This is a genomic window from Dyella sp. 01N448, assembly GCF_056399225.1.
Window position 1 is genome coordinate 1 of sequence record NZ_JBFTQX010000018.1, and the last position, 56450, is coordinate 56450.

Below are 56450 nucleotides of genomic sequence, written 5' to 3' on the forward strand. Positions count from 1 at the left end.
ATCCCAACACGATGCTGCGGGCGTTATCAGGCCATTTTCTTTGGGTTACTTTCGACGCGAAGCTAGTCCCGTGGGATCTTTTGGGCCAGCAAAAGAAAAGTGACTCGGTCGGCGGCAGCCGATCGAAACGCCCGCCGCGTAGGCGGCACGCTGGCGATAAGGCGACAACCGTGTCGCATCGGTACTGGATCCCGGCCTGCGCCAGGATGACGAGCTGAAAAAGAAAGGCCGCCGTAGCGACCTTTCCTCACACCTTAAAAATACCGACGCGGAATCAAGCCGCATCCGGCCAAGGCGTCAAAATCTCAAACCCATCATCCGTCACCGCAATCGTGTGCTCCCACTGCGCCGACAACGAGTGATCCTTGGTCACCACCGTCCAGCCATCCGGCAACTGCTTGGTCTGCGGCTTGCCCGCGTTGATCATCGGTTCGACCGTGAAGGTCATGCCCTTCTTCAGCTCCAGGCCCGTGCTCGGACGCCCGTAATGCAGGATCTGCGGCTCATCGTGATAGACCTTGCCGATGCCGTGCCCGCAGTACTCGCGCACCACCGAGAAACCGGCCGCTTCCGCGTGCTTCTGGATCGCCGCGCCGATGTCGCCCAGCGTCGCGCCCGGGCGCACCGCCTGGATGCCGTGCATCATCGCTTCATAAGTGGTGTCCACCAGGCGCTTGGCCAGCACCGACGGGGTGCCGACGAAATACATGCGGCTGGTATCGCCGTGCCAGCCGTCCTTGATGACGGTGACATCGAGATTGATAATGTCGCCGTCCTTGAGGACTTTGCCCGGCGTCGGAATGCCGTGGCAGATCACATGGTTGACCGAGGTGCACAACGTCTTGGGAAAGCCGTTGTAGCCCACGTTGGCCGGGATCGCCTTCTGCACATTGACGATGTGCTCGTAGGCCAGCCGATCGAGGTCTTCGGTGGTCACGCCGGGCTTTACATGCTCCTTGAGCATGGCAAGCACTTCGGCGGCCAGCTTGCCGGCCTCGCGCATGGCCTGGATGTCTTCGGGGGTTTTAAGGGTGACTGCCATAGTTCTACTCACATGGCGGCAAACCTGCTGAAAATCCAGCGACTTGCCGCATCGCCGGCGCACCGGCTACAATTTCGAAGTTTTGCTGACCCGACGCGTCCCTTTCCATGGGTCCAGACGGTCGTCGCAGAGCGAGGGAGATTGTAACCGCCTTGCGGTGCAACCCCCACAAGTCCTTGATCGGACACTTAAACGCCACACACGCATCGGCACCGTCTTCGGGGTGCCTTGGTCAGCCTACCCAATCATAACGGGCTGCCGGGGTCGAAGTCGGGGATGCGTGGAGGTCCCAACCCCCGGGCCATTCCCCCTCTCGCAGGGCCGGCCCAACAAATTGGAGTTACACCATGGCTCAAGTCACCATGCGCCAAATGCTCGAAGCTGGCGTGCATTTCGGTCACCAGACCCGTTACTGGAACCCGAAGATGGCTCCGTACATCTTTGGCGCCCGCGGCAAGATCCACATCATCAACCTCGAGAAGACGCTCCCGCTCTTCACCGACGCGATGAATTTCCTGTCGGCCATCGCCCAGAAGCGTGGCACCGTCCTGTTCGTCGGCACCAAGCGTTCGGCCCGTGAGCCGTTGGCTGAAGAAGCCGCGCGCGCCGGTATGCCGTTCGTGACCGCCCGCTGGCTCGGCGGCATGCTGACCAACTTCCGCACCGTGAAGCAGTCGGTTGCCCGCCTGAAGGAACTGGAAGCCGCTGAAACCGACGGCAGCTTCGAGAAGCTGGTCAAGCACGAAGTGCTGGCTCGCCGCCGCGAGCGCGACAAGCTGCAGAATTCGCTGGGCGGCATCAAGGACATGAACCGTCTGCCCGACGCGCTGTTCATCATCGACATCGGTCACGAAGACATCGCCGTGCAGGAAGCCAAGAAGCTTGGCATCCCGGTGATCGCCGTGGTCGACACCAACTACAACCCGGAACTGGTCGATTACGCCATCCCGGGTAACGACGACGCCATCCGCGCCATCCAGCTGTACGCCCGTGCCGCTGCCGACTCGATCCTGGAAGGCAAGGCCGCTGCGCCGGCTGCCGCCCAGGGCGACGCCAACGAGTTCGTTGAGCTGGACGAAGAAGGCAACCCGGTGGCCAAGGACGAGCGCAAGGCTGCCCCGCGCCGTGACGACCGCAACAACCGTGGTCCGGCCAAGAAGGGCGCTGGCGCGCCGCGTCGTGACGGTGGCCGTGGTGGCCGCGGTCGCGCCGACGAGCCGTCGTCGGACGGCGAGTAAGCCTTCCCTGCCCCGGCCCGCAAGGGTCGGGGCGCATCAAAGCTTTTGAGGAACCCAGATGACCGCCATTTCCGCAAAACTGGTTAGCGAACTGCGCGAGCGCTCCGGCGCCGGCATGATGGATTGCAAAAAGGCGCTGGTCGAGAACAACGGCGACATCGACGCCGCTGTGGAATACCTGCGCAAGACCGGCCTGGCCAAGGCCGACAAGAAGGCTGACCGCGTCGCCGCCGAAGGTCGCATCGCGACCGCCCAGGGCAACGGCAACGCCGTGCTGGTCGAAGTGAACAGCGAAACCGATTTCGTCGCCAAGGCGCCGAATTTCGTGCAGTTCACCAACGAAGTGGCCGAAGCCGTGCTGGCCTCGGGCGCTGCCGACATCGACGCCGCCAAGGCTGCCGCCTTCCCGGGCGCCGACAGCGTCGAAGCTGCCGCCAAGTCCCAGACCGCCACCATCGGCGAGAAGATCGAAGTGCGCCGCATCGCCCACGTCGCGAACGATGGCCCGCTGGCCACCTATTCGCACGGCGGCAAGATCGGCGTGATCGTGGCGCTCAAGGGCGGCTCGGAAGAGCTGGCCAAGGGCATCGCCATGCACGTGGCTGCCATGAACCCGCCGCACATCAAGCCGGAGCACGTCCCGGCCGAGTTCATCGCGAAGGAAAAGGACATCGCGCTGAGCCAGATGACCGACAAGGACAAGGCCAAGCCGGCCGACATCCTGGAGAAGATCATCTCCGGCAAGATCAACAAGATCGTGTCGGAAGTGACCCTGGTCGGCCAGCCCTACGTGCTGGACACCAATGTCACCGTCGGCGATGTCCTGAAGAAGGAAGGCGCTGACGTCGTGGCCGTGGTCCGCCTGGCCGTCGGCGAAGGCATCGAGAAGGTGCAGGAAGACTATCTGGCCGAAGTGGCCAAGGCGATGCAGGTCTAAGGCCTCCCATTGCAGGAAGCCTCGAAGAAGCCGCGGGCAACCGCGGCTTCTTTTTTTATGAAAGCCTGCCGCCGCGCCAAGCGTGCGGCGCCCCTCCCCCSCCCCCACGGTGCAGCCGGCTTTTCTTCCCCCGTCACGGCACGCAACCCTTACCCGTTCGCGTCACTGCCGTTACAATACGCGCGTTTTGCCCACACAATCCGGAGACCCCATGAGCGCACCGCTTAATTACCGCCGCATCCTGCTCAAACTCTCCGGTGAAGCCCTCATGGGCGAGGCCGACTACGGCATCGACCCGAAAGTGATCGGCCGCCTCGCCGACGAAATCATCGAAGTCCAAAGGGCAGGCATCCAGATCGGCGTAGTCATCGGTGGTGGCAACATCTTCCGCGGCGCGGGCCTGGCAGCCGCCGGCATGGACCGCGTCACCGGCGACCACATGGGCATGCTGGCCACCGTGATGAACGCACTGGCCATGCAGGACGCCATCGAGCGTCGCGGCGGCTTTGCCCGCGTGATGAGTGCGATCCAGATCCACGACGTATCCGAAGACTTCATCCGCCGCCGCGCGATCCGCCATATCGAAAAGGGCCGCATCGTCTTGTTCGCGGCCGGCACTGGCAATCCGTTCTTCACCACCGACTCGGCCGCCGCGCTGCGCGCCGTGGAAGTGGGCGCGGACCTGCTGCTGAAGGCCACCAAGGTGGATGGCGTCTACACCGCCGATCCGGCTCGACACAAGGACGCCACGCGCTACGACACGCTCACCTACGACCAGGTGATCGAGGGCAAGCTGGCCGTGATGGATACCGCCGCCATCGCGCTGTGCCGCGACCACGGCATGCCGCTGCGCATCTACGACATGACGGTGCCCGGCAACCTCATGCGCATCATGCAGGGCGAGGCGATCGGCACGCTGGTGTCAGACGACTGAGGAATTGAGTGAGCAGCTGGGGGTGAGTCGCGCGGACGCTGCTCACCCCACATCCCTGGCAACCATCCCTCACCCCGAGCCGTCGCCACGACCCACTCCCCCGCCCCGCCCTCATGGGCCCCTGCTATACTCGCGGGCTTGCACGGTTTGAGGGGTTTCCCATGCTTAACGACATCAAGAACGATGCCCAGACCCGCATGGGCAAGAGCATCGACTCGCTCAAGCACAACCTGATGCGCCTGCGCACGGGTCGCGCGAGCACCGCCCTGGTCGACGGCATCAAGGTGCCGTACTACGGCTCGGACATGCCGCTGAACCAGGTGGCCACGGTGGCGCTGGGCGATTCGCGCTCCATCATCATCACTCCGTTCGAAAAGACCCTGGTCGGCCCGATCGAAAAAGCCATCATGGCCTCGGACGTCGGCATCACGCCGAACACCTCGGGCCTCACCATCCGCCTCAACATGCCGCCGCTCACCGAAGAGCGCCGCCGCGAGCTGGCCAAGCACGTGGCGCATGAAGGCGAGGACGCCAAGATCGCCATCCGCAACGTGCGTCGCGACGCCATGCAGCAGGTCAAGGATCTGCTCAAGGAAAAGCTGATCACGGAAGACGACGAGCGCAAGGCCGAGGACGAAATCCAGAAGCTGACCGACCGCTTCGTCAAAGACGTCGACGGTGTCGTCAAGAACAAGGAAGAGGAGCTGATGGCGCTCTAAGCGCCATCGCTCTGAGCGCCTGCCCATGACCAGCGCCGATCCCGCGCGGACACCGCGCCACGTTGCCATCGTGATGGATGGCAACGGTCGCTGGGCGAAGCTGCGCCACCGACCGCGCACGTTCGGCCACAACGCCGGCCGCAAGGCCGTGCGCAACGTGGTCGAAAGCTGTCTGCGCCAGGGCGTCAAGGTGCTCACGCTGTTCGCGTTTTCCAGCGAGAACTGGCAGCGCCCGCAGGATGAAGTCGGCGCGCTGATGGAATTGTTCGTGCGCGCGCTGGACAAGGAAGTGGACGAACTGCACGGCAACGGCGTGCGCATTCGCTTCGTAGGTGACCTGGACAGTTTCGAAGCTGGCCTGCGCCAGCGCATGCTGGTCGCGATGGCGCGCACCGCCGGCAACGAGGCGCTGCATCTGAATATTGCCGTGAGCTACGGCGGTCGCTGGGACATCGTGCAGGCAGCGCGCAAGGCCGCCGAAGCGGTGGCACGCGGCGAGCTGCGCGCCGAGGACATCAACGAAACCACGCTTGGCCAGGGCATGTGCCTGGCCGAACTGCCACCGCTGGATCTGTTTATCCGAACCGGCGGCGAGTGCCGCGTCAGCAACTTTCTTTTGTGGCAGCTTGCCTACGCGGAGCTGCACTTTACCGATACCCTGTGGCCCGATTTCGACGAGGCTTGCTTGAAGAGCGCCATCGACGATTACGCACGCCGCGAACGCCGATTCGGCAAGACCGGCGACCAAGTCGCCAAACAGGCGTAAGGACATTCATGCTGCTCCAGCGCACCTTGACCGCACTGCTGCTCGCCCCGCTGGTGATCGCCCTGATCCTGCTGGCGCCGACGGGCCTGTTTGCGGCGATCGTCGCTCTCGCCTTTCTTGCCGCGATGTGGGAATGGACCCGGCTGTCGGGCCTGAAGGAAAACGCCGCACGCGCCGCCCTGCTGGTGCTCACCGCCGCGATCTTCGCGCTGTGCTGGTACGTGCGCGCCGGCATCACCTGGCCGGTGCTGATCGGCATCGGCGTGAGCTGGTGGATCGTGGTCGGCCAATGGCTGCGCCACTTCGCCTTCGGTGCCGCGCCCACGCGCGAAAATATGCTGATCAAGCTGGGCGCCGGCCTGCTGACCATCGTGCCGGCGTGGATCGCCGCCGTGACCATTCATGGCGCGGCAGACCGCGGCAACTGGTGGACCATGCTCGCGCTGTTGATCGTGTGGGCTGCCGATATCGGCGCGTATTTCAGCGGCCGCCAGTTCGGCCGTCGCAAGCTCGCTCCCACCATCAGCCCCGGCAAGACCTGGGCGGGTGTCTACGGCGCCTTCGTGGCTGGCGCCATCGTCGCCGGCGTGGGTGGTTCGCTGCTCGGCGTCAGTGGCGGCAAGCTCATTGGCCTGTTGGTGCTGTCGGTGTTCGTCGTAGTGGTCTCGATCGTGGGCGACCTTTTCGAGAGCCTGATGAAGCGCCATGCCGCCGTGAAGGATTCGGGTAACCTGTTCCCCGGTCATGGCGGCCTGCTTGATCGCCTGGACAGCGTGTTCGCCGCGATGCCGGTGTTCGCTGCCGGCATGCTTCTGCTGGGTCTATGAGTCATAGCTTGCGCAAGGTGGCGGTACTGGGTGCGACCGGCTCGATCGGTGGCAGCACGCTGGATGTGATTGCCCGCCATCCCGACCGTTTTCGCGCCACCGTGCTTGCGGCGCACAGCAATGTCGCTGCGCTGGCCGAGCTGTGCGTCCGTTTCCGTCCTGAACTTGCCGTCATTGCCGATCCGTCGCTCGAAGCCGAGCTGGTTCGCCGCCTAACCGCGGCTGGCGTGCGCTGTGACGTTGCCAGCGGCCATGACGCTGTTACCCAGGCTGTCTCGGGCGACCTGTGCGACACCGTGGTGGCGGCCATCGTCGGCGCCGCCGGACTGGACTCCACGCTCGCCGCCGCACGTACCGGCAAGCGCCTGCTGCTGGCCAACAAGGAATCCATCGTGATGGCCGGCGCGCTGCTGCTGGACGCGTTGGCGGTCGGCGGCGGCGAGTTGATTCCGGTCGATTCGGAACACAACGCGATCTTCCAGTGCCTGCCGGGCGGCCGTCCCAACCTGGCCGCCAGCGGCGTGCGCCGTCTCATCTTGACTGCCTCCGGCGGCCCGTTCCGTGGCCGTACGCGCGCCGAACTTGCAGGGGTCACCCCGGAGCAGGCCTGCAAGCACCCCAACTGGGTGATGGGACGCAAGATTTCGGTGGATTCGGCCACCCTGATGAACAAGGGCCTGGAAGTCATCGAGGCGCACCATTTGTTTGGCGCCGCCCCGGACGTGATCGACGTGCTGGTGCACCCGCAGAGCCTGGTGCATTCGATGGTCGAATACGTCGACGGTTCGGTGCTGGCCCAACTGGGCAATCCGGACATGCGTACGGCGATCGCCCATGCGCTGGCGTGGCCGGCGCGCATCGAAGCGGGTGTGGCGCCGCTGGACCTGGCCGCCTGCGCTCCGCTGACGTTCCAGCAGCCTGATCTGGCCACGTTCCGCTGCCTTGCGCTGGCCTTCCAGGCGCTGCGGGCGGGCGGCGATGCCACGGCCATTCTCAACGCCGCCAACGAGGTTGCCGTCGAGGCTTTCCTGGCCGGCGGGCTGCCCTTCCTGGGTATCGCCGATCTCGTTGAGAGCGTGCTTACGGAACTGCCGCCGCAAGCTGTGGTCGATGTCCAGACCCTGAATGAACGCGACCGCACGGCCCGCGAGGCCGCCCGCCGCATCCTTCGCAACGCTTGCTGACAAGCCTGATAAGCTCTCACCGATGAATAGTGTATTTGGCTCAGTGTTTTGGTTACTCGTCACGCTAGGCGTGCTGGTGACCTTTCACGAATTTGGACACTACTGGGTAGCACGGCGTTGCGGCGTCAAGGTGCTGCGTTTTTCCGTGGGCTTCGGCAAGGCGATCTGGAAGCGCATCGGCAAGGACGGCACCGAGTACCAGGTTGCCATGATCCCCCTGGGCGGCTACGTGAAGATGCTGGACGCCCGCGAAGGCGAGGTCGATCCCGCCCTCGCCGGCCAGGAATTCACCGCCAAGCCGGTATGGCAGCGCATTGCGATTGTCGCCGCCGGCCCCGCCTTCAATCTGATCTTCACCCTGTTTGCGTTCTGGCTGATGTTCCTGGTGGGCAAGCCGGACGTTGCGCCGGTCGTCGACGCTGCGCCCAAGAGCATGGCCGCCGACGCCGGTGTGCGCACCGGTGACCGCATCCTGAGTGTGGGTGGCCACGTGGTGGCCACCTGGAGCGACTCCATGGATGTCGTCGCCAACGCCATGCTCGGCCGCGATCCGCTGCCCATGGAAGTTCGCGGCACGGACGGCAGCACGCGCAACCTCACGTTGCCGCTGAACCAGCTGCCGGCCGGTCAGGACATCGGGCAATACCTGGACCAGCTCGGCCTCAAGCTGGCCCCTTCGCCAGCTCTCGTTGGCATCGTGCTTCCGGGCAAGCCTGCCTCGGTGGGCGGCATGCAGGGCGGCGACCGCGTCATCAGTCTCAACGGCACCGCCGTGGACAGCTACGAGCAATTCCAGCGACTGGTGCCGGAGCAGGCGGCCAAGTCGCCGACCCTGGCCATCGTGGTGGAGCGCAACGGCAAGACCATTCCGCTGTCCGTCACGGCCCGCATGGAGTCGCTGGAAGGTCAGCCGACCAACTGGGTGATCGGCGTGCAGTTCGCCCAGCGCGAACCGGCCGTACTTCGCTATGGCCCGCTGAAGGCCGTCGGTGCGTCGCTGGAAACCACTTGGAACAGCGCCGCCTCCACCTTCAACATGATCGGCAAGATGCTGACCGGACAGGCATCCACCAAGAACCTTTCCGGCGTCATCGGCATCGCCCAGGTGGCCAACGCCTCGGCGAGCATGGGGATCGGCTGGTTCTTCAGCTTCCTGGCCATGGTGTCGCTAAGTCTTGCGATCCTCAACCTGATGCCGATACCGGTCTTGGACGGTGGTTGGCTGCTGTATTACCTTATTGAGTTGGTCAAAGGCAGTCCCGTCAGCGAACGTGCGATGATGGCAGGTCAGTATGTCGGCCTGGTCATGTTGTTCACGTTAATGGGATTGGCTTTCTACAACGACATCCATCGCTTCCTGCCCTCGTGACGCGCACCGGCTTTGCCGAAAGTCGCGCGACGTCCGACGGACAGCCGTATCTGCAGCGTGCGCGATCACGCGCTTGCTACGGAAACATGGCGGTGGTTTACCCGGTGCATCTGGGGAAGATGCAAGCACCCTTTCAAGGCTGGGCTTGTCCTGGCTTCACGTATTGATCGGGGCGGCCCTAAAAAGCCGTCCTATCGGAATAAACCAACGGAATCGACGATGAAGCGTATCGCCGCCCTGATCCTGCTTGCCTCACTGTCCGCCAATGTCCTCGCTTTCGAGCCCTTCGTCGTTTCCGATATCCGCATCGATGGCCTCAGCCGCATTTCAGCCGGTACGGTACTCAACTACCTGCCGGTCAACCGTGGCGACCGCCTGACCAACGATGGCGCCCAGCGCGCCATCCGTGCGCTTTATCAGACCAAGTTCTTCAGCGATGTCGAAATCGATCGCGAAGGCGACATCATGGTCATCAAGGTGGTCGAGCGTCCCTCGATCGCCAAGCTCACCCTGCGCGGCAACAAGGACATCAAAGAAGAGGATCTGCGCAAGGGCCTGAAGGAAATCGGCCTGTCCGAAGGCGAGACCTTCGACCGCCTGTCGCTCGATCGCGTGCAGCAGGAACTGGTTCGCCAGTACTACAACCGCGGCAAGTACAACGTGTCGGTCGATCCGCACGTGACTAACCTCGATCGCAACCGCGTGGCCGTCGACATTGAAATTCGCGAAGGCAAGGTCGCGAAGATCAAGGAAATCAACATCGTCGGCAACAAGGCGTTCACCGACAAGGAAATCCGCAAGGGATTCGAGTCGAGCACGTCCAACATGCTGTCGTGGTATTCGAAGGACGACCAGTACTCGCGCGAAAAGCTTTCCGGCGACCTGGAAAAGCTGCAGTCCTACTACATGGACCGCGGCTACGCCGACTTCGGCGTCGACTCCACGCAGGTGACGATCGCGCCGGACAAGCGCTCGATGTACATCGCCGCCAGCGTCAAGGAAGGCGATATCTACACCATCTCCGACGTGCATCTGCTTGGTGAGCTGGTCCTCCCCGAGGACTCGCTGCATCAGCTGGTGTATGTGCACAAGGGCGACACCTTCAATCGCAAGGCGATCGAAGCGAGCACCAACGCGATCAAGACCATCCTGGCCAGCATCGGTTATGCGTTCGCCAAGGTGACGCCGGTGCCGAAGCTGGACAAGGACAAGCGTACCGTCGACCTCACGCTCTACATCGAGCCGGGCAAGCGCGTGTACGTGCGCCGCGTGATCTTCCAGGGCAACACCCGCACGGAAGACGACGTGATGCGCCGCGAAATGCGCCAGCTGGAAGGCAGCTGGTTCTCGCAGCCGGCGATCGACCGCTCCAAGATCCGCCTGCAGCGCCTGGGCTATTTCAAGACGGTCAACATCGACAAGGCGCTGGTGCCGGGCACCGAAGACCAGGTCGACCTGACCGTGAAGGTGGAAGAACAGTCCGCCGGCAGCCTGATGTTCGGCGTGGGCTATTCGCAGTACTCGGGCATCATCCTGTCCGCGTCGGTGTCGCAGAACAACTTCATGGGCACCGGTGACAGCTTCACCGTGGGCGCATCGCGCAGCGACTACTCCACCAGCATCAACGCCAGCTACTTCAACCCGTACCTCACCGATAGCGGCGTGGGTATCGGTTACAACGCCGGTTACACCAAGAGCAACTACGGCGATACCAACAGCGACTTCGTGAACTACGAAAGTTCGATGAAGTCGTTCTCCAGCTTCCTGAGCTTCCCGATTTCCGAAACGGACAACATCCGCGCGGGTCTGGGCCTCAGTAGCAACAAGATCAACCTCAGCTACCAGTACCTGACCGTCGACGAGAACGGCAACACCGTCACGCAGACGGCCAACTACTCGCCGCAGGTGCTGATCGACTACCAGAACGCGCTGGGCCACCAGACCATCCACACCTGGGATGCCACGCTGGGCTGGAACCACGACACACGCAACGGTTACTGGGCGCCGACCCGCGGCGGCTTGATCTCGCTGTCGACCGATATCGCACTGCCCGGCTCCACCGTGCAGTACTACAAGATCATGGGTGAGGCGAACCATTACTGGCCGATCGGCAAGGGCTTCGTGCTCTACGTGGACGGCCAGGTCGGTTACGGCAAGACCTACGGCCAGACCTTCGACAACGATGGCGGCACCACCTACACGGCCGGCGAGAAGATCACCTTCCCGTTCTGGGAGAACTTCTACTCCGGCGGTGTGCGCGACGTTCGTGGCTTCCAGGACAACACGCTGGGTCCGCGCGTCTGCGTGGGCACCGTGACCGATCCGGCCACGGGCAAGCAGGTGCCGATCACCCCGCTGCCGAACGGCACCTGCCAAGGCAGTGTGTACAGCTACGCACAGCCGCTGGGTGGCGCGTTCAAGGTGCTGGGCACGGCCGAGCTGTACCTGCCGCTGCCGTTCCTCAAGGACATCAACACGGCCCGCGTGTCGTGGTTCGTGGACGTCGGCAACGCCTACCAGGATTACCAGAGCTTCACGGCCAAGACGCTGCGCGTCTCCACGGGTCTCTCGCTGCACTGGCAGGCGCCGATCGGCCCGCTGATCATCAACTTCGCCGTGCCGCTGCGCACCCAGGCGGATGACGGTCACTACGAGGAGCGCATCCAGTTCACCTTCGGCAGCCAGTTCTGATCGGCTGACCGGCTCAAGGTTGAAACAGCAGAAGGCGCGGCCATGCCGCGCCTTCTTTTTTGTGGCCACCATCGCTGATGCGACGACTGCGTCGCGCCGGGCACTTTTGATGCCCCCGGCGGGGAGCCCTACAATGGCCCGATTGCAGGGAGCTGACATGAGCGTTTTTCAAACCACCGTATCCGAGCTGGCCGAGCGTTTTGGCCTGGTGTGTCACGGCGACGGCTCCCGCGTCATCGACGGCGTGGGCACCCTTGCCGGCGCCGGCCCGAGCCAGCTGAGCTTCCTCTCCAACAGCAAATACGCCTCGCAACTGACGGCTACCCGCGCCGGCGTGGTGGTGATGCGCGAAGAGAACGTGGCCGACAGCCCGGTGATCGCCCTGGTGGCGCGTGATCCCTATGTGGCCTACGCCAAGATCGCCGCCCTGTTCGAACGCCTGCCCGCCTCGCCGCAGGGCATCCATCCCACGGCCGTGGTCGCGCCCACCGCTCGCGTGGCGCCGACCGCCAGCATCGGTCCGGGCTGCGTGATCGAGGACGGCGCCGTGGTGGAAGACGGGGCGATACTCGGCCCGCATTGCATCGTCGGCCCCGAGTGCACCGTAGGCGCCCAATGTCGCCTGGTCGCCCGCGTGACCCTGGTGATCCGCGTCACCCTGGGCAAGCGCGTGCTGGTCCATCCGGGCGCGGTGATCGGTTCGGACGGCTTCGGCCTCGCCTTCGACCGCGACCACTGGATCAAGCTGCCGCAACTGGGCGGCGTGCGCATCGGCGACGACTGCGAAATCGGCGCCAACACCACCATCGACCGCGGTGCGCTGGACGACACCGTGCTCGAGGAAGACGTGCGCCTGGACAACCAGATCCAGATCGCCCACAACGTTTACATTGGCGCGCACACGGCTTTGGCAGGCTGCGCCGCCGTGGCCGGCAGCGCCAAGATCGGCCGTTACTGCATGATCGGCGGCAATGCGGGCGTGCTTGGCCATCTGGAAGTCGCCGACCGGGTTACCATTACCGCCAAGAGCCTGGTCACGCACTCCATACGCGAGCCCGGTGAATACTCCTCGGGCGTCCCACTGCAGGAAAACCGCCAATGGCGGCGCAACGCAGCCCGATTCAAGCATCTCGATGAATACGTGCGCCGCCTTTCGGCGCTGGAGAAGGACAGCAACAATGAGTGACCTGACCGTGCCCTTCCACCTTCCCGTGAACGTGGAACAAATCCAGCAGCTGCTGCCGCACCGCTATCCGTTCCTGCTGGTCGACCGCGTGATCGAGCTGGTGCCTGACAAGAGCGCCGTGGCGATCAAGAACGTGACGATCAACGAGCCGTTCTTCCAGGGCCATTTCCCGGGCCACCCGGTGATGCCGGGCGTGCTCATCGTGGAAGCCATGGCCCAGGCTGCCGGCCTGCTCACGCAGATCTCCAGCCGCCTCAAGGGCACCACGGGCAGTCCGCTGTTCTACCTGGCCAAGGTGGACAACGCGCGCTTCAACGCGCCGGTGGTACCGGGCGATCAGCTGCGCCTTGAGGTCGAACTCAAGCGCCTGCTGCGCAGCATGGGCCTGTTCGAGGCACGCACCATCGTCAACGGCAAGGAAGTGGCGAGCTGCGAACTGATGTGCGCCGCGAGGTCCGACAAATGATCCATGCCACCGCGCAGATCGATCCTTCCGCCGTCATTGGCAATGACGTGAGCATCGGCGCGTACAGCGTGATCGGCGCTGACGTGCATGTCGGCGAAGGCACGGTGATCGGTCCGCACGTGGTGATCGAAGGTCCCACGCGCATCGGACGCGAGAATCAGATCAGCCAGTTCGCCTCCCTGGGTGGCGCGCCGCAGGACAAGAAGTTCAAGGGCGAGCCGACCGAGCTGATCATCGGCGATCGCAACCTGATCCGCGAGTTCGTCACCATCAACCGCGGCACCAGCGACGGCGGCGGCGCCACGCGCATCGGCAATGACAACTGGATTCTTGCCTACGTCCACATCGCCCACGATTGCCAGATCGGCAACAACACGGTGTTCTCCAACTACTCCGCCCTCGCCGGCCACGTGGAAGTGGGCGACTGGGTGGTGATGGCCGGCTTCTCCGGCGCCCACCAGTTCTGCAAGATCGGCGCGCACGCGTTCATCGGCATGGGCTGCCTGCTGGGCTCGGACGTGCCGCCATTCGTGATGATGGCCAACGAACAACGTGGACGTCCGCGCGGCATCAACAGCGAAGGCCTCAAGCGTCGCGGTTTCGACACCACGCGCATCTCCGCCATCAAGCGCGCCTACCGCACGCTGTACATGGCCGGCCTGACGCTGGCCGACGCGCGCGAGCAGCTGAGCACGCAGGCCAACGACAGCGATGACGTGCGCGCCATGCTCGAGTTCCTTGATCGCAGCGAGCGCTCGCTGGCACGTTGATATGAGCTTCGCTCATATCAACCCATCGGGTACGGGCTCTGGCTTTGAGGGTGTCGCGACATGCTTGAAAACCAGGTGACCCGACGCGCTCCCACCATCGCCATCATCGCCGGCGAAGACTCCGGCGATCAGCTGGGCGCCGACCTGGTCGCCGCGCTGCGCCGCCGCTACCCGGAGGCGCGCTTCGTCGGCATCGGTGGCGCGCGCATGCAGGCCACCGGCTTCGACTCCTGGTACGACATCAAGGAGCTCTCGCTGTTTGGCTTCGCCGAGGTCATCTCGCATCTGCCCCGGCTGCTGAAGCTGCGCAAGGAACTGGTGGCGCGCATCATCGCTGCACGACCGGATGTAGTGGTCGGCATCGATGCGCCCGACTTCAACCTCGGCGTGGAAAAGCGCCTGCGCGAAGCCGCCATCCGCACCGTGCACTACGTCAGCCCTTCGGTCTGGGCATGGCGCGAAAAGCGCACGGAAAAAATCGGACGCAGCGCGAATCGCGTGCTATGCCTGTTCCCGATGGAACCGGCGATCTATGCACGTCACGGCGTCGATGCGCGCTTCGTCGGCCATCCCCTGGCGGACCGTTTCGCGCTGGTCTCCGATCGCATAGGCGCCCGCGATTTTCTCGGTATTCCGCTCAGCGTTCCTGTGCTGGCCGTGCTACCGGGCAGCCGCGGTTCCGAAATCAAACAACTTGGCAGCGCCTTCATCGAAGCGGCGCGCAAGGTCGCCGCGCAGATGCCGGGCCTGCGCATCATCGTGCCGGCCGCGAACGAACGCGTGCATGCCAGCCTGAAGCAAATCATCGGCCATGCCGACGACGAAAGCGCGCCGCAGCTGATCGACGGCCATGCGCACGAAGCGATGCTCGCCGCCGACGTGGTGATGCTCGCCTCCGGCACGGCCACGCTGGAGGCGATGCTGGCCAAGCGTCCGATGGTGGTGGGTTACCGGGTCTCGCCGGTGAGCTACCGCATTGCGCGCGCACTGAACATGCTCAAGACGGACGTCTATTCGCTGCCCAATATCCTGGCTCGCGCCAATGGCATGGGCGAGGACGTGATACTGGTGCCCGAATTGATGCAGGACGATTTCACCGCTGACAAGCTGGCCGACGCCACGCTGGCGCTGTTCCAGGACAGCGAGCGTCGTGGCGCCATTGTCGCCGCGTTCGAGCAGTTGCATCTTGCCCTGCGCGGCGATCTGCAAGGCCATGCCGGCGACCTGGCGGCCGACGCGGTCGCCGAGCTGATCGAGGCGCATCGTGCCTGAAGCAAAGGCCAGGACACGTCGTGTAGCGCCAGACGCCGATGCCGTCGTGCGCTTTATCGCCGGTGTCGACGAAGCCGGCCGCGGACCGCTGGCAGGTCCGGTGGCGGTGGCGGCGGTGATCCTGGATCCCTCCAGGCCCCGCATCCGCGGCCTGGACGATTCCAAGAAACTCACGCATGCCAAACGCGAAGCGCTGTACGAGAAAATCGTCGAGCGCGCGCTGAGCTATAGCATCGTGATGGTGATGTCCGACGAGATCGACCGCATCAACATCTTCCAGGCCACCATGACGGGCATGAGCCGCGCGCTGGCGGGGCTTACGCCGAGCGCTCACGAAGCCTGGATCGACGGCAATGCACTACCGCGCGACCTGCCCTGCGCAGGACGCGCCATCATCGGCGGCGACGCGCTGGAGCCTGCCATCAGTGCAGCATCCATCCTCGCCAAGGTCACCCGCGACCGCTGGATGGTGGAACTCGATCGCCAGCATCCCGGCTATGGCTTCGCCGAGCACAAGGGTTACGGTACGCCGGCCCATCTGGCCGCGCTGCAGCGGCTGGGACCGTGCCCGCATCATCGACGCAGCTTCGCGCCGGTAAAGATCCTGGTGGATCAGGGCGTGCTGTTCTAGAACGATCCAAAGGGGAATGGACGTCCAACTCACTCCTTGTGAGTCGCGTCTGGCGATGCATCGATGAGGCCAAATAGCGGCTGTACATGCATGTCCATTGACCCACGTCATCGGCTCGCAATAGCGCTACGCTAGGCTCGAAACATGGAGCAGCGGCCCGCACGCGACAGTCATGGCGAGGCAACCTTTTTCGCCGCCGCTGCATCCGAATGGATAAGGAAGCCAAAGCCACCGCCTGCTCCCTCACCCGCTGAACGTTCCACGCGGTGCGGTGTCTCCTGTATGCAGGGATGCAGGCCCATGCGGTCTCCCCAGCCGCATGGCACTCAAGCTCCAAGCGCGCATTCGACCGCAGGAGTTGTGTCATGAGCACCACCCGCCGCCCCAACGAGCCTGACATCAGCCCCAACCTCACGCCCCACTCGCAACTCACGCTTGAAGAGATGAATGCGATCGCCGAGGCCGAATACCGTCACGTCGACTACGACCGCCATCCGCTGAGGGTGGACGGACTGGAGCACTACCTCGACCGTTACGACGCCAGCGAACGCTTTCACATCTGGTGATGCCGTCAAGGTAGGCGACGATGGAGCGCCATCGTCGCCTTGGAATGGGAAATCAGTCGCGCGCCCGCAGCAAGCTATGGCGATAGCCGTAGCCGACATAGATCAGCATGCCGAGCGCCGTCCAGCCGGCCAGCAGCATCCAGTTGCCGGCATTCATCTGCGCGAGCAGGAACAGGCAGACCGCCACGCCCAGCGGGCATACCACCGCGGCGGCAGGCACGCGGAAACCGCGCGGCAAGTCAGGACGCGTGCGACGCAGGACCAGCACGCCGACGCATACCGTGGCAAAGGCCAGCAGCGTACCCATCGAGAGCAGGTCGCCGAGCAGGCTCAGCGGGAACACCGCCGCCAGCACGCCGCCGACCAGGCCGACCAGCACGGTCGTGCGATGCGGCGTCTGGAAGCGCTCGTGCACGGCGCTGAACATGCGCGGCAACAAACCATCGCCGGCCATGCTGTAGAGAATGCGCGCCAGGCCCAGGTGCATCACCAGGATCACCGAGGTCAGGCCGGCCACCGCGCCAACCTGCGTGAGCAGCTTGAGCCAGGCCAGCTGTGGATGTGCCGCCAGCGCCGTCGCCACCGGCTCGGCGGTGGCGAGCTGGGCAAACGGTACCAGTCCCGTCAGCACCGCCGCCACGATGATGTAGAGCACCGTGCACACGGCCAGCGAGATCAGGATGCCGGCGGGCACGTTCTGCTGCGGATTGCGCGTCTCTTGCGCCGCCGTCGCCACCGCGTCGAAGCCGATGTACGCGTAGAACACGCTGGTCGCCGCGCGGAACACGCCGCTCCAGCCGTAATGGTCGCCGCCCTGGTTGGCCGGCACATAGGGGTGCCACAGCGAGGTGTCGATGTATTGCAGGCCAAACACCACGAACAGGATCACCACCAGGACCTTGACCACCACCACCACACTGGCGAACAAGGTCGATTGCCGCGTTCCCGTGTAGAGCAAGGCCGTGATGGCGGATACCACCAGCAGCGCCGGCAGGTTGATCCAGGCACCGGTCACCACGAAGTGACCGTCGTGAAAAGCCAGTGGCGCATTGGCCAGCACGCTGGGGACATCGATGCCCATGCTGTGCAGCAGGCCCACGCCGTAACCAGACCAGCCCACCGCCACCGACGACACCGCCAGCAGGTATTCGGCCACCACGTTCCAGCCGATGAACCAGGCCAGCAATTCGCCGAAGGTGGCGTACGCATAGACATAGGCACTGCCGGAGACCGGCAGCATGGCGGCGAACTCCGCGTAGCTCAGCGCGGCCAGTGCGGCGGCGAGTCCCGCCAGTACAAACGAAAGGGTCAAGGCCGGACCGGCATGCTCAGCCGCTGCCTGCCCGGTGATCACGAAGATGCCTGCGCCGATCACCGCACCCACGCCCAACACGATCAGATCCTTGAGGCCCAGCGTACGCCGCAGGTTGTCGCTGGCGGTCAGCGATGCCTCGATGGGTTTGGCGGTGAACAGCGATCGGATCAGTGACATCAGTGTTTCCCCGGCGAGCACCAGGCCGCCGTGCAGATGGATAAAGCGTTCGACCATGCCAGTCCCGGCCACTCCCTGCAACCGCCATAGGTCCGGCTGCGCGGCGCCATGGCTCCGGCCCGGGCCTCGGCTATGCTTCGCCCATCCAGGGGGAGATGCGATGCGACACTCGATCCGAACGACGCTGGCCGTGCTGGCGCTTGCCGTTGCGACCCTGGTCCAGGCCCGACCCGGACCCGGCGATATCCCGCCCGACTATCTCGGCCACGATCGCGACGGGCACGACGTCCTTGTGTCGGGCATGCGCGGCAAAGTCGTGATCGTTTCCTTCTGGGCCTCCTGGTGCGCCTACTGCCGCAAAGAGCTGCCCGTGCTGGCCGTGCTGCAAAAGCTCAAGGGCGCCGACGAGCTCAAGGTGATCGGCGTCAATCACGCCGACGAGTACGACAAGTTCAAGGACTTGCGCCGCCGCTGGCAGAACCTCGACGTGGTCCTGACCTACGATGCCCCCGACAACCGCATCGGCAAGCCGTACGCCATCAACGGCCTGCCCTTCATGGTCATGATCGGGCGCGACGGTCGTATTGCCCACATCTACACCGGCTACGGCGAAGACTTGTTGGACACCATCATGGCGCAAGTGGACGAATTGCTCGCCCAACCCGCGCCGGACGCGACGAAGGCAGCGGTCGCAGGCCCGGCTTCTTCCTGATCCCATGGGGAAAAGTCGTAGGGGCGGCAATGTCAATCTTGCCCCTCCCCTGCCGCACCGTTAGGCTGAACATCCATCTCGCGCGTGCGCCATGTCCGTTCGCTTCGCTCACCTCCACCTGCACAGCGAATACTCGCTGGTCGACTCGACTGTCCGCATCAAGGGACTGGTCGAAGCCTGTGTGCGTCTGGGTATCCCGGCCGTCGCGCTGACCGACGACAGCAACATGTTCGCGCTGGTGAAGTTCTACAAGGCCTGCAGCGCCGCCGGCATCAAGCCGATCGGTGGCTGCGACCTGTGGGTGAGCGCGCCGGACGATCCGCGCCCCTGGCGTCTGACGGTCGTCTGCCAGGACCGCGAGGGTTATCTCAACCTGTCCCGTCTGGTGTCGCGCGCGTGGCGCGACGGCCAGCACAGCGGTCGTGCGCTGGTGGACGCCAGCTGGCTGACTGAGGATGCGACGCGTGGCTTGATCGCCCTGCTCGGCCGAGAAAGCGAAGCCGGACGCATCGCTGTGAATCAGGGCGTGACCAACGCGGCCGCGCGCCTGCGACCGTTCGCCCAGCAAATGGCCGATCGCCTGTATCTCGAGCTGACCCGTACCGGTCGCGACGGCGAGGAAAACTGGAACGCCGCCGCCCTGGCCCTGGCCAGCGAGCTCGACCTGCCGGTGATCGCCAGCAACGACGTGCGCTTCCTCAAGGCGGACAACTTCGAATCGCACGAAGCGCGCGTCTGCATCAACCAGGGTCGCGTGCTGGCCGATCCCAAGCGTCCGCGCGACTACAGCAACCAGCAGTATCTGAAGTCGCCGGAAGAAATGGAGGCGCTGTTCGCCGACCTTCCCGAGGCACTGGAAAACACTATCGAGCTGGCCAAGCGCTGCTCGCTGGAACTGGATTTCGGCACGTACTACCTGCCTGATTTCCCGGTGCCGGAAGGCCACGACCTGGCCAGCTATATCCGCGAAATCTCGCGCGAGGGTCTGCGCGAGCGACTCGAATTCGCCGGCGTCGCGCCGGGCCGCACGCGCGAGGAATACGAAACGCGACTGGAACGCGAGCTGGACGTCATCATCAAGATGGGCTTCCCCGGCTACTTCCTCATCGTGGCGGACTTCATCAACTGGGGTAAGCAGAACGGCATTCCCGTGGGACCGGGCCGCGGTTCGGGCGCGGGTTCGCTGGTGGCGTGGGTGCTCAAGATCACCGACCTGGATCCGATCCAGTTCGACCTGCTGTTCGAGCGATTCCTCAATCCCGAACGCGTGTCGATGCCCGACTTCGACATCGACTTCTGCATGGATCGCCGCGATGAGGTGATCGACTACGTCGCGCGCAAATACGGCCGCGACCACGTCAGCCAGATCATCACTTACGGTTCGATGGCGGCGAAGGCCGTGCTGCGCGACTCCGGCCGCGTGCTCGGCATGGGTTACAACGCGGTCGACCGCATCGCCAAATTGATTCCCGCGCGTCCGCTCGATCTCACCTTGCAGTGCGCGCTCGGACGTTCGGAAAAAGCCAAGAAAGAACCTGATCGCATCGTCAAGGAGTTCTGCGAACTCTACGAGCAGGACGAAGAAGCGCGCACGCTGATCGACCTGGCACTGAGCCTGGAAAGCCTCACCCGCAACGTCGGCAAGCACGCCGGCGGCGTGGTGATCGGTCCCAAGCCACTCACCGAATTCGCACCGCTGTACTGCGAACCGGGCGGCGCGGGTGTGGTGACGCAGTACGACAAGGACGACGTGGAAGCGGTCGGCCTGGTGAAGTTCGACTTCCTCGGCCTGCGCACGCTGACCATCATCGATTGGGCGGTGAAGGCGATCAATCTGCGTCGCGAGACTTGCGGCGAAGCACCGCTGGATATCGCCGCGCTGCCGCTCACCGATGCGCCCACCTACGATCTGCTGAAAAAAGCGCAGACGGTGGCTGTGTTCCAGCTCGAATCCTCCGGCATGCAGCGCATGCTCAAGGACGCCAAGCCCGACCGCTTCGAAGACATCATCGCGCTGGTGGCCTTGTATCGCCCCGGCCCGATGGATCTGATCCCCAGCTTCGTGGCGCGCAAGCATGGCCGCGAGGATGTGATCTATCCCGACCCGCGCGTCGAGCCGATCCTGAAAGAGACCTACGGCATCATGGTCTATCAGGAGCAGGTGATGCAGATGGCGCAGATCGTGGGCGGTTATTCGCTCGGCGGCGCCGACCTGCTGCGCCGCGCGATGGGCAAGAAGAAACTGGAGGAAATGGCGAAGGAGCGCGCCAAGTTCCGCGAGGGTGCGGCCAAGGACGGGCTGACCGGCGACAAGGCCGACGCCATCTTCGACTTGATGGAAAAGTTCGCCGGCTACGGCTTCAACAAGTCGCATGCCGCGGCGTACGCGCTCGTTTCGTATCAGACAGCGTGGCTGAAGGCGCACTACCCGGCTGAGTTCATGGCCGCGACGATTTCGTCGGACATGGACAACACCGACAAGGCCGTCACCTTCATCGACGAGTCCAAGGCGATCGGCCTGAAGGTGCTGCCGCCGGACGTCAACGCGTCCGAATTCATGTTCGTGGCGGTGGAAGCAGACGGCTCATCGTCGACGGGGCGCCAGGGCGCGCGAACGATTCGCTACGGCCTGGGCGCGATCAAGGGCGTTGGCCAGGGCGCGTGCGAAGCGATCGCGGACGAACGCAAGCGCAACGGCCCGTACAAGGACCTGCCCGACTTCTGCCGTCGCGTGGATTCGACCAAGCTCAATCGTCGCGTGCTCGAAGCGCTGATTCTTTCCGGCTCGCTCGATGCACTCGCCGAGAATCGCGCCAGCCTGATGGCGCAGCTGCCGAACGCGATGAAGGTGGCCGAGCAGCATCTGCGCGATCGACAGAGCGGCCAGAACGATATGTTCGGCGCCATGATGGGCAGCGTCGCACCGGTCGTGCAGGTCGATCTGCCCACCGTGCCCGAATGGCCGCTGGAACAACTGCTGCAGGGCGAACGCGACACGCTCGGCCATTATCTTTCCGGTCATCCCACCGATCCGTGGAAGGACGAGCTGGCGCAGCTGTCCACCTGCCCCCTGGGCGAGATCGGCGATCGCTACCAGCCGCCCAAGCCGCGCAAGAACGACGACGGCGACAACAACCGTTTCCGTCGGGGCCCGGATACTCCGTGGACCGTGGCCGGCATGGTCACGGCCATCCGCAAGCGCGGCGATAGCGATGCCTTCGTACGGCTGGAAGACGGCACCGGGATCATCGAGGTGAGCTTCTTTGGCGAGCTCTACCAGCAGGTGGCGCCGTTGCTGACGCGCGACGAAATGCTGGTGGTGGAAGGCGGCCTGCGCATCGACGATTTCTCTGGCGGCGGCTTCGYCTTGCGCGCCCGCAGCGCCTACACCCTCGGCGACGGCTGCCGCCGCTATGCGCGCCTGTTGCGTTTAAAACTGAACGGGGTCAATCCGGGTTTTATCGAGGACCTGCGGCGGACGTTGGCTGGGTACCGGGGTGGGCGCGCTAGCGTGATTCTTTACGGGTATCACAACGCTACGGCGCAGGCGGACCTGGAATTGGGCGAGGAATGGCGGGTGGATGCTATTCCGGAGTTGTTGCGGGCGATTCGGGCGGTGCCTGGGGTGGAGGCTGCCAAGTTGAGGATTGTGAAGACGGATGATCGGCCGCGGGGGGATTGATTGACCGGTCGGCGCGTCCTTTCCTAGTCGTCATTCCGGCGCAGGCCGGAATCCAGTTTCGTCGGTCTCCGGTTGTTGCCTCTCCGCCAGCGTGCCGCCTACGCGGCGGGCGTTTCGATCGGCTGCCGCCGACCGAATCACTTTTCTTTTGCTGGCCCACGCACGCGCAGGAGCGCGTGCGAACGGCGAAGCCGGCCCGAAGGGCGGAGGGCAGGATGCCCGGAGTAAAAGAAAAGTAACCCAAAGAAAATGGCCTGATAACGCCCGCAGCATCGTGTTGGGATAAGCCCGAACGCTYGAGGTGCGTCGTGATCGGACAACCTCCAAGGGTACACAGGGGATACTCCAAAGCGCTGCGCAACGCGACCGAATCCCTGAGGACTTAAAGCGGAGGCTCGCTTCGCATTGCCCTTTGTTTGCCAGGTTTCGCGGTGCATTGCACTTCTCCCTCTCCCCTGTGGGTCGAGGGTTGGGGTGAGGGGCGGGTGCTCGCGGTAACGTTGCTATCTGCTTGAAGCACTATCCGCACCGAACCCCAAGTCCTACCCTTATCCCATCACATCCCCAACGACACCCATGTCCGAACCTACTCGCGAAGCACGTGCCGATGCCCTGCTGGATGCCGTGCAGGAAGAGCGCACGCGTCGCTTGAAGATTTTCCTTGGTGCGGCGCCGGGTGTGGGCAAGACCTACGCCATGTTGTCTGCGGCGCGGGAGCTAAAGCGCCAGGGCATCGATGTGGTGATTGGTCTGGTGGAGACGCATGGGCGGCAGGAAACGGCTTCGCTGCTCGAGGGGCTTGAGCAGCTGCCGCGCCGCAAGGTGAATTACAAGGGGCGCGACTTCACCGAGTTCGATCTTGATGCGGCGCTCGCGCGACGCCCCGACATCATCCTGGTCGACGAACTGGCGCATACCAACTTGCCGGGCGGTCGCCATGAGCGTCGATGGCAGGATATTGCCGAGCTGCTCGAGGCCGGCATCGAGGTGTATTCCGCGCTCAATGTGCAGCATCTGGAAAGTCTCAACGATCAGGTGAGGCGCATTACCAACGTGACCGTGCGCGAAACGGTGCCCGATGCCTTTCTCGATCGTGCACGCGACATCGTGCTGGTCGACCTGCCGCCGCGCGAGCTGATCCAGCGCCTGAAGCAAGGCAAGGTCTATGTGCCCGAGACGGCGGCCGCGGCGCTCGATGCGTTCTTCTCGCCGACTAACCTCGTTGCGCTGCGCGAGCTGGCTGTCGATACCGTTGCCGGCCATGTGGATAGCGACTTGCGCGAGCACATGCTCGCACGCGGCGGCGCGATGCCGGTGCGCCGGCGCGTGCTGGCCGCCATCGATGGCCATTCGCAGAGCGAATATCTTGTGCGTATCGCTCGCCGCATTGCCGAACGGCGTGGCGCACCGTGGAGCGTAGCCTTCGTCGATACGGGCGCAGCTTTGGACAAGGCGCGCAGCGAGCGACTGGATGCGGCCATGGGTCTCGCGCGTCGGCTCGGCGGCGATACGGTGATATTGCGCGGTCACGCCATCGCGGATGAACTCATCGCCCATGCCGATCGCGAAGGCATCGGCCAGATCATCCTTGGCCGTACGCGCGAACGTCCGCTTGCACGCATGCTCGGCCGTTCGCTGACCCAGCTGCTGTTGCGTCGTGGCGCGCATCTGGAACTCACCATCATCGCTACGCCGGCCGAGCGGGCAAAGTCGCGGCTGCGCCTGCGTATGCCGGGAGGGTCCGGACGTCGCGGCGAATACATCTATGCGACGCTCGCCACGCTGGTGGCATTCGGGTTGTCGTTCATCGCCGACCGTTACCTGTCCGTCGCCAACCTCTCACTGATCTTTCTCACCGCCGTGCTGGTGGTGGCCGTGAGGACGCGCATGGCGGTGGCGGTGTATACGGCGTTGTTGTGCTTCATCGGCTACAACTTCTTCTTTGCGCCGCCACGCTACACCTTGATGATCGCCAACTTCGACGATGTGCTGGCGGTCAGCCTGTTCCTCGTCGCCGCCCTGGTGGCGAGCCGCCTGGCTACCAAGCTGGCCAGTCAGGTCGAGTCCCTGCGCACCGCCCATGCGCAGGCGCGCGCCCTGCTCGCGCTCGGGCAGCGGCTTTCCACCAGCACCGATGCCGAAGGTATCCGACGCGTGGGCGCTTCGGCGCTGGCGCATGTCATGCGCTGTGAGGTGGCGGTGTTGGCGCGCGACGCGAGCCAGGTGTTGCGCGTGGTGGCGTCGTCGCCGCGTGATTTCGATCTGACCTCGCAGGATCTGGGTGCGGCCGAGTGGAGCGAAAAGCACTCGGAGCAAGCGGGCCGCTTTACTGACACGCTCAACGCGGCGCCTTGCTGGGTGTTGCCACTGGGGAGCGATGACAATCATCTGGGCGTCGCCGCACTGCGCCTACCCGCGGGACAGGGCGAACCGTCCACCGACGAGCGCAGCCTGGCACTGACCATGGTGCAGGACATCGGCCAGGCGCTGCAGCGTGCACGCTTGGCCGAGGAACTGGAGGGCGCGCGCGTGCAGGGCGAGACCGAGCGTTTGCGCAATGCGCTGCTTTCCTCGGTGTCGCACGACCTGCGTTCGCCGCTGGCCTCGATGATTGGTTCTGCCGGCACGTTGTCCAGCTATGGCGACCAATTGCCGCCCAGTGAACGCCAGGAATTGCTGGAAGCCATTCTTGGCGAAGGGCAGCGGCTGGACCGTTACATCCAGAACCTGCTCGACATGACCAAGCTGGGGCACGGCACGCTCAAGCTCAATCGCGACTGGACCGATGCCGCCGAAATCGTCGCCGCGGCCACCACTCGTTTGCGCAAGCTGTTTCCCGACCTCAAGGTCGACATTGAGCTGCCGCCGCAGACCTTGCTGCTCTACGTGCATCCGGCCCTGATCGAGCAGGCCTTGTTCAACATCCTGGAGAATGCCGCGCGCTTCTCGCCGCCGGGCCAGGCCGTGCGCGTGGTCGTGCGTCCCAAGGGCGAGCAGATACAGATCGATGTGGTCGATCGTGGGCCGGGCATCCCGGAAGACGAACGCGCGCGTATCTTCGACATGTTCTACTCCGTTTCGCGCGGCGATCGCGCGCCGCAGGGCACCGGCCTTGGCCTGGCGATCTGCCGCGGCATGATCGGCGCGCATGGCGGCAGTGTGGAGGCCTTGCCGGGCGACGGCATTGGCACCACCATTCGCATCACCTTGCCGCTGCCGGCGCCGCCGACCAACCACGCATGACCTCCGCCGCACGTGTCCTGGTCATCGACGACGAGGCACAGATCCGCAAGTTCCTCGACATCGGCCTGCGCGCCGAGGGCTACGAGGTATTGCTCGCGGCCAATGCAGCGGAAGGCCTTGCCCTGGCCGCGACGCGTTCGCCCGATCTGGTGATACTCGACATCGGCCTGCCGGACCGCGAAGGGCATGAAGTGCTCGCCGAGTTGCGCCAGTGGACGCACGTGCCCGTCATCATGCTTTCCGTTCGCGATTCGGAAAGCGAAAAGGTAAAGGCGCTTGACGCCGGCGCCAACGACTATGTGACCAAGCCTTTCGGCATCCAGGAGTTGATGGCACGCCTGCGCGCACTGCTGCGTACCCGTCAGGGTGAGCCCGAAGCGATGCAGCGCTACGACGACGGCAGGCTCGTCATCGACCTCGGTCGCCGCGAAGTGTGGCTCGAGGGCGCGCAGCTCTCGTTGACGCGCAAGGAATACGCCGTGCTCGCGCTGCTGCTGCGCCACGCCGGTCGCGTGGTGACCCAGCAGCTGCTGCTGCGCGAGATCTGGGGCGCCACCCATACCCACGACAGCCACTATCTGCGCATCGTGGTGGGCAAGTTGCGCCAGAAGCTGGGCGACGACCCGACCACCCCCCGCTGGCTCAAGACCGAGCCGGGGGTGGGCTACCGGTTTATCAGCGGGGTCTGAGTCGCCTGCTCGGGTGTCGCAGCCCCTGAGAGCGCTTAGTGATCTGATTCCCGGACGTTTTTTCGTCCACCCCGCACGTTGGGGCAGGGCGAAGGCTGGCTCGATTCACGGTTCCCCGGCGCAGGTCAATCCTGTCTTCCACGCCCGGGGCACGGTTATGATGGCCGCCGGACCAACATCCCGGTGCTGACTGCCCAAGAACGCAGCGCCGGCTCACAGAGGAAACCCATCCATGGCACGTGGCATCAACAAAGTCATCATCGTCGGCAATCTCGGCGCCGACCCGGAAACCCGCTACACCGGCAATGGCACGGCCATTACCAGCATCCGCATCGCGACCTCCGAGAACTGGACCGACAAGCAGAGCGGCGAAAAGCAGGAACGCACTGAGTGGCACCGCGTGAAGCTGTTCGGCCGCCTCGCTGAAATCGCCGGCGAATACCTCAAGAAGGGTCGCCAGGTGTATATCGAAGGCTCGCTGCGCACCGACAAGTACACCGACAAGGACGGCGTCGAGCGCTTCAGCACCGACATCATCGCCGCAGAAATGCAGATGCTCGGCGGCGGTACCGAAGGCGGCGCGGCCGGCAGCGGCGGCGGCAACTTCCAGCGCGCCCAGGGTGGCGGCGGTGGCGGTGGCCAGCCGCGCCAGGGCGGCGGCAACTACGGTGGCGGCCAGGCCCGCGGCGGCGACAATTTCGGCGGCGGCTCGCGTGGTGGCGACAACCAGGGCAACCAGCAGCGCCAGTCGGCTCCGCCGGCACAGAACAACAGCTTTGATGACGACGATATCCCGTTCTAAGGCATACCCTGGAACGGCCAGACGGTCTTGAAGCATGAACCCCCGATTTTTCGGGGGTTTTGCTTTTTTGCGACTGGCGTTTTCTGCGCCGGTGGCGATGCGTTCGTCTCGCCTGGCGACGGAGCGCCGTCAAGATCCATGATCGCGAACGCTCAGCGGCGGATCTCGTGCCGCTGCGCACCCAGATGCGTGATGCCGCATTCAAGAACATCGCCCACCTGCATGAAGCGATTCTTGCCGAAGCCGACGCCAGGGGGCGTGCCTGTTGCAATCAGGTCGCCGGGCAACAGCGTCATGTGGGTCGAGAAATAGGCCAGCAGGTCGTTGATCGGGAAAAGCATGTCGCCGGTATTTCCCTGCTGCTCGTACTTGCCGTTGAGCTTGGTCCACAGATCGAGCGCCATGCCATCAATGCCGGTGGTCAGGTACGGGCCCACCGGCGAATAACCGGGGCGCGACTTGGCGCGTACCAAATGCTGCTGGCCTTGCTGGTCGACCTGAGTATCGCGATCGGAAACGTCGTTGATGCACACGAAACCGAAGATATGGCCAGGTGCATCCCCGGCCGTGATATCGGTCGCTTCGCGCCCGATCACGATCGCCAGTTCCACCTCCCAGTCAAGTTTCACATTGGGATTGGGGCCGCGCGAGATCGGGTCATTCGGGCCTGACAACGAACTGGTGGCCTTCATGAAGACTTCCGGCTCGGTCGGCGGCGTCATCTTGAACTCTTCGATGTGCTTGCGGTAATTGAAGCCGGTAGCGGCAACCTGGCGAATATCCGCGATGGGCGAGAGGAAGCTGAAGTCGCCCTCGACAGGAGAGAGGCCGGTCGTATCGACCGCATTCAAAATGCCGCTGCCAATGGCATCCGCGGTGATGTCAGGCAGGATGGGACGAAGATCCAGGTGCTTGCCATCCTTCAGGATGACCGGGACGACGCCGTTGCTGGTGAGGACTCGCGCAAACTGTTGCATGGTCAAATCTCCGCTGATCGATGGCTACGTTCCGCATGGCGGACGTGAGCGAGGCTAAGCATGGCTCTGGATAGGCAGACGATGCACCCAGTGCTCGCCTGGTGAAAAAGTTACGGCGTCGAGCTATAACTGTCCAAGACCGATTTATTAGCGTAGCCATAATCTGGGGGTTATAGGTGACCGTCCTGCGCCATGTCCGCTATCTCAAGGCGGTTGTCGAGCATGGGAGCTTTACCCGCGCGGCCCAGGCGCTGCATGTTTCGCAGCCAGCGCTGTCGCAACAGATCAAGGAGCTGGAAGAGCGCGTGGGCGCGCAACTGCTCGACCGTTCCGGCCGCAAGGTCCGCGCTACGGATCTGGGAGCAATCTACCTTCAACATGCGGCGCGCGCTTTGGAGGAGTTGGATCAGGCGACGCGTGCGGTCCGCGATGTCGAGGATCTTTCCACGGGAGCATTGCGACTGGGCGTGACACCCAGCGTCGCCAGCTATTTCATCGGGCCGGTGCTTCAGCGCTTCCGCAAGCGCTACCCCGGCATAACGCTGACGGTCCGCGTTTCATCGCAGGAAGTCATCGAACCGGCACTACGTGACGATGCGCTGGATCTGGGCATAGGCTTTGGAGACTTTCCCGCGGAAGACATCGAGGCGACGCCGTTGCACGAAGAGCGTCCGATGTTGATCGTCGGCAAGGGGCACAGGGACGCGCATAAAGCGATGGTAACGGCCAAGGAGTTGGCACAGATGCCCTTGGCCATACTCGATACATCGTTCTCCACGCGCAGGCTGGCTGACCAGTATTTCCATGGGAAGAATCTTCGGCCGACCATCATCGTCGAAGCAAACTCGATCGAGGCTCTGATGGAGATCGTGCGCCACAATGACCTGGCAACGCTCCTGCCAGCCAATGTCGTACGGCCGGGGCTCGTGTCGATAAAACTGCAGCCCGCACTGGGGGCGCGTCGCGCTGCTCTGCTGCGCCGCCGTAGTGCCTATTGCTCTGCAGCGACGCGTGCCTTCATTGCCATCGCGCAGGATGTCGCCGAAGGATTTGTCGGGAAGTAGGGCGGCTCAAGGACGGGTGGCCTCGGGCACCCGATCCTCTCAGGGACGCGCGCTCAGCCGCGCTTGCGCTTGCTGGAATAAATCGGACCGCGGCCCGGTTATGTGGATAGCGCCTGGCATCGAAGGGCTTGGCGCTCAGTCCATTCGACAAGGTCCCTATCCCCATGCTGGTTCCCGTATCTGCCGCCCCAAGCTACACACGCACCGCCAAAGTTCTGCATTGGCTGGTGGCTCTGTTCATACTGACCAACCTGATCATCGGGCTGCGGATGGAGCGATTCCCTGGCTACTCTCACAAGTCGCCGGAGTGGAACAGCATCTTGTTCTGGCACGGCTCGATCGGAGCAGTCGTGCTATGGCTGGCGGTAGCGCGGATCATCTGGCGTCTGGGCCACCGACCGCCGCCGCTGCCGGGCAGTATCCCGTCCTGGCAGGTGGGGATAGCGCACAGCGTCCATGGCTTGCTTTATCTGGCCATGCTGGTGCTGCCGCTTGCCGGCTACGCGCATCGCGTCGCCGGTGATCACCCGGTCAGTTTTTTCGGTCTGTGGAATTGGCCTGATCTTTTCGCCCCCAGCGAGTCGCTGCGCGTTCTGTTCGGGACCATCCACGTCGATCTCGCTCTGGCGCTCGGCGGCCTTCTCATCCTTCATCTGGGCGCCGTGCTGAAGCATCTGGTGATCAATCGCGATGGCGTTGCCAAGCGGATGTTGTGATTGGCTGCAAGTGACGTTCGCCTGCTGCCGCATTAGATCGCACGAAATTGAAGGGAGGGTCGAGGCATGCGCTACCGAAACAGTCTGGGATTTGCGTGACATCGCCTCACTCAAGGCGTTCTACAGCGACATCCAGCCGATGCGCACGCATGGGGCGAAGCCACTGGCGAGCGTACTGGCTAGATCCGGTGTCGACGTCTTCTTGGTGATAGCTGGATTCATCATCTACCACGTCACGGGGCGATCGGCAGCACAGGTCGCCATCGCGAGCCACGCATGGGCGTTCCATCGGTTCGCAAAAAGGCGGATCGGCTTACTCAGGTGCCACTTGCTGAAGGGAGCATCGGCGCGCTGCAGATAGCGTCAGCGATCGCGTGGGGTCAACGCATTGCCTGCGTTCCACCAGCGCTGGGCTTGATCGATGATGACGTGTAGTGGATCGGTGCCACTCACGCTCAATACCCGCGGCTCCGCCGTTGGAGATTCGAGATCACGGAACTGGCTCTCAACCAACGTAGCGGGCATGAAATGACCGGAGCGAAGGCTGACGCGCTCGGCGGCGGCTTCGGGTGATACTTCAAGATAGACAAAGCCGAGCTCCGCCACGCCGGCGCGCAGCGTATCGCGATAGCGGCGCTTGAGTGCCGAGCAGGCGAGGACGGCGACCTGGCCGGTGGCCGTGACACTGGCGAGCTCCGCGGCCAACTGCTCCAGCCAGCCCTGGCGGTCGGCATCGGTGAGCGCGATGCCGGCCTTCATCTTTTGCACGTTGTATTCGGGATGGTAGGCGTCGCCTTCGATCATGCGTGCGCCGATGCGTTCGCTCAGGGCGGTGGCAACGCTGGTCTTGCCGCAGCCGGAGACGCCCATGACGACGATTGCGCGCATCGGGTTTTGCATGCATGACATCCCGTGACTGAGTGGTGGCCCGGCGTCGCGCCGAGCACCCCGAGGATACTGTGACCAACACCACCATTGTCATGCACAGGCCATCGAAGTCACGAAGCCGTCACAACACCCCCCTAGGCTCCGTGCCGTCTGAGTGCCGTAGCCTTCCTCGGCGAACACGGTCGAAGGAGGAGCGGTGCGGGAAAAGCATGGGGCGTGGTCGGCGTTGTTCGCGGAGAAGGGCGCGACGCTGAGCAAGTACTTCCTGCGCCGCGTGGCGCATCGCTGGGATGCGCAAGACCTCGTGCAGGAGGTTTATCTGCGCCTGTTGCGGATCGAGCCGGCGGATGCGGCCAATATCCGCAGCCCGGAGGCCTATCTGTTCACGGTGGCCGCGAACCTGGTGAAGGAGCATGCCGTGCTCCGGCAGCAGGCGCCGCTGGGCAGCGATGAGCTGGAGCAGGTGGTGGAGCAGCTGGCTGCACCCACCAATCTCGAAGCGGACATGGACAGCGACCTTCGCAAGCAGCGCCTCGGCGTGCTGATCGATCGCCTGTCGCCCAAGTGCAAGGCTGTGCTGATCATGCATTACCGCGACGAGATGTCGTATCGCGAGATCGCCGATCGCATGAGCATCTCGACCAGCATGGTGAAGAAATACGTCGTGAAGGGCCTGGCGGCGTGCCGGCAAAGGATGGCCGACTATGAATAATTCCTCGCAATTTGATGCCGCCCGGCAGGCGCGTCGCATCACCGAGCAGGCGGTGTCCTGGTATATCGAGCAACAGGAGCCGCTGACGGAACGCCAACGCGTGGCCTTCCTCGGCTGGCTGCGCGCTTCGCCGCGCCACGTGGCGGAGTATTTCGCGGTGGTGCAGATGCACGGCGACTTCAAGGCCGCAGCCGCGCTGAAGACGCTCACGGTCGAGCAGCTGGTGGATCAGGCTGGCCGCGATAATCCGGTGGTGATGTTTCCCCTGGTGGGCAGCGCCATTCGCAAGGAAAACGTCGCGCGGCCCGGACGGGCACGCCGGGCGGCGATGCGCGTGGCCGCACTGGCGGCGGCGGTAGTGATGGCATGGCTTGGCGTCGGCTACTGGCGCGATGCCAACGGCCTGGTGGAGCGGAGCTTCAAGGGCGACGTGGCGGCGGTACGTGCCGTCACCTTGCCCGACGGCACCCTGGTGCAGCTGGATCGAAACAGCGTGATCGACGTGCATTTCGATGGACGCTTCAGGCGCATCGAGGTGATCAAGGGCAACGCGTTGTTCGACGTGGGCAAGGATGCGCGTCGACCCATGCTGGTCAACGTGGGCGGCCATGTGTTGCAGGACATCGGCACCGTCTTCGATGTGAAGCGCGATGCCAGCGGCGACACGCTCACCGTGATCAGCGGTCGCGTGCGCGTGCTCAATGCCGCCGACGAATCGAAGCAGGGCGGGCTCGCGGCGCTGTTGAACGCCGATCCGGTGGCGGATCTCACCACGGGGCAGCAGATTTCACTGAACGTCTCGGGCGAGATCATCAAGCAGCCTGCGCAGGTGGCCAAGGTCATTGCGTGGCTGCCATCGGAGATTCGCTTCCAGCACGAAACCATCGGCAATGTGGCGAGGCGCTTCAATGCCTACACCAGCAAACCCCTGGTGATCGAGAACGCAAGCATCGCCGATGAACGCATCAGCGGCATCTTCCACGCCAACAATCCGCAGGCGTTCGCGGCCTACCTTGCCACGCTGCCGGATGTGCGCGTCGTGGAAGAGGGCAACCGCGTGCGCATCGTCGCCTCGAATCAAACTGACACGAAAGCCGGGCGCCTGTAAGAAAAGATTCATGCAATCGGAGGTGCCCGGTTGCGCAAAACGAGGCTCTTGAAAGGTATAGGCCGAAAAAAACGCAGCAAGCGCGTCACAGACCGGCCAGTCATCTACCTCACTCAAGGTTGTTACTCCTCATGCGCAATCGATTGGCATTACATATCGCCCTCGTGCTCGGCGTCACTCTTCCGCTGGCCACGTTCGCCCAAGCCAACGCCACGGTGCACACCACCGCCATCGCAGCGATGCCGCTGTCCAAGGCGCTGGAGAATTTCTCGCACGAAGCGGGCATGCAGGTGGTCTATGGTTCGGAGATCTCCGACACCATCCGCAGTCCCGGTGCCGACGCCGGTCTGCCGCCGGAGCAGCAGTTGCGTCAATTGCTGGCAGGCACGGGCCTGAGCTACCGCCTGGTCACGCCGAACACGGTGACGATCGTCCCGGGAAACGTGGCAGCCAATGCGGGCAATCCGGCCTCCGCTGCGGTGACGACGGCCGGTAGTGCAGGCGTTGCAGCGGCGAGTGATGCGACGGTCGCGTCCGGCAATGGCAAGACGACCAAGGATCTGGATCAAGTCGTGGTGACGGCGCGCTCCGGCGTGGATGAGCGCACCAAGGCCCAGACCAGCTACTCGATCACCACCATCGACGAAGATCGCCTGCGCATGCAGAACCCCACCAGCGTCACCGAGGCGCTGAAGTCGGTGCCGGGTTTCTGGGTGGAAGCGTCGGGCGGCGAAGCGAGCGGCAATATCCGCGCCCGCGGTATTCCGGTGGACGGTTTTGGCTCGGTGAACCTGCTCGAAGACGGTATTCCGGTGCAGCACGATCCGGCGCTTGGTTATCTCAATGCGGATCAGGCGTTCCGCCTGGATGAAACCATCGATCGCATCGAAGTGGTGCGCGGTGGTCCGTCGTCGATCTTCTATTCGAATGCGCCGGCCGGTGCGATCAACTTCATACCGCGCCAGGTGGGTGAATCCGCCGAGGGCCTGGTGAAGTACACCTTGGGCAACTACGGGCTCAACCGTCTGGACTTCTGGTATGGCACGCCGATCGGCGATGGCTGGAAGCTGAGCACCGGTGGTTTCTATCGCCAGGACAACGGCATCCGCAGCCCGGGCTTTACCAACGACCAGGGTGGCCAGCTGCGCGCCACGCTGTCCAAGCAGTTCGAGAACGGCAGCCTCAGTTTCGATATCAAGCGCCTGGACGACAAGGTCGCGCTGGACCTTGGCATCCCGATGTATCGCAATGCCAGTGGCGACCTGCAGGCCGTGCCGGGCTTCAACGGCAACTACGGCACGCTGGCCGGTCCGGAGACCGAACACATCCAGATGATCCAGGGCAACGGCAGCCTGTACAACTTCGACAACAGCCTGGGCACGCAGGTCAAGCGCACGCAGTTCACGGTGAAGTTCGACTACAACCTGGGCGACGGCTGGAAAATTGCCGAAGACCTGCGTTACAGCGATACGGATACCGTGCGCAACGGCGTCTATCCGAACGCGGTGCAGACCACGGGCGATTTCTTCACCACCGCACAAAAGCAGCTCACCAAGTACTACCCGAACGCCGCCGGCATGCGATTGCAATATGTCGACAACGGCCAGGCCTACAACGCCAGTCCCAACAACGGCCTGGTCGTGACTGGTGGTCTGCGCGGCATCACCATGCCGATGAACGAGTTCACCAGCGACACGCGCCTGCTGCGCAAGTTCGAATTCGGCGACCAGACGCACGATGTGACGTTTGGTTACTACTACGCGCACTTCAACCAGAGTTTCGACCGCTATTCGTCTACCGCCATCCTCACGGCGACCGACAATGCGCGCCTGCTCGACGTGGTGGCCGTGGATGCCAAGGGCAACGCACTGGGCAAGCTGACCAACAATGGCATCTACGGCTACGGCTACGAGTGGGCGCACGCCAGCGGCACATCCAACACCAATGCCTTCTACGCGTCCGACGAATGGCAGATCAACGACCAGCTGCGCATCGACGGTGGTGCGCGCTGGGAGCGCGTTAACACCACGGGCTGGACCGAGCTGTCGCAGAATGTGAATCTTGGCACGCCGCCGACCAACAATATCCTCACCGGCACCGGCCAGTTCGTGGATTACGACCACAGCTTCAGCAAGCTGGGCTGGACCTTGGGTGCGAACTATCAGTTCAGCGAGCACCAGGGTGTGTTCGCGCGTTACACCTCAACCTTCCGCCTGCCCAACCTCAGCTCGTACATCACCACGCCGACCGCCACGCCGATCACGCAGACGATGATCTTGCCGGAGATGGGCTACAAGTACAGCAACCGTTACATGGATGCGTACGCCACGCTGTTCTACACCAAGTACAACAACGTCAGCTTCAGCAACTACGTGTTCGATCCGAACAGCGGCGTGTCGACCCCGCAGACGGGTTACGCCAACACCGAAACCTACGGTGTGGAACTGGAAGGCACGTTCTATCCGTCCAAGTATTTCGACGTGCAGTACACCGCGACCGTGCAGGATCCCAAGTACAAGGGGCTGACCTATACCACGGTGACGGCGGGTGCGCCGGTGCTGCTGGACTACGACGACAACCAGCTGATCCGCGTGCCAAAGAACAGCTTCCGCGTGGTGCCGGGCGTGAACCTGTTCGACGACAAGCTGCGCCTGCAGATGTCGTACGAGTATGAAGGACGGCGCTATGTGGATACGGCCAACTCGGTGGTGCTGCCGCAGTACCACACCATCGGTTTGAGCGCGCGTTACCAGATGACACCGGAGTTGTCGTTCTTCCTGTACGCCGACAACCTCAACAATTCGCTCGGCCTCACCGAAGGCAATCCACGTGCCGGCGAACTGGCGAGCAGCGATGCGACCAAGAGCGTGTTCATCGCACGACCGCTGCTCGGTCGATCGTTCCGCGCCTCGGTCATGTACCGGTTCTGACCTCGTTTGACGTCCTGCGCGTCGCACCGCATGGCGGCGCGCGGGACGGTTGTCCTGTTTCGGGAAGCAAGCAATGAATGAGAGTACGCGTGGCCGTCTTGGGTATCTGGCGTTGGTGGCGCTGTGGCTGGCCTTGCTGGGCGTGGCGTGTGCCACGGAGAGCGCGCCGGACGTGGTGTTGCACGGCGAGTTGATCGGCAGCGACAACCATAGCTACCGCGAGGTGCCGTTCCAGGTGCCGGCGGGCGTCAATCGCATCACCGTGCAGTTCGAGTCTACAGGGCGCGCCGAGCACAGCACGATCGATCTGGGCCTTGAAGATCCCGATGGCTTTCACAGCCAGCAAGGACTGCGCGGCTGGACGGGCGGTAGCAAGCAGCTGTTCACCGTGGGCGCGGTCGATGCGACGCCGTCATTCGCGCCGGGTCCAATCCAGCCGGGACGCTGGGCGCTACTGCTCGGTATCCCCAATATCCGTCCCGCGTCGAAGGCTCAGTACACGGCCAAGATCTGGTTTGGCCATCCGGGCGATCCGGCGTGGTTGCCTGCCGTGCTCAATCCACCGCTGCGCAAGGAGGCGGGCTGGTATCGGGGCGACTTGCACATGCATGGCGCGCATAGCGATGGCAGTTGTCCCACGCAGAGCGGCGACGGGCGTGCACCGTGCCCGCTGGTCTTCACCGTGGAAGATGCCGCCAGGCGCGGACTCGACTTTATCGCGCTGAGCGATCACAACACGGTGTCGCAGGCCAACGACATCCGCGAACTGCATCCGTACTTCGACCATCTGTTGCTGATACCTGCGCGCGAGGTGACCACCTTCCAGGGGCACGCGAACCTGTTCGGCACCACCGAGCCGCTGGATTTCCGCCTGGGCAGCAAGTCCGTGCCTGACTGGAATGCCTTGCTGACGCAGGCTGAAGCTTTGCACGGCGTGTTTTCCATCAACCATCCCATCCGTCCCAACGACGAAACCTGCATGGGTTGCGGCTGGACGCCGGAAAAGCCGGTCGACATGCATCTGGTGCAGGCCATCGAGGCGGTCAACGGCATCGACGCCAGGAGCCCGCAGCACACCGGCATTCCGTTTTGGGAGGAGCAGCTTAACCACGGCTACCACCTGACCGGGATCGGCGGCAGCGACAACCACAATGCGAAGGTGGCCTTGCCGTTTCCCGGCGGCAGCATGGCGATCGGTCTGCCGACCACGGTGGTTCACGCAAGCGAGTTGTCGATGAAGGCCATCCTTGATGGCATTCGCGCCGGGCATGTTTTCATTGATGTGCAAGGCACCCGCGACCGGACGATCGATGTCGTGGCGACCGTGGGTGAGCATTCCGCGGAAATGGGCGATGCGTTGAGCGCGCCGGCCGGAAGCACGGTTCGCATCACGATGCGTGCCGACGCGTTGGATCAGGCGCATGCGGAGATCATCGTGGATGGAAAGCCCTTCCAGCCAAAGGAAGATCTGGCCATTCGTGAAGCCAAGCAGAGCTTGTCGTTCGATTGGAGCAGCGATGGAAGGCGACACTGGTTGCGGGTCAATGTGCGTGGCGCCGATGGCAGCCTGTTGATCGTCGGCAATCCGATCTACCTCAATTGATGGCGCGCATGGCCGCCGTCAATCGCTTCCTCCCGGCCCTGATTAGGTAGAACTACGGAGGCATGATCCGGGCGGCTTGTCTCAAACTGGTGCAAGCACCACTCGTTTGATGACGAGGATTGAGGCCATGAAAGCGCTCCTGCTGTCGACCGCGATGGTGACCAGTCTGGCTCTTGCGTCGGCAGCGACGTGGAGCACAGCTCTCGCAGCACAAGCGTCAAGCCCCAAGGATATCCAGCAACGCACGATTGCCCGGCGGGCGGCTGAGGCGGTGATCTGGGGCATGCCGGCAGTCAACTATCAGTTGATGCAGGATGCGTTCGAGAAGCTGCAGGGCGGTGCGAACCAGGTCGCCTATTGGTCGCGGCCGGTCAACTGGAAAGACCAGACGCTCACGCCCAATCCCGACACTATTTATTTCATGCCGTTCTACGACACCAGGAACGGCCCTGTCGTGATGGAGATCCCTCCGGCCGAGGAGGGCGCGACCATTACGGGTAGCGTGGACGACAGTTGGCAAAACGCGCTGGAAGATGTGGGCCCGGCCGGTGTCGACAAAGGCAAAGGCGGCAAGTATCTGATCCTTCCGCCGGGGTACAAGGACAAGGTACCGGCGGGCTATATCCCGATGCCGTCCGACACCTATCGCGGTTTTGCCATCCTGCGCTCCAACCTCAAGAGCGGCAGCGACGCCGATATCGACAAGGCCGTGACGTACGGCAGGCGCGTCAAGTTCTATCCGCTGTCGACGGCCAACAAGGCTGGCGGCGCCGAGACCAGGTTCGTGGATGTGTACGACAAGCCGTTCGATGCCACCATCCCTTATGACAGTCGATTCTTCGAGGCATTGAATCGCTTCGTGCAGGCCGAGCCCTGGATCACACGCGACAAGGCGATGATCGACATGCTCAAGTCGCTGGGCATCGAGAAGGGCAAGTCGTTCAACCCTTCCACCGAGACCAGGCAGGCCTTCGATGCAGCTGCGCTGGAGGCGAAGGCGGCGATCGATCTGGGATACGAGCAGGCGTTCGTCCCGCCGTTCTTCGACAACACCCATTGGGCGTTGCCCGCCGCGCAGGACACGCTGGCAGGGATGATGACCACCTTCAGCAACCCCGATAGCTATCCGATCGATGGCCGCGCCGTGATTTACTCCATGGCGTATTTCAGCACCAAACATCTGGGCGCCGGGCAGTTCTATCTGCTGGCGATCAAGGATGCCCAGGGCAAACGCATGGAAGGCGGGAAACACTACCGCCTGCATGTGCCGGCCAAGGTGCCTGTCAAACTCTATTGGTCGGTGACGGCGTACGACGGCGAAACACACGCACTTATCCGCAATATGCGCTGGGGCAGCCGCGGTTCGAATACGCCGGGCCTGCAAACCAATGCCGATGGATCGGTCGATATCTATTTCGGCCCCAGGGCGCCGGGCGGGAAGGAGGCCAACTGGGTTCCTACCGATCCCGCGCGTCCCTTCGAATTGCTGTTTCGCTTCTACGGGCCGGAGAAGGCGTTCTTCGACAAGCTCTGGAAGTTGCCGGACGTCGAGCCTCAGGCGTAAGGGCCTGCGACACCGACGCAGACAAGAGCGGCGACCTGGACAGCACGGGTCAGCCCAGGACTTATTCGTCGCGGGTCGGCGCGACCTCGCGAGCATCTTCTTGCGTCCCGAGTCTCCTCGACAGCGAACGCCGCGCGATACAGCACAAGGGACGTGCCGAGTAATTTTACGTACACCACGTACGTAGTCTCTCGGATTGTCAGACCCCTCCAAATTCGCGACCGTGATGGCTGGCGCGCTGCCTCTGCGCCGGGGCGCCCAGCCTAGGCTGCGCCCATCACGGATCTCAGCTGCCAGCTTGCACGGCGGCCGCTTGATACAGCGAAGGATCGGATATGTCGGGAGTACTTCGAATGCACGATCTAGTCCGCGCCGGCGGGACGCCGGCACGCAGGACGCTTGCCTGTCGCTGGGCGGCACTCTGTCTGCTCGTCGCCATGGCTTGGACCAACGCCTGCATGGCCGCGCAGGATCCCTTGCCTTCGTGGAACGATGGCGCGACCAGGCAGCAGATCGAGAGCTTCGTCAAGAAAGTCACCACCGACGGTACGCCCGATTTCGTGGAGCCGGCCAAACGCATCGCGGTGTTCGACAACGACGGCACCTTGTGGGCGGAGCAACCGGCCTACTTTGAATTCTTCTTTGCGCTGGACCAGGTCAAGGCGTTGTCGCCCCAACACCCGGAATGGAAGACCACCGAGCCGTTCAAGTCCGCGCTCGCGGGCGACATGAAGGGTCTCGCGGCATCGGGTGAGAAGGGCATACTCGAACTGGTGGCGGCGACGCATTCGGGCATGACCACCGATGAGTTCGCGCGCAACGTGAACCAATGGGTGTCCACGGCCCGGCATCCGAAGACGCATAGGGTGTTCACCGAGATGGTGTACCAGCCGATGCTCGAGTTGCTGCACTACCTGCGCGACAACGGCTTCAAGACGTACATCGTGTCCGGCGGCGGGCAGGACTTCATGCGCGCATGGGTCCCTGCGGTGTACGGCATTCCGCCGGAACAGATCATCGGCAGCCAGGGCGAACTGAAGTACGAGATGCAGAACGGCAAGCCTGTGCTGATCAAGCTGCCCAAGGTGGCGCTGATCGACGACGGCCCCGGCAAACCTGTCGGCATCCAGCGCTCGCTCGGCGTCAAACCCATCTTCGCCTTCGGCAACTCCGACGGCGACCAGCAGATGCTCGAGTGGACGGCCTCGGGCGATGGTGCGCGCTTTGCGGGCCTGGTCCATCACACCGATGCGGCGCGCGAGTGGTCGTACGACCGCCAGTCGAAGATCGGCAAGCTCGACAAGGCATTGGATGAAGCCACGGCCAGGCACTGGACCGTGGTGGACATGAAGAACGATTGGAAAGTCATCTACCCCGCTGAAAAGCAGTAGCGCAAGAGACGGCGCAGGGCATTGGGCGCCGTTGCGGCATGAACGATGTGTCACCGTTGGCTGCCTTGCGCAGTCGTGAAGCACATGAGGAGGTTCCCATGTTTCGCCCGTGGCAGCGCAGCAGATTGTTGACATCGATCACCACGGTGGTCGCGACGGCATTGCTCGTCGTGGCTGCCGTGACCATTCAACCGCCCACGGCCAAGGCACAGCCGCCGGCACAGGACCAACAGCAGAATCAGTCGGACAACGGCAAGCCCAACATCCTGGTGATTTTCGGCGATGACGTAGGGCAGTCGAACATCAGCGCGTATTCGATGGGCCTGGTGGGCTATCGCACGCCCAACATCGACCGCATCGCCCGCGAAGGCATGATCTTCACCGACTATTACGCCGAGAACAGTTGTACGGCTGGCCGCTCGACCTTCCTCACCGGTCAGACGGTATTGCGGACGGGTCTATCGAAGGTCGGCATGCCCGGCGCCAAGGCCGGTCTGCAGGACCGCGATGTCACCATTGCTCAGGCGCTGAAGGGTCAAGGCTATGCCACGGCGCAGTTCGGCAAGAACCATCTGGGCGACCGCGATGAATTTCTGCCGACCAAGCATGGCTTCGACGAATACCTCGGCAACCTCTACCACCTCAATGCCGAAGAAGAGCCGGAGCGTCCGTACTGGCCATCGAATGATCCGAATTTCCTGAAGGTCTACAACCCGCGCGGTGTGATGCACACCTTCTCGGATGGCAAGATCCAGGACACCGGCCCGCTCACCGTCAAGCGCATGGAAACCATCGACGACGAGACGACGGGCGCGGCGATCGGCTACATCCAGAAGCAGGCTCAGGCCAAGCAACCGTTCTTCGTCTGGATGAACTTCACGCGCATGCACATCTTTACCCACGTGCGTCCGGAGTACATCGGCAAGGCCGGCCTGGGCAAGGGCCATGAGTACGCCGATGGCATGTGGGAGATGGACCAGAATGTCGGCAAGCTGCTCAAGACACTCGATGACGCCGGCATCACCAAGAACACCATCGTGGTCTTCACCACCGACAACGGTCCGAACTTCTTCACCTGGCCGGATGCCGCCAATACGCCGTTCCGCAGCGAGAAGGATTCGAACTGGGAAGGTGCCTTCCGCGTACCCGCCATGGTTCGCTGGCCGGGTCATATCCGTCCCAATACGGTGAGCAATGCGCTGATGTCTGGCCTGGACTGGTTCCCGACTCTTGTGGCGGCGGCCGGCGAAGGCGACATCGTGAACAAGTTGGCCAAGGGCCTGAGCATCGGTGGAAAGTCGTTCAAAGTGCATCTGGACGGCTACAACTTCCTGCCGTATCTGACAGGGCAGAACAACACCAGACCGCGCGATGAGTTCTTCTATTTCGACGACGATGCGGAGCTCGTCGCGGTGCGATGGGATCCACTGGAGCCCGGCGCCGTCACGCCGGATGCTTGGAAGGCCGTGTTCTGCGAACAGCGCGCACCTGGTGGCCTGCAGATCTGGATGGAGCCGTTCACCTGCCTGCGTTTGCCCAAGCTCTACAACCTGCGCATGGATCCGTACGAGCGTGCCGATATTGGTCCGACCACCGGTTACTACCGTTGGGAGACCGAGAACGCCTACGTCACGGTGGAAGCCAACCTGCGCGCCGCGCGTTTCCTGGCAACGTTCAAGGACTATCCGCCGAGCCAGTCGCCTGACTCGTTCACCATCGACAAGGCGGTCCAGCAGCTGAAGATGGAACTGCAGAAGCAGGGCAAGTAATGACTGGCGAGAGATGGCATCAACGCCACTTGTCCTAAGTCAAAGGCAGGCTGCCCGCATCCGTGCGGGCAGTCTGCGTTTTAGGTGACTTTGTCTTCGATGTGACGGTGCGCAAGGCGCGCTTGCCCGCGGTTACTTAAGTAGCTCTACGCAGCGCGCCTGGTCCGTATACTCAAATGACATACCGTCCCGCGCGAGATCCATGCCCGCCATGAAGCCGCCACGCGTTGGAAAACATGCCTTTGTGGCGCTGCCCGTCAACGTCGCCACAGCGCACTGGTCGGCCGCCTTGTTGTTCGGCTCGGGCGCCGCGTCGCTGGTCTATCAATTGCTGTGGATCAAGCAGCTCTCGCTGGTGGTGGGCGTGGAGGTCTATGCCGTCACCATTGCCGTGAGCGCCTTCTTCGCGGGACTGGCCATCGGTGGTGCGTGGTGGGGACGTACCGCCGACGGGCTCTCTCATCCCTTGCGTCTTTATGCGTGGCTTGAAGTGGCAGTCGGTGTGCTTGGGGTGGGGGCGACCCTGCTGCTGCCGCACAGTGCCGAGCTCTTTGCGCAGTGGGAGCAACGGGTCGGCTGGCTCGCCTGGCTGCTTCCCTTCGTGCTCGTGGGCGCACCTGCGGTGGCGATGGGAGGCACGCTGCCTGTGCTGGTACGCGCCAGCGCCAGCGACAGCGTGGCCGGCACGGGCGGGCGGCTCTACGCGGCGAACACCGCAGGGGCCATTACCGGCGTGCTGGCCGCGCCGTTTGTATTGCTTCCAGCGCTTGGCGTGCAAGGAACGGCGCTGGCTGCGGCCGCCGTCAACGCGATTGCTGCTGCCGTGGCGTGGATGCTGGATCGTCGTCATGCCTTCGTACCGCCGGACAGCAAGGAAGCGCCGGTGGCGTCCCGTCGTTCCGCGCGCCTCGCGCTAACGCTCTATGCCATCGCCGGCGGCATCGCGCTGGGTTACGAAGTGATCTGGTCGCAGACCGTCGTGCAGTTCATGACCACGCGCGCCTTCGCGTTCGCCATGATGCTGGCCGTCTATCTGTTCGGATTGATGCTGGGCAGTGCGATCCACGCGCGTTTCGCCGATCGCGTACGCAACGGATGGTTCGTCTTCGGCGCGCTTATCGCGCTGGCGGGTCTCGTGGCTTTGCTGCAGGTCAGCGTGCTGGGCGAGTGGTTGCCGGCGCTGCAGAGCCAGGCGGCCAATGTGATGACGAGCCTCACCGGCAGTCGCCTCGCTGCGATGTGCGCGCGATTTGTCGTGGCCGCCATCGTGGTCGTGCTGCTGCCGACGCTGCTCCTTGGCGCCGCGTTTCCGGCGGTGCTGCGGCTATACGCGCAACCGGGACGCAGTGGCCGAAGTGTGGGTTTCGCGGTGGCCGTGAACACATTGGGCGGCATTGCCGGCACCGCACTGACGGGCTTCGTGCTGGTGCCGACGTTTGGACTGGTGCGTTCACTGGCCTTGCTTGCCATCGCGGCGGCGGTGGTGGGCGTGACTGCAGTGTTTGCGGGTTCCACATCGCGCGATCGATCGCGCTGGATCGTGCTCGCCGTGGGCGCCTGCACGTTGGTGATCGCGATACTGACGCCGCCACAAAAGCTCGCCACGTTGTTGGCGCAGGTACGCGGGGGCGAGCTCACCTATTATCAGGAGAGCCGTGGCGGCACGGTGGCAGTACTGGCACAGGGGCAGGGCGACAGCCGCTTCCATCGACTCTATATCCAGGGCGTGTCCAATTCCGGCGATACGCTGCCTTCTCAGCGCTATATGCGTCTGCAGGCCTTACTGCCGCTGATCATCCATCGCGGTGAGCCGCATTCGGCGCTGGTGATTGGTTTCGGCACCGGTATCACGGCGGGCGCACTGTCGCAGTATCCCGGCCTCACCACGCGCGTTTGCGCCGAACTTCTGCCTGCGGTGGTCCATGCCGCAGCGCAGTTCAAGGGCAATTACCAGGCGGGCAGCGACCCGGGTCTCGATATCCGTCTGCGCGATGGGCGCCGCGAACTGCTGGCCAACCCGCAGACCTATGACGTGATCACGCTGGAGCCGCCGCCGCCTTCGGCCGCCGGCGTGGTGAACCTGTATTCGCGCGATTTCTATCAGCTGGCATCGCGGCGTCTCGCGCCGGGCGGCATCCTGGCGCAATGGTGGCCCATCGCCACGCAGAACGACGAGGATTCGCGCGCCATGGTACGCGCCTTCCTCGATGCCTTCCCGCACGCCACGCTGTGGACCACCGAGCTTCACGAAATGCTGCTGGTTGGGTCCAACGAGCCGATCGAACTGGATGCGGCACGCATCGCGCAGCGCTTCAACCAACCGTCTGTGGCCCAATCGCTCGGCGACGTCGGCGTGGCTACGCCCGCTGCGCTGCTGGCGACGTGGGTCACCGATCGGGCCGGGCTGGAGCGCTACGCCGGCGACACTACCGCGGTGACCGACGACCGTCCGAGCATCGAATACGGGGCATGGCTGCGGCGCAACGAAATCGTCCGCGTACTGCCGGAACTGGTGACGCTGCGCACCGAGCCGCCGCTGCACGGGGCCGACGACCAACTGATCGATGCCATGCACACGCAACGCGACGTGCTGTTCACTTTCTACGCGTCAGGGTTGGCTGCGTATCAGGGCGATCGCGACCATTGGTCAGAAGCCCTCGGTCTGGTCATGCAGGCGGACGGCCAGAACCCCTATTACCGCTGGATCGCTGGCGGCGGACCGTGATGCGGTGGGCGACGGAGAGCGAGTGGACATGAATGCGAAAGAGGCCGTTGCGACGCTGCAGGCGCAGATGGAGACCTCCATCATCGGGCAGCGCGAGCTGATCCGTCAGATGATCGTGGGGCTGCTGGCCAATGGTCATCTGCTGCTCGAAAGCCTGCCTGGCCTGGCCAAGACGCGTGCGGTGAAGAGCATGGCCAAGAACCTCGATACCCAGATGCGCCGCATCCAGTTCACGCCTGATCTGCTGCCTTCGGACATCACCGGTACCGAAGTGCTGCACCAGAAGGACGGCCAGAACGTATTCCAGTTTCAGCCGGGCCCGATCTTCGGCAACGTCATTCTTGCCGACGAGATCAACCGTGCGCCGGCCAAGGTGCAGGCCGCACTGCTCGAGGCGATGGAGGAGCGGCAGATCACCGTCGCCGGCACTACGCACAAGATGCCGGATCTGTTCATCGTGATGGCCACGCAAAACCCGATCGAGCAGGAAGGCACGTATCCATTGCCCGAGGCGCAGCTCGATCGCTTCCTGATGAAGGTGCTGGTCGACTATCCGGACAAGGACAGTGAGATCAGCGTGCTCGAACTGGTGCGCAGCGAGGAAGTGGGGGCATCCCATGGTGCGGGTGGGGGGCAGGATTCGCGTATCGCACCGGCCAGCGTGTTCGAAGCGCGTGGCGAGATCCATGCCATGCATGTGGCGCCGGCGATCGAGCAATACATCATGGCCCTGGTCGATGCCACGCGCCATCCTGCCAACTACGACAAGACCCTGGCCACCTGGATCCAGATCGGCTCCAGTCCACGCGGCGGCATTGCGCTGGAACGCACCTCGCGCGTCCATGCATGGCTGGAAGGGCGCGACCATGTCACGCCCGATGATGTGCGTGCGATGGTGCATCCCGTGCTGCGCCATCGCCTGATGCTTTCCTACGACGCCAGCGCCGAAGGCATCCATGCCGATCAGGTGATCGACAAGATTCTGGAGCTGGTGGCCGTGCCGGCCTGAGCGGGAGATCGGTGCGATGGCAGCGGTATCGGACAGCGACATTGGTACGGTCTACGTCACGCCTTCGTACCTGGCGCGGATGGAATTCGATGCGCGCCGCCTGCGAGCCACGCCGCACCGCCCGCATCACAGCATTCTTGCGGGAAGACATGCATCGCGCCTGCGCGGACGCGGCCTCAATTTCGAGGAGATCCGTGCCTACGTGCCGGGCGACGATCTTCGTCATCTGGACTGGAAGGCGTCCTCGCGCGTGGGTCATGCCCTGGTGCGCTCGTACACGGAGGAACGGGATCGACCCGCGCTGTTCGTGGTGGACCAGCGCATCTCGATGTTCTACGGCACGCGCCGCGCGATGAAATCGGTGGTGGCGGCGGAGTTGGCGGCACTGGGCGCGTGGATGTCGTTCCAGGCTGGCGACCGTGCCGGCGCGGTAGTGTTCGATGACAACCATATCCAAAGCATCCGCGCCCATCGCAGCCGATCGCGCCTGCTTGCGATGCTTGGCGCGTTGGCGCGCAGCAACCAGGCCTTGCGCGCGGATGATCCGGTGCGCATCAATCCCGGGCAACTGGATGCCGCGCTGCGTGCCGCACTGCATCTGGCGACGCACGATTACCTGGTCTTCATCGTCAGCGATTTCCTGGGGGCGGACGAAGAGACTCTGCAGCTGATCCGTGAGCTGGCCACGCACAACGACGTTGTCGCCGCCCTGGTGTTTGATCCATCCGCCCGCGCGATACCGGACCGGGGCAAGATCGTCGTCACCGAGGGCGAGCTGCAGGTGGAGCTGGATTTCGACCGCAAGACGGTTCGCGAGCCGCTGAGCGTCATGTTCGACCGGCGCCTGCAGGAAACCGTCGAACTGGTGCAGCGTTGCGGCGTGCCCATGCTGGCCATCGATACCGAACAGCCCACGCTCCTGCAGGTGGCGCGCATGCTTGGGCGCTTCGCCCTGCGCGGGAGGTAGGCGGTGCTATTGCTTCCCGACAAGCCGATGGCATCGATTGCGGATCTCAAGGATATTCCGGCGCCGCCGCCGGTGTCCTACGCACCGCAGACCGCCGGATGGTGGGTAGTCGGCGGCCTGATCGTGCTCGGCTTGCTGCTGTACGCGTTCTTTCGTTGGCGCAGGTGGCGGCGCAATCGCTATCGGCGCGAAGCGCAGGTCGAGCTGGACGCCATCGAGCGCGCGGCGAACGATGCGGCCACGCGCCATGAGGCACTGGCCGCGCTGCCCGTGCTGGTCAAGCGCACGGTGCTGTCGTGGGCGCCACGGCAAGAGGTGGCGCCGCTGACGGGCGAAGCGTGGCTACGTTATCTCGATCGGACCTATCCCCGCGGTGGATTCGTGCAAGGGCCGGGGCGTCAGCTCGATGCACTCGCTTACGGGCCGCGTGAGCTCGGCAAGGACGAACTCGCTGCCTTGATGGCACTGCTGCGCCACTGGATCGACGACCATGTGGCAGCTTGAGCACCCCTGGCTGCTGCTGGTGTTGCCTCTGCCGCTGCTGGTGTGGTGGCTGTTGCCGCCGTACGGCGAACGCACGCGCGCTGTGCGCGTGCCGTTCTTCGACGAATTGACCAAGGCTACAGGTCAAACGCCCGCGCGTGGTGCCGTCGTATTGCGTGGCAACTGGCTGCGCCGCGTGCTGGCGCCATTGTGCTGGGCGTTGGTCGTGCTGGCCCTGGCCGGACCGCAGCATCTGGAGCCGCCGATCGAACGCACTGAATCGGCGCGCGATCTGCTGCTGGCGATCGATCTGTCCGGTTCCATGGCCACGCCTGATTTCCTGGATCCACAAGGGCAGCGCATCGATCGCTTGAGCGCCGTGAAGGGCGTGGTCGATGATTTCATCGCCCATCGCACGACCGATCGCATCGGCCTGATCGTGTTCGGCACCAACGCGTTTCCGCAGGCGCCGTTGTCGCTCGACCATGTGGCCGTGCGCGAGTTGCTCGACGAGCTGCGCGTAGGCATGGCGGGCGAACAGACGGCCATTGGCGACGCCATCGGCGTGGCCGTGAAGATGACCGAACATTCCCAGCAACGCGAGCGCGTGCTGATCCTGCTGACGGATGGCAACGATACGGCGGGCCGCATTCCCGCGGACAAGGCTGCCGAGATCGCCAAGGCCGGCCATATCGTGATCCATACCATAGGCATCGGCGATCCGATGGCCAAGGGTGAAAACCGCGTCGACCTGGACGCACTCAAGCGCATTGCCAGCGCCACGGGCGGGCGCACCTTCCGCGGCGAAAACCGCGAACAGCTGGCCGGCATCTATGCACTGCTCGATCGCGTGACACCCAGCAAGGTGAAGCATTCGGTCTACCGGCCGAAGGTCAGGCTCTACTACGTTCCCCTGGGAGCTGCACTGCTGTTGATGATCGCCTATCACCTGGTGATGCTTGGCGTGTTGGCGCCGCTGGCACGCCGCCGCGACATGTCCCGGCTGTCGCCCGGTACGTCGGAGAGCTGAGATGGAACAGGGCTTTCATTTCATCCGACCGCTGTGGCTGCTGTTGCTGCCGGCAGGGCCGTTGCTGCTGTGGTGGTGGGGCCGTCGCAACGATCCGCTGCAACGCTGGAAAGGCATGATCGCGCCGCACCTGCTGGCGCATCTGGTGGTCGGCGACAGCGAGCGCTGGCGTCCCCGTCCCATTCACCTGGTCTGCGCTGTGCTCGTGCTGGGCAGCATTGCCTGCGCCGGCCCCACGTGGGAACTGGAATCGCCGCCGTTTGCGGAGGACCGCGCGCCGCTCGTCGTGGCGATGGATCTCTCCGCGGCGATGAACGCGATGGATGTCTCGCCCACGCGGCTGGAGCGCGCCAAGCAGAAGGTGCGCGACCTGATGGCCCTGCGCGTGGGCGGCCGCACCGGCCTGATCGTCTACACCAGTTCGGCACATATGGTGTTGCCGCCCACCGACGATGCGGCATTGATGGAAATGTTCCTTTCGGCGCTGAGCACCGACCTGCTGCCAGCCGGCAAGGGACTCAACGCAGGCGCCGCACTCGCGCTGGCCGACAAGCTGCTCAACGCGGAAAGCGATCCGGGCACCATCGTGTTCTTCACCAGCGGGTTCGACGATGCACAGATCCCGGCGTTCGTGGCGCATCGGCAGCACTCGCGACAGCAGGTGTTGATGCTGGCGGTGGGCACCACCGAGGGCGGTCCATTGCGCGGGGCCAATGGCCAGATCCAGACGGGATCGGATGGCACACCACTCAACGCCAAGCTTGATGACGGCGCGCTGCAGCGGCTCTCCGCGCAAGCGCATGTTCCACTGGCCAGCATCACCTCAGGTGGCGAAGACATGCAATGGGTGCAGCGCGAGGCCGTGCATCACCTGCAGATCGTCAAGGACAAATCGTCGGTGCACTGGAAGGAGTATGGCTACTTCCTGTGCTACCCGCTGGTGCTGATCGCGCTGTTCTGGTTCCGGCGCGGCTGGATGGTGCGCTGGGTGTTCGTGCTCGGCGTTGCCGGGCTGGCCATGCATCCATCATCCGCGATGGCGGCGGACTGGCATGTGGCCGACTGGTTCTTCACCCCCGATCAGCAAGGCCGCTGGTACTACGAGCATCGCGATTTTGAGAAGGCGGCCCAGCATTTCCAGGATCCCACCTGGAAGGGCTGGGCGTTGTACCAGCATGGCCGCTGGGACGATGCGCGCAAGATTTTCGAGACCTTGCCGGGTGCGGATGCGAAGTTCATGACTGGCAACAGCTATGCCCACCAGTTCGAATACGAGGAAGCCGAGGAAGCCTACGACGAAGCGCTGCGCCTGCGTCATCCCTTCCCGGACGCCGAAGCCAATCTGCGCCTGATGGTCACGCTGATGAAGCAGCGGGAGAGCGTGCCGGCCGAGGACGAGGACGACGAAAGTCGCCCCGACCAGGTCAAGCAGGACAAGGAGGGCGCCAAGGGAAAAGGCAAGATGCAGGTGACGGGCAAGCGTCCCTCGCAGCTGCCCGCCGATGTGTGGATGCGCAACCTGAGCGTGTCGCCTGCGGATTTCCTGCGCACCAAGTTCAGCATCGAAGAGGGCCAACCGGCACCCGCGCCCGCCAGCAGTGCGGCAGGCCCGCAGCCATGAAGTGGCTGATCGCATGCCTGCTGTATCTGAGCGTCGTGCTTGCTTATGCCGACGAGCCACAAGCACCACCCGCACCGCCGCCCGTGCGGGTACGCGTGCACCAGGAGCCGGTGGGCACCCTGATGCAGGGCGAGACGGCTCGCATCGTCGTGGATGTACTGACGTCGGATTTCTTCATCGACGCACCCGTGCTGCCGGAGCTGCACATCGACGGCGCCTATTTGTCGTTGTCGGCCGAAACCCCGGGGCATTTGGTCGAGACGGTGGACGGTCAGTCGTGGTCCGGCGTTTCACGCACGTATCTGATCACGCCCCTGATGTCGGGGCCGATCGACATTCCGTCGTTCGAGATCACCGCCCATCTCGGCGCTCAACGCACGCCAGTTGCCGTGCAGACCCAGCCCCTGTCGCTGGAGGTGAGGGCGCTGGTGCTGCCAGCCGGCGTCACCGAGGCACTCATCGCCCGCTCGCTCAAGATCACCCAGACCATCACGCCGGAGGACGGCGGGCTGCATGTCGGCGACACACTGACGCGTCGCATCGAGATATCCGCCGAAGGCGCGCCGGCGATGATGTTGCCGCCCAGCACGTTCGCGCCGGTGGACGGGTTGACCTTGTATCCGGCCTCGCCGGTGGTGCGCGATGCGGTGGATAACCACGGCGGTTTCGTCGGTGGCACCCGCGTGGACACGGCCAGCTACGTGATCGATCACCGTGGTCGCTACACCTTGCCGCCGATCAGCGTGCGCTGGATGGACAGCCGCACGCACGAATGGCGCGAGAGCACCGTGCCAGCTGTGCATTTCCATGCATGGTGGGGAGCGGCGAACAAGCCGCGATTTGCGTTACCGCAGCGTGGTTTCATGCCACGGCTGATCGGCTGGTTCTCCAGCGATGCAGGACTGGCCGTGTTGACGCTTGCCGTGCTGGCGGGGCTTGGCTGGTATTTCCGTGCATGGTGCGCGAGGCAATGGCAGCGGTGGAAAGATTGGCGATACCGCTGGCGCCATCGTGAAGCCGTCGCCTTCCGCGCCGTTCGCCGTCGGCGCGGCGAAGCTTCAGCGGTCGCGCTGTCGCAAGCCATCGACGCGTGGGTGCGACGGGCCGCGGACGATGGCGCACCCGCCAGCATCGACGCCTGGGTGTCGCGCCATGGCGATGCCGCGCTGCGCGATCAGTGGAACGCGCTGCAGGATTCGCTGTATGGCGGCAACGGCTCGCCATGGTCCGCCAACGCACTGGTCGATGGGCTTGCCGCCGCAAGGCGCCAGTGGAAGCGCAGTCGCTGGCGCTGGCGACAACAGTCGGCGTTGCCGCCGCTCAATCCCGCCGCGTGAAGCGCGGCGCGCATTCACGGCGTCATCGCAGATACCCGTTACCATGCCCGCGCGGCTGTTGAAACACAGCGCCACGGGAAGCGGCGCATACACTCGTACAGGTTTGGGGAGAGGGCATGGGGCGTTCCAGGAAGAGCCACGGCAAGCGCTCTGGCAAGAGCGCGTCCGCGCGTCCCGCCGCACCCGCAAGCGCGCCCCCGTCGACCGAAGAGCGTCGCGGGCTCTGGTGGCTTCCGCTCGGCGTGGCCTTGCTGGTGCTGGTGGTGCTGGGCATCTGGTGGCTGCGCGTGCCGGCACCTGGTGTGGCCACCACGCCCGTGGCCTCCGTCGCCTCGGCGCCAACACCACCTGCCGCCGCGTTGCCGCCGGCGCACTATGTGGGCACGCAAGCGTGTGCTTCATGCCATGCGAAAGAGACCCAGGCCTGGCAGTCATCGCATCACGCGCTGGCCATGCAGGTGGCCAATGAGCAGACCGTCGAAGGTCATTTCGAAGGTGCGCTGAAGCAAGACGGCGCCGTCGCCAGTTTTTCCAAGCGAGGCAGCTCGTATACCGTCAAGACGGACGGTCCCGACGGCAAGCCCGGCGAGTTCGAAGTGAAGTACACCTTCGGCGTCTATCCATTGCAGCAGTATCTCGTCGCGTTTCCCGATGGCCGTCTGCAGGCGCTGCGCGCGTCATGGGACGCGCGCCCGGCAGCCGAAGGCGGGCAGCGCTGGTTCAATCTGTATCCCGGCGAGCATATCGACGCGCACGACACGCTGCACTGGACGCGCCTGAACCAGAACTGGAACTACATGTGCGCCGACTGCCATTCCACCCATGTGCAGCGCAACTACGACCTGGCGAGCAACACCTTCAAGACGAGCTGGAACGAGATCAACGTCGCCTGCGAAGCCTGCCATGGTCCAGGTTCGCGTCATATGGAATGGTCGAAGGCGGGGCAGGCGGCGCAGCATGCCGATCCATCGATGGGCCTGGCCATCGCGCTCGACGAGCGCAAAGGCGTGCGCTGGATTCCCAACCCGGCCAGCGGCAACCCCGCACGCAGCGCACCGCTGGCGACGCATCGCGAGGTGGAAACCTGCGCGGTCTGCCATTCGCGCCGCAGCATCATTGCCAAGGACACCGCGCCCACCGGTCGGCTGATGGATACGCACGACCCCGTGCTGCTGGCCGAAGGCCGCTATCACGCCGACGGTCAGCAATTGGATGAGGTGTATGTGTATGCCTCTTTCATGCAAAGCCGCATGTACGCCAAGGGTGTGACCTGCAGCGACTGCCACGATCCGCATACCGGCAGGACGCGCGCGCAGGGCAATGCCTTGTGCGAGAGCTGTCATACCCCCGCGGTATACGACACCGCGGCACACCACATGCACAAGGATGGCAGCGCAGGTTCGCAGTGCGTGGCCTGCCATATGCCCTCGAAGAATTACATGGTGATCAATGCACGTCCGGATCATTCCATCCGCGTGCCGCGCCCCGATCTCACCGTGCAGTACGGCGTGCCCAACGCTTGCGCCAACTGCCACGCCGACAAGGGCGCGCCGTGGGCTGCCGATGCGATCGCCAAGGCGCATGGTCCCGAGCGCAAGGGCTACCAGCATTTCGTCGAGGCATTGGATGCCGCGCGTCGTGGCAAACCGGGTGCGTCATCCCTGCTGACCACACTGGCGGCCGATGCCAGCTCGCCAGTCATTGCACGCGCCACGGCGGTCAACGAGCTCCGTCGTTACGCCAGCCCCGATGCGTTGCCCGCGATCCAGTCCGCACTGGCCGATGCAGATCCGCTCATGCGCGCCGCCGCACTCGATGCTTTGCTCGCCTTCCCGACACAGGTACGCGGACCACTGGCGGCGCCGCTGGCCGACGATGCAGTACTCGATGTGCGCGTGAAAGCGGGCCGCGTGCTGGCCGGCGTGCCCGATTCGCAGCTCGACGTCACGCAGCGCAGCGCGCGCGATCGTGCCTTCACCGCGTATCAGCAGGCGCAGGCGGCGATTGCCGATCGTCCGGAGTCCCATTACAACCTTGGCGTGGTCTATGTTGAGCGCGGCGACACGGCGGCAGCGGAACAGGCGTTTCGTCAGGCCCTCAAGCTGCAGCCGGACTTTGTGCCGGCCTATGTGAATCTCGCCGACATGTATCGAAACGGCGGTCATGAGGCACAGGCGGAGGGCGTCATCGACGAGGGTTTGCATGCGGTTCCTGGCAACGCCAACCTCCTGCACGCCAAGGGCTTGTCGTTGATCCGGCAGAACGAGACGAAAGAAGCCATGCCATGGCTCGAGCGTGCCCACCGCGCCGAACTGGACAATGCGCGGTTCGCTTACGTCTATGGCGTGGCGTTGAATTCCGCAGGCAAGAACGAGCAGGCGCGCACGCTATGGGAAGCAAGCCTACGCGCGTCACCCTACGATGCGTCGCTGCTGTTTGCGCTGGCCGGTGCGGAGCGAGATGCGGGCCATGCGGACAAGGCCCGCGAGTACGCCGAGCGCCTGGTGGCCGTGGCCCCGCGTTCGCGCGAAGCGCACGAACTGCTGCAAAGCCTGGGCGGTGACAACACGCCCGTCTTCCATTGATCGGGCCAGCTGCCACCTGGCGCGCACCATCGCGCCAGGGTCGGTGGAACCGCCTTATCGCTTGTCCAGCGAGTACCTCCCGGGGCCGGCAATCACCAGCAACAACAGTCCGCCGGCGATGCTCACGTTCTTGTAGAAATTGATCATCGTGCCGACGCGCTCGGGATCGACCATATGCCAGAACTGATGGCCGATCACCGCGGCAGCCAAGGTATAAAGGCCCAACAGCAAGGCCAGCGGCCGCGTGTAGAAGCCCACCACGATGGCCAGTCCCACGACGAACTCCATGATCACCGCGATGCCGGCCGTGGCCGCTGGCATCGGGACGCCAACGGAACCCATATAAGCGACGGTCGCGGAAAAGCCCTCGATCTTGTTCCATCCGAAGATAACAAACAGAACCATCAGCAGAAGGCGGGCAAGCAGAAGCATGCCGTCCCTGCTGTCTGCCAGTAACGTATATCGCATGGTCGTTCTCCCATGACTCTACGCAAGGCATGCGGGTAAGAGGCCCGCGTGGATCGCACCAATGCGCGGTGCGGTCGAGCACACTATAAGCCTGCACGCGTGCAATGGCGTAGCCGGCGTTCTCAGTTCAGGCGTCTTCGGGGATATCGCTCTTATAGCGATCGGCCGCCACGTCGCGCGACAGCTCCGGAGCCATTCGGCGGCGCGCCTCGTCGTAGCGGTTCCATGCTTCGATGTCGGGCAGCGAAGGAATCGTCACCACTTCGCCCTGGTCATAACCAGAAAGCGCGGCGTCCACCATTTCGTCGACTTCCATGATCATGTGCGCGGGGATGGCATCGAGGCCCGCCTGGGTCCAGATCTCAGTGCGCGTCACGCCGGGCAATACGCACTGCACGCGGATGCCGCGCTCGGCCACCTCCTTGTGCAGCGCGAGGGTGTAAGTCAGCACATAGCTCTTGCTCGCCGCATAGGCGCCACCAAACAGCTCGGGCGCAATGGCCAGCGCCGATGCGATATTGATGATGCTGCCGTGGCCGCGCGTCACCAGCCGCGGGAGCAGGGCGGCAACCAGCCGCGAGGGCGCGGTGACGTTGAGCTCGATCATGGCCTGCACGTCGTCGGGCGAGGTCTGCGCGAGTACCGATCCGCCGCTGCGGCCTGCGTTGTTCACCAGGATGCCGATGGCCGCATCATCGCGCAGGCGCTGTTCGACTTTGGCGAGTTCGGATTGCGAGGTCAGGTCGGCCGCAAAAACGTCCACTTTCACGTGATATTCACGGGAAAGTCGCGTTGCGAGTGCTTCCAGACGCTCCACTCGGCGCGCCACCAGCACCAGCGGGTGGCCGCGCTGGGCGAAACGGTCGGCATACGTGGCGCCAATGCCGGTGGAGGCGCCGGTGATAAGGACGGTGTCGAGCGGTTCGGCAACGGACATGAGCGATGACTCCGCAAGTATGGATGGCCAGATCGCGTGACTCGCCGCGATGCATGCCGGCAAGCTTGCTCCCCGTCGACGGCGCTGTCACGCCCCGCGGGGTTCGCACGAGCCGTAAAAGTACCTAGCACTCTTGGGTGGTTTTACGCTCGTGGGCCGCGACGTCCTGACCGAACATGATCGGGCGAGGGGACGCCCATCACGCCGACGTGAAACACCGTCACGCGGGCCCTCCAGGAAACTGGCCGGCGCCTGGCGTCCGCCTTCCAACGCACCAACCGCCAAACGGCGATCGACACCCAAAGGAGACAAGCTCATGAAGACATTCCAGCATTCCACGGCATGTGTGCTGGCCGCGGCGATGGCGATGTCCGCGCCCATGTTTGCGACGGCACAACAGGCTGCCTCCGAGTCTGCGGTCAATTCAACGGTGCACGAGCTGGGTCGCGAGGACAAGACGATCACGGCAACCGTCGTATCCGTCGATCAGGAAAAGCGCCTGGTCACCTTGAAGGGTCCCAAGGGCAAGGAAGTCACGGTGCAGGCTGGCCCCGATGTGCAGAACCTCGACAAGCTCAAGGCCGGCGATCAGGTGACAGCGCACTATCAGGCCGCGGTGGCTTTGCAGGTGATGTCCGCAGACAGCGCCCAGCCAGGCGTGGATTATTCTGCAGGCCAGTCTTCCGCACCCAAGGGCAGCGAGCCGGGCGCCAAGGCAAGTCAGAGCGTCACGGTGACGAGCAGGCTGACTGCGGTAGACCTCAAGCACCACACCATCACCGTGGCCGGTCCGGACGGCAAGAGCCGCACGATCGAGGTGAAGGATCCGGAGCGCCAGGCGCAACTGAACAAGCTGAAAGTAGGCGATATGATGGTCGTCACTTATGTCGAGGCGTTGGCGTTGACGGTGACGCCGAAGGGGAAGGCGGCGAAGTAAGGTGGGGCTTGAGGGGGCCGCGTGGCGGCCCTTTCTTGCTTGGTATCGTTATGCGGCTGGTGTTGATCTTGATGCTGGGCGCAGATTTGGTTTTTGCTTGGTGTCTCGGTGGGCGAGGTTGTTTTTTTGCGCGACATCCCGGCGGAGGCCGGACCTTGGCTTGTCATTCCGGCGCAGGCCGGAAGGGCTTTTCAAGCGCCGCATGGCTGGTCATCCAGAGCCCCGGTGCTTAGTTGTTGCGTTGACGCCAGGGTGCCGCCTGCGCGGCGGGCGTTTCGATCGGCTGCCGCCGCTCGAGTCACTTTTCTTTTGCTGGCCCAAAAGATCCCACGGGACTAGCTTCGCGTCGAAAGTAACCCAAAGAAAATGGCCTGATAACGCCCGCAGCATCGTGCTGGGATAAGCCCGAAC

At 63.9% G+C, this 56450-nt stretch carries 45 protein-coding genes; 39 read left to right on the forward strand and 6 right to left on the reverse strand.

Translation table 11 applies throughout. The annotated features are described in order from the left end of the window. On the forward strand, positions 1-218 hold a 218-nt coding region (locus AC1DKY_RS19330; RefSeq protein WP_441605242.1), incomplete at its 5' end, for a hypothetical protein. Between the two features lie 56 nt (positions 219-274). On the opposite strand, the gene map is transcribed toward AC1DKY_RS19330, so the two are convergent. Continuing rightward, positions 275-1042 carry a type I methionyl aminopeptidase gene (gene map / locus AC1DKY_RS19335; protein ID WP_046973047.1) on the reverse strand — a complete coding sequence of 256 codons (768 nt, stop codon included), beginning with the start codon at positions 1040-1042 and terminating at the stop codon, positions 275-277. Between the two features lie 347 nt (positions 1043-1389). Between map and rpsB the strand changes: the two genes are divergently transcribed. From rpsB to AC1DKY_RS19410, 15 genes are all read left to right on the forward strand, one after another. Beyond that, a complete protein-coding gene (gene rpsB, locus AC1DKY_RS19340) occupies positions 1390-2280 on the forward strand; it encodes a 30S ribosomal protein S2 (RefSeq protein ID WP_441605243.1) in 891 nt (296 codons plus the stop codon). Between the two features lie 58 nt (positions 2281-2338). Next, positions 2339-3217 (forward strand): translation elongation factor Ts, encoded by an 879-nt coding sequence (tsf, locus tag AC1DKY_RS19345; protein ID WP_441605244.1) that lies wholly within the window; start codon positions 2339-2341, stop codon positions 3215-3217. 211 nt (positions 3218-3428) lie between these two features. Beyond that, complete coding sequence (pyrH, locus tag AC1DKY_RS19350; RefSeq protein ID WP_441605245.1) at positions 3429-4151, forward strand: UMP kinase; 723 nt, start codon at positions 3429-3431, stop codon at positions 4149-4151. A 161-nt stretch (positions 4152-4312) separates the two neighbouring features. Beyond that, the gene (gene frr / locus AC1DKY_RS19355; RefSeq protein WP_441605246.1) at positions 4313-4870 is read left to right on the forward strand and encodes a ribosome recycling factor; all 558 of its coding nucleotides are present in this window, start codon (positions 4313-4315) and stop codon (positions 4868-4870) included. Positions 4871-4895: 25 nt separating this feature from the next. Next, positions 4896-5636, forward strand: a complete 741-nt coding sequence (gene uppS, locus AC1DKY_RS19360; RefSeq protein ID WP_441605247.1) for a polyprenyl diphosphate synthase — start codon at positions 4896-4898, stop codon at positions 5634-5636. A gap of 8 nt (positions 5637-5644) precedes the next feature. Continuing rightward, positions 5645-6463, forward strand: a complete 819-nt coding sequence (locus AC1DKY_RS19365; protein WP_441605248.1) for a phosphatidate cytidylyltransferase — start codon at positions 5645-5647, stop codon at positions 6461-6463. Further along, positions 6460-7647, forward strand: coding sequence for a 1-deoxy-D-xylulose-5-phosphate reductoisomerase (locus AC1DKY_RS19370; protein ID WP_441605249.1), 1188 nt, complete (start codon positions 6460-6462; stop codon positions 7645-7647). The genes AC1DKY_RS19365 and AC1DKY_RS19370 overlap by 4 nt, the downstream gene beginning before the upstream one ends. Positions 7648-7669: 22 nt before the next feature. Then, on the forward strand, positions 7670-9016 hold the full coding sequence (gene rseP, locus AC1DKY_RS19375) for an RIP metalloprotease RseP (RefSeq protein ID WP_441605250.1): 1347 nt from the start codon (positions 7670-7672) through the stop codon (positions 9014-9016). A gap of 219 nt (positions 9017-9235) precedes the next feature. Next, positions 9236-11707, forward strand: a complete 2472-nt coding sequence (gene bamA, locus AC1DKY_RS19380; RefSeq protein ID WP_441605251.1) for an outer membrane protein assembly factor BamA — start codon at positions 9236-9238, stop codon at positions 11705-11707. Positions 11708-11864: 157 nt separating this feature from the next. Continuing rightward, positions 11865-12893, forward strand: coding sequence for a UDP-3-O-(3-hydroxymyristoyl)glucosamine N-acyltransferase (gene lpxD / locus AC1DKY_RS19385; protein ID WP_441605252.1), 1029 nt, complete (start codon positions 11865-11867; stop codon positions 12891-12893). Beyond that, positions 12886-13359 carry a 3-hydroxyacyl-ACP dehydratase FabZ gene (fabZ, locus tag AC1DKY_RS19390; protein WP_046972869.1) on the forward strand — a complete coding sequence of 158 codons (474 nt, stop codon included), beginning with the start codon at positions 12886-12888 and terminating at the stop codon, positions 13357-13359. The genes lpxD and fabZ overlap by 8 nt, the downstream gene beginning before the upstream one ends. Further along, positions 13356-14129, forward strand: coding sequence for an acyl-ACP--UDP-N-acetylglucosamine O-acyltransferase (gene lpxA / locus AC1DKY_RS19395; protein WP_441605253.1), 774 nt, complete (start codon positions 13356-13358; stop codon positions 14127-14129). Before fabZ ends, lpxA begins: the two co-directional genes overlap by 4 nt. Before the next feature lie 60 nt (positions 14130-14189). Beyond that, on the forward strand, positions 14190-15401 hold the full coding sequence (gene lpxB / locus AC1DKY_RS19400) for a lipid-A-disaccharide synthase (protein ID WP_441605254.1): 1212 nt from the start codon (positions 14190-14192) through the stop codon (positions 15399-15401). Continuing rightward, positions 15394-16032, forward strand: coding sequence for a ribonuclease HII (locus AC1DKY_RS19405; RefSeq protein WP_441605255.1), 639 nt, complete (start codon positions 15394-15396; stop codon positions 16030-16032). Before lpxB ends, AC1DKY_RS19405 begins: the two co-directional genes overlap by 8 nt. 365 nt (positions 16033-16397) lie before the next feature. After that, positions 16398-16598: a hypothetical protein gene (locus AC1DKY_RS19410; protein WP_441605256.1), complete on the forward strand. Its 201-nt coding sequence runs from the start codon at positions 16398-16400 to the stop codon at positions 16596-16598. Positions 16599-16650: 52 nt separating this feature from the next. Here the strand turns inward: AC1DKY_RS19410 and AC1DKY_RS19415 are convergent, their stop codons facing one another. Next, positions 16651-18090 carry an amino acid permease gene (locus AC1DKY_RS19415; RefSeq protein ID WP_441605284.1) on the reverse strand — a complete coding sequence of 480 codons (1440 nt, stop codon included), beginning with the start codon at positions 18088-18090 and terminating at the stop codon, positions 16651-16653. A gap of 190 nt (positions 18091-18280) precedes the next feature. Between AC1DKY_RS19415 and AC1DKY_RS19420 the strand changes: the two genes are divergently transcribed. From AC1DKY_RS19420 to ssb, 5 genes are all read left to right on the forward strand, one after another. Beyond that, positions 18281-18802, forward strand: a complete 522-nt coding sequence (locus AC1DKY_RS19420; RefSeq protein ID WP_441605257.1) for a TlpA family protein disulfide reductase — start codon at positions 18281-18283, stop codon at positions 18800-18802. A gap of 91 nt (positions 18803-18893) precedes the next feature. Then, positions 18894-22484 carry a DNA polymerase III subunit alpha gene (gene dnaE, locus AC1DKY_RS19425; protein WP_477180032.1) on the forward strand — a complete coding sequence of 1197 codons (3591 nt, stop codon included), beginning with the start codon at positions 18894-18896 and terminating at the stop codon, positions 22482-22484. A 576-nt stretch (positions 22485-23060) separates the two neighbouring features. Next, complete coding sequence (locus AC1DKY_RS19430) at positions 23061-25727, forward strand: ATP-binding protein (RefSeq protein ID WP_441605259.1); 2667 nt, start codon at positions 23061-23063, stop codon at positions 25725-25727. Then, on the forward strand, positions 25724-26416 hold the full coding sequence (locus AC1DKY_RS19435; protein WP_441605260.1) for a response regulator: 693 nt from the start codon (positions 25724-25726) through the stop codon (positions 26414-26416). The genes AC1DKY_RS19430 and AC1DKY_RS19435 overlap by 4 nt, the downstream gene beginning before the upstream one ends. 232 nt (positions 26417-26648) lie before the next feature. Next, entirely contained in the window at positions 26649-27218 is a 570-nt protein-coding gene (gene ssb, locus AC1DKY_RS19440; protein ID WP_441605261.1) for a single-stranded DNA-binding protein, read from the forward strand. A 152-nt stretch (positions 27219-27370) separates the two neighbouring features. Here ssb and AC1DKY_RS19445 read toward each other — a convergent pair whose 3' ends face one another. Next, a complete protein-coding gene (locus tag AC1DKY_RS19445; protein WP_441605262.1) occupies positions 27371-28195 on the reverse strand; it encodes a fumarylacetoacetate hydrolase family protein in 825 nt (274 codons plus the stop codon). Positions 28196-28371: 176 nt separating this feature from the next. On the opposite strand from AC1DKY_RS19445, the gene cynR reads away from it, so the two are divergent. Together cynR and AC1DKY_RS19455 are read left to right on the forward strand one after the other, a co-directional pair. After that, a complete protein-coding gene (gene cynR / locus AC1DKY_RS19450; RefSeq protein ID WP_441605263.1) occupies positions 28372-29259 on the forward strand; it encodes a transcriptional regulator CynR in 888 nt (295 codons plus the stop codon). 164 nt (positions 29260-29423) lie between these two features. Further along, complete coding sequence (locus tag AC1DKY_RS19455; protein WP_441605264.1) at positions 29424-29975, forward strand: cytochrome b; 552 nt, start codon at positions 29424-29426, stop codon at positions 29973-29975. Between the two features lie 363 nt (positions 29976-30338). On the opposite strand, the gene AC1DKY_RS19460 is transcribed toward AC1DKY_RS19455, so the two are convergent. Further along, complete coding sequence (locus AC1DKY_RS19460) at positions 30339-30863, reverse strand: gluconokinase (protein ID WP_441605265.1); 525 nt, start codon at positions 30861-30863, stop codon at positions 30339-30341. A 196-nt stretch (positions 30864-31059) separates the two neighbouring features. On the opposite strand from AC1DKY_RS19460, the gene AC1DKY_RS19465 reads away from it, so the two are divergent. The 15 genes from AC1DKY_RS19465 (at position 31060) to AC1DKY_RS19535 (ending at position 53697) form a co-directional block, all read left to right on the forward strand. After that, positions 31060-31575, forward strand: a complete 516-nt coding sequence (locus tag AC1DKY_RS19465) for an RNA polymerase sigma factor (RefSeq protein ID WP_441605266.1) — start codon at positions 31060-31062, stop codon at positions 31573-31575. Then, the gene (locus AC1DKY_RS19470; protein WP_441605267.1) at positions 31568-32683 is read left to right on the forward strand and encodes a FecR family protein; all 1116 of its coding nucleotides are present in this window, start codon (positions 31568-31570) and stop codon (positions 32681-32683) included. The genes AC1DKY_RS19465 and AC1DKY_RS19470 overlap by 8 nt, the downstream gene beginning before the upstream one ends. Before the next feature lie 131 nt (positions 32684-32814). Then, positions 32815-35613: a TonB-dependent receptor gene (locus AC1DKY_RS19475; RefSeq protein WP_441605268.1), complete on the forward strand. Its 2799-nt coding sequence runs from the start codon at positions 32815-32817 to the stop codon at positions 35611-35613. Between the two features lie 73 nt (positions 35614-35686). After that, complete coding sequence (locus tag AC1DKY_RS19480) at positions 35687-37216, forward strand: CehA/McbA family metallohydrolase (protein WP_441605269.1); 1530 nt, start codon at positions 35687-35689, stop codon at positions 37214-37216. A 127-nt stretch (positions 37217-37343) separates the two neighbouring features. Beyond that, complete coding sequence (locus tag AC1DKY_RS19485; RefSeq protein WP_441605270.1) at positions 37344-38780, forward strand: DUF1254 domain-containing protein; 1437 nt, start codon at positions 37344-37346, stop codon at positions 38778-38780. A gap of 353 nt (positions 38781-39133) precedes the next feature. Beyond that, positions 39134-40171 (forward strand): HAD family hydrolase, encoded by a 1038-nt coding sequence (locus tag AC1DKY_RS19490; protein ID WP_441605271.1) that lies wholly within the window; start codon positions 39134-39136, stop codon positions 40169-40171. Positions 40172-40269: 98 nt separating this feature from the next. Continuing rightward, complete coding sequence (locus AC1DKY_RS19495; protein WP_441605272.1) at positions 40270-41940, forward strand: arylsulfatase; 1671 nt, start codon at positions 40270-40272, stop codon at positions 41938-41940. Between the two features lie 202 nt (positions 41941-42142). Then, positions 42143-44665 carry a spermidine synthase gene (locus AC1DKY_RS19500; protein WP_477180033.1) on the forward strand — a complete coding sequence of 841 codons (2523 nt, stop codon included), beginning with the start codon at positions 42143-42145 and terminating at the stop codon, positions 44663-44665. A gap of 28 nt (positions 44666-44693) precedes the next feature. Further along, positions 44694-45674 carry an AAA family ATPase gene (locus tag AC1DKY_RS19505; RefSeq protein WP_441605274.1) on the forward strand — a complete coding sequence of 327 codons (981 nt, stop codon included), beginning with the start codon at positions 44694-44696 and terminating at the stop codon, positions 45672-45674. 16 nt (positions 45675-45690) lie between these two features. Then, complete coding sequence (locus AC1DKY_RS19510) at positions 45691-46641, forward strand: DUF58 domain-containing protein (RefSeq protein ID WP_441605275.1); 951 nt, start codon at positions 45691-45693, stop codon at positions 46639-46641. A 3-nt stretch (positions 46642-46644) separates the two neighbouring features. Next, positions 46645-47145: a DUF4381 domain-containing protein gene (locus tag AC1DKY_RS19515; RefSeq protein WP_441605276.1), complete on the forward strand. Its 501-nt coding sequence runs from the start codon at positions 46645-46647 to the stop codon at positions 47143-47145. Beyond that, positions 47132-48154: a vWA domain-containing protein gene (locus tag AC1DKY_RS19520; protein WP_441605277.1), complete on the forward strand. Its 1023-nt coding sequence runs from the start codon at positions 47132-47134 to the stop codon at positions 48152-48154. The genes AC1DKY_RS19515 and AC1DKY_RS19520 overlap by 14 nt, the downstream gene beginning before the upstream one ends. A gap of 1 nt (position 48155) precedes the next feature. Continuing rightward, positions 48156-49775 carry a VWA domain-containing protein gene (locus AC1DKY_RS19525; RefSeq protein ID WP_441605278.1) on the forward strand — a complete coding sequence of 540 codons (1620 nt, stop codon included), beginning with the start codon at positions 48156-48158 and terminating at the stop codon, positions 49773-49775. Beyond that, positions 49772-51112, forward strand: coding sequence for a BatD family protein (locus AC1DKY_RS19530; RefSeq protein WP_441605279.1), 1341 nt, complete (start codon positions 49772-49774; stop codon positions 51110-51112). Before AC1DKY_RS19525 ends, AC1DKY_RS19530 begins: the two co-directional genes overlap by 4 nt. 116 nt (positions 51113-51228) lie before the next feature. After that, positions 51229-53697, forward strand: coding sequence for a tetratricopeptide repeat protein (locus AC1DKY_RS19535; protein WP_441605280.1), 2469 nt, complete (start codon positions 51229-51231; stop codon positions 53695-53697). Between the two features lie 54 nt (positions 53698-53751). On the opposite strand, the gene AC1DKY_RS19540 is transcribed toward AC1DKY_RS19535, so the two are convergent. Next, positions 53752-54129, reverse strand: a complete 378-nt coding sequence (locus AC1DKY_RS19540) for a DoxX family protein (protein ID WP_441605281.1) — start codon at positions 54127-54129, stop codon at positions 53752-53754. Positions 54130-54292: 163 nt separating this feature from the next. Further along, the gene (locus tag AC1DKY_RS19545) at positions 54293-55102 is read right to left on the reverse strand and encodes an SDR family NAD(P)-dependent oxidoreductase (protein ID WP_441605282.1); all 810 of its coding nucleotides are present in this window, start codon (positions 55100-55102) and stop codon (positions 54293-54295) included. A 316-nt stretch (positions 55103-55418) separates the two neighbouring features. On the opposite strand from AC1DKY_RS19545, the gene AC1DKY_RS19550 reads away from it, so the two are divergent. Continuing rightward, the gene (locus tag AC1DKY_RS19550; protein ID WP_441605283.1) at positions 55419-56039 is read left to right on the forward strand and encodes a hypothetical protein; all 621 of its coding nucleotides are present in this window, start codon (positions 55419-55421) and stop codon (positions 56037-56039) included. The last annotated feature ends 411 nt before the right edge of the window (positions 56040-56450 follow it).

What these genes read in the sequence shown, in the direction of transcription:
- map (WP_046973047.1), bottom strand. Translation starts at nt 1,042, where the DNA reads ATGGCAGTCACCCTTAAAACCCCCGAAGACATCCAGGCCATGCGCGAG.
- rpsB (WP_441605243.1), top strand. Translation starts at nt 1,390, where the DNA reads ATGGCTCAAGTCACCATGCGCCAAATGCTCGAAGCTGGCGTGCATTTC.
- tsf (WP_441605244.1), top strand. Translation starts at nt 2,339, where the DNA reads ATGACCGCCATTTCCGCAAAACTGGTTAGCGAACTGCGCGAGCGCTCC.
- pyrH (WP_441605245.1), top strand. Translation starts at nt 3,429, where the DNA reads ATGAGCGCACCGCTTAATTACCGCCGCATCCTGCTCAAACTCTCCGGT.
- frr (WP_441605246.1), top strand. Translation starts at nt 4,313, where the DNA reads ATGCTTAACGACATCAAGAACGATGCCCAGACCCGCATGGGCAAGAGC.
- uppS (WP_441605247.1), top strand. Translation starts at nt 4,896, where the DNA reads ATGACCAGCGCCGATCCCGCGCGGACACCGCGCCACGTTGCCATCGTG.
- AC1DKY_RS19365 (WP_441605248.1), top strand. Translation starts at nt 5,645, where the DNA reads ATGCTGCTCCAGCGCACCTTGACCGCACTGCTGCTCGCCCCGCTGGTG.
- AC1DKY_RS19370 (WP_441605249.1), top strand. Translation starts at nt 6,460, where the DNA reads ATGAGTCATAGCTTGCGCAAGGTGGCGGTACTGGGTGCGACCGGCTCG.
- rseP (WP_441605250.1), top strand. Translation starts at nt 7,670, where the DNA reads ATGAATAGTGTATTTGGCTCAGTGTTTTGGTTACTCGTCACGCTAGGC.
- bamA (WP_441605251.1), top strand. Translation starts at nt 9,236, where the DNA reads ATGAAGCGTATCGCCGCCCTGATCCTGCTTGCCTCACTGTCCGCCAAT.
- lpxD (WP_441605252.1), top strand. Translation starts at nt 11,865, where the DNA reads ATGAGCGTTTTTCAAACCACCGTATCCGAGCTGGCCGAGCGTTTTGGC.
- fabZ (WP_046972869.1), top strand. Translation starts at nt 12,886, where the DNA reads ATGAGTGACCTGACCGTGCCCTTCCACCTTCCCGTGAACGTGGAACAA.
- lpxA (WP_441605253.1), top strand. Translation starts at nt 13,356, where the DNA reads ATGATCCATGCCACCGCGCAGATCGATCCTTCCGCCGTCATTGGCAAT.
- lpxB (WP_441605254.1), top strand. Translation starts at nt 14,190, where the DNA reads ATGCTTGAAAACCAGGTGACCCGACGCGCTCCCACCATCGCCATCATC.
- AC1DKY_RS19410 (WP_441605256.1), top strand. Translation starts at nt 16,398, where the DNA reads ATGAGCACCACCCGCCGCCCCAACGAGCCTGACATCAGCCCCAACCTC.
- AC1DKY_RS19415 (WP_441605284.1), bottom strand. Translation starts at nt 18,090, where the DNA reads ATGTCACTGATCCGATCGCTGTTCACCGCCAAACCCATCGAGGCATCG.
- AC1DKY_RS19430 (WP_441605259.1), top strand. Translation starts at nt 23,061, where the DNA reads ATGTCCGAACCTACTCGCGAAGCACGTGCCGATGCCCTGCTGGATGCC.
- AC1DKY_RS19435 (WP_441605260.1), top strand. Translation starts at nt 25,724, where the DNA reads ATGACCTCCGCCGCACGTGTCCTGGTCATCGACGACGAGGCACAGATC.
- ssb (WP_441605261.1), top strand. Translation starts at nt 26,649, where the DNA reads ATGGCACGTGGCATCAACAAAGTCATCATCGTCGGCAATCTCGGCGCC.
- AC1DKY_RS19445 (WP_441605262.1), bottom strand. Translation starts at nt 28,195, where the DNA reads ATGCAACAGTTTGCGCGAGTCCTCACCAGCAACGGCGTCGTCCCGGTC.
- AC1DKY_RS19455 (WP_441605264.1), top strand. Translation starts at nt 29,424, where the DNA reads ATGCTGGTTCCCGTATCTGCCGCCCCAAGCTACACACGCACCGCCAAA.
- AC1DKY_RS19460 (WP_441605265.1), bottom strand. Translation starts at nt 30,863, where the DNA reads ATGCGCGCAATCGTCGTCATGGGCGTCTCCGGCTGCGGCAAGACCAGC.
- AC1DKY_RS19470 (WP_441605267.1), top strand. Translation starts at nt 31,568, where the DNA reads ATGAATAATTCCTCGCAATTTGATGCCGCCCGGCAGGCGCGTCGCATC.
- AC1DKY_RS19475 (WP_441605268.1), top strand. Translation starts at nt 32,815, where the DNA reads ATGCGCAATCGATTGGCATTACATATCGCCCTCGTGCTCGGCGTCACT.
- AC1DKY_RS19480 (WP_441605269.1), top strand. Translation starts at nt 35,687, where the DNA reads ATGAATGAGAGTACGCGTGGCCGTCTTGGGTATCTGGCGTTGGTGGCG.
- AC1DKY_RS19485 (WP_441605270.1), top strand. Translation starts at nt 37,344, where the DNA reads ATGAAAGCGCTCCTGCTGTCGACCGCGATGGTGACCAGTCTGGCTCTT.
- AC1DKY_RS19490 (WP_441605271.1), top strand. Translation starts at nt 39,134, where the DNA reads ATGCACGATCTAGTCCGCGCCGGCGGGACGCCGGCACGCAGGACGCTT.
- AC1DKY_RS19495 (WP_441605272.1), top strand. Translation starts at nt 40,270, where the DNA reads ATGTTTCGCCCGTGGCAGCGCAGCAGATTGTTGACATCGATCACCACG.
- AC1DKY_RS19500 (WP_477180033.1), top strand. Translation starts at nt 42,143, where the DNA reads ATGCCCGCCATGAAGCCGCCACGCGTTGGAAAACATGCCTTTGTGGCG.
- AC1DKY_RS19505 (WP_441605274.1), top strand. Translation starts at nt 44,694, where the DNA reads ATGAATGCGAAAGAGGCCGTTGCGACGCTGCAGGCGCAGATGGAGACC.
- AC1DKY_RS19510 (WP_441605275.1), top strand. Translation starts at nt 45,691, where the DNA reads ATGGCAGCGGTATCGGACAGCGACATTGGTACGGTCTACGTCACGCCT.
- AC1DKY_RS19520 (WP_441605277.1), top strand. Translation starts at nt 47,132, where the DNA reads ATGTGGCAGCTTGAGCACCCCTGGCTGCTGCTGGTGTTGCCTCTGCCG.
- AC1DKY_RS19525 (WP_441605278.1), top strand. Translation starts at nt 48,156, where the DNA reads ATGGAACAGGGCTTTCATTTCATCCGACCGCTGTGGCTGCTGTTGCTG.
- AC1DKY_RS19530 (WP_441605279.1), top strand. Translation starts at nt 49,772, where the DNA reads ATGAAGTGGCTGATCGCATGCCTGCTGTATCTGAGCGTCGTGCTTGCT.
- AC1DKY_RS19535 (WP_441605280.1), top strand. Translation starts at nt 51,229, where the DNA reads ATGGGGCGTTCCAGGAAGAGCCACGGCAAGCGCTCTGGCAAGAGCGCG.
- AC1DKY_RS19540 (WP_441605281.1), bottom strand. Translation starts at nt 54,129, where the DNA reads ATGCTTCTGCTTGCCCGCCTTCTGCTGATGGTTCTGTTTGTTATCTTC.
- AC1DKY_RS19545 (WP_441605282.1), bottom strand. Translation starts at nt 55,102, where the DNA reads ATGTCCGTTGCCGAACCGCTCGACACCGTCCTTATCACCGGCGCCTCC.
- AC1DKY_RS19550 (WP_441605283.1), top strand. Translation starts at nt 55,419, where the DNA reads ATGAAGACATTCCAGCATTCCACGGCATGTGTGCTGGCCGCGGCGATG.